The sequence below is a fragment of the Methanococcus voltae PS genome (assembly GCF_024807035.1).
In the GTDB taxonomy this organism is placed as follows: Archaea; AGJL01; Methanococci; order Methanococcales; family Methanococcaceae; genus Methanococcus; species Methanococcus voltae.
On the sequence record NZ_JANUCQ010000005.1, the window covers coordinates 1 to 57,671 of the forward strand.

A 57,671-nucleotide genomic window follows, 5' to 3' on the forward strand; every position below is an offset into this window, starting at 1 on the left:
TCCACCGTTCTCTTTTGTAGTGTTCCAGTAATTTAAACCAACAACTATACCTGTTTTGATATTTTCCGTATTATTGAATATATTGTTATATATTGAGTTGTTATTTGAATTAATTAAATAAATACCATTATCTATATTTAAACTTATAATATTATTAATAATGGTGTTATTACCACAATTTTCTAATAATATACCCTTTTCGCCGTTTGAATTCATAGTATTATTCGCAATCGTATTATTGTAGCATCTATCGCCATGAATACCTGAAAAATCGTTTGAATTCATAGTATTATTCGCAATCGTATTATTCCATGAATTTGAGATATAAATGCCACGATCATATTTAGTTAAACTTATATTATTATTTATAAATGTATTATTGTGTGAATTACTTATGTGAATACCTTCATCTTCATTAAAACATACGGTATTATTCGCAATTATATTATTAGATGATGAAGTGAGGTAAATACCCTCTTCCTGATTTGAATTTGCAGTATTATTTATAATCGTATTATTCCATGAATTTGAGATATAAATGCCCTGTTCATCATAATTTAAACTTGCGTTATTATATTTAATTGTATTATTGTGTGAACTAAAGAGTTTAATACCTTCTTCACCATTTGAATAGACTGTGTTATTTGTAAGTGTTGCATTAGTAGAGTCTTCTAAGTAAATACCGTTATCGTAATTTAAACTTGCGTCATTATCTAAAACTGTGTTAACTCGTGTTTTATAGATGTAAATACCACACTGAGTATTTAAACTTGCATTATTATTAATAATGGAGTTATTATTAGCATTAGATAAATAAATACCATTATAATCGTTTGAATTTGCAGTATTATTTATAATTGTGTTATTATTAGAAATTCGTGCATAAATACCATAATAATTGTTTGAAGTTACAGTATTATTGATAATCGTATTATTATCACAATTATCTATACGAATACCACACTGAGTATTTAAACTTGCATTATTGTTTGTAATAGAGTTATTATTTGAATATTCTAAGTAAATACCGTTATAGTAATTTAAACTTGCGTCATTATCTAAAACTGTGTTAACTCGTGTTTTATATATATAAATACCATTAAAATTGTTTGAATTTGCATTATTATTTATAATCGTATTATTATTAGAAATTCGTGCATAAATACCATGATAATCGTTTGAATTTGCAGTATTGTTTGTAATAGAGTTATTATCACAATTATCTATATGAATACCACACTGAGTATTTAAACTTACATTATTGTTTGTAATAGAGTTATTATTTGAATATTCTAAGTAAATACCATGATAATTGTTTGAAGTTACAGTATTATTGATAAAAATTGCATTATCTACATTTTTTAGGTTAATACCATATTTGTTTGAATTTGCAGTATTATTTATAATATTGATGATGCCAGCTACCTTATACATCAGGATACCTGATTCAGTATTTGAATTTATCGTATTATTTATAATAGATATATTCGTTATTTCTGCTAGTAGAATACCATAGTTCTTATTTAAACTTACATTATTATCCATAATTTTAGTATTATATACCCGGGATAACCCAATACCACTATCAATATTTGAAACTATGGTATTATTAGTAATAGTTGTATTATCTAGCGTTTGTAGGTCAATACCATATTTATTTAAACTTATGGTATTATTAGTAATAATTAAGCCATTAGAATCGTCATTTGCGTGTATACCATACTCTTTGTTCGAACTTACATTATTATTAATAATTGTAACATTATTAGAATTGCCGATTCCAATACCTCTGCCTACATTAGATATATTAAAGTTTTTTATTGTTACATTATTTGCATTGGATATATCTATTCCGTAATTCACAGTAGTGGTACTACTATCGTTTATAGTAAATCCCTTTCCATCGAGTATTACATCGTTACATTGAATATTTATAACATTACCACTGGAAACCGTTATATTATCTGTTAAATAATATTTACCCGGTGTATTTATTGTATACTGTCCATTTATTGCAGTATCTGCATATGTTGCATTAACAGCCAACATTGTTACTAGTAGTAACATAAAAAATGTTATTTTGTAGTTTTTATACATATTATCCTCCATAATTATTATAAAATTATTTATTTAATTAATTAAATAAATAATTTTTTATTTAAATCTGGGGAAAATCAAGGATATATAAAAACAGAACAAAAAGAACAAAATAACGATAATCAAATATGGAACAAATTAAAATAAAGAGTTAAAATAAAACTTAAACAAATAATAATAATAAAAAGAAAATAAATAAATTAAATATCTAATATGTTAACAACATCGCCTACTACGATAATTCCAGGAGCTCTTACGTCGCTGTTTTGTGCAATTTCTACAATGGTTCCGAGCGTTCCCTTAACCATTCTTTGATTATCTCGGGTACCATCCATTAAAATTGCAATAGGTGTATTTTCGTTTCTTCTTGGATTTCTTAACAATTTTTTTACGTGATTTTCCAAGTTAGAAATTCCCATTAATATAACAATTGTTTGAGCGTTTAAATCCTCTAATTTAACTTGCTTTTCGCCTTCCGACTTATCTTCTGCTTCATGTCCTGTTACTACAGTAAAAGATGTTGCAACTTTTCTATGAGTTACTGGTATGTCAAATATTTCCGGTACTGAAATAGATGAAGTAATTCCAGGTATAATTTCATAAGCTATGCCTTCTTTTTTTATTGCCAGTACTTCTTCGCCCCCTCTACCAAATACAAAAGAGTCTCCACCTTTTAATCGGACTACAAGTTTATTTTCTTTTGCTTTATTGACTATAATTTGGTTAATTTCTTCCTGTTTGTGCGAATGCTTGCCTTTTCTCTTCCCAACATATATGAGCTCAGCATCTTTGGATGCGTTATTTTTTATGATGTTTTCCCCAACTAAATCATCGTATATTATAACTTCCGCACTTTTTATTGCATTAATTCCCTTTAAAGTTATTAATTCCTCGTCTCCAGGGCCTGCACCAACTAATATTACTTTTGAATTGTTTTTTTCCATAATTACACCTAATTAAAAATATAAATTAAATATTGTAATCAATTTACTTTATAATTCTTAATTTATTCTATATTAAGTTATTCTTTTATTTTTTATTTTAGTTTTTAATTTCTAATTCTTTTAATTTCTTGAATTTTATGATATATTCTTTCGTCCAACCAATCATTGTTGATGTACTTCGCATATACGGGCAATCTTTCGACTAAAGTATAGCCTAATTCAGCACTAAATTTGTTTAATTCCTCAATCTCTGGCCAAGGCGCTTCAGGGTTGACAAAATCTTTTGTAACTGGCGAAACTCCACCCCAATCGTCAATACCTGCAAGTAGTAATAATTGACCGGTTTCTTTATTTAAATTAGGAGGTACTTGAACGGAAATATCTTTTAAAATCATTCTAGATATAATAATTGTTTTTAAAACCTCAAGGGGAGTAGGTTCTGGATAATTCTCCATAGCTATGCCCTTTTTAGCCCTAAAATTTTGAATTATTACTTCTTGTATGTTCCCATATTTTTCGTTTATCCTGTTAATTTCAAAAAGTGAATCTACCAATTCTTCCTTAGTTTCCCCAATACCTATTAAAATACCGGTTGTAAAAGGTATTTTTAATTTTCCCGCATTTTCTATCATTTCTATACGTGTTTTAGGCAATTTTCCCATGCTATCTTTATGAGCAACCGTATTGCAAAGTCTACTACTTGAATTTTCCAACATTAAACCCATAGACGCGTTAACTTCCCGTAATGTTTTTAAATCTTCGTAAGAAAGTATTCCACAATTTGTATGGGGTAATAAGTCCGTATTATTTAAACACCAGTCTTCAATATCGTAGAGGTACTCAACAATGTTACCATAGCCCATTTTGTTTAATTCTTCCATTATTTTTGGATTCTCGTCTACATTTTCCCCGAAAGTAAAAAGAGCTTCGTGACAATTGTATTTATCCGATTCCCTAAGCGTTTCTTTCATTTGTTCTTTTGTTAAAAGCGTGTAATTTTCTTCTCTAAATGTGCAGTAACCACAAATATTTCTGCACCAGGTACAAACCGGTATAAAAGCATTTTTTGAATAAGTTATGACTTTATTTGTATTTTTTGTATTATCTGCATTGTTTGTATTATCAAATTTTGATAAATCTAATAAATTTTCTAAAATTTCTGTTGATGATGTGGAATTTAAGATATTTAACGCATTTTCACGGCTTATCATAGAATCACCACTACTGATTTTTATCAATTATTTTAAATAATTTTAAATAATTATTTTATTAATTATTTTATTAACTTTTATTTTTTATTTTTTAAATTAACCACCAGAAACTACGGGCAATATTCTTAATTTATCATTATTTTTTAATATATCATCATCGGATAGTATTTCTCCGCTTTTAACAATTAAAACGTCCTCTAAATCCATTAAATTAATAAGATTATTTACAGTACTATTTTCTTCAATTTCAATTGTTTTTTCCTGATTATTGTAATTCACAATTACTTTGATTATATTATTCAAATTAATCAACTCAAAATTATTATTTTCTATTTTTATTATTATTTTATTATTATTTTATTATTATTTTTTATTTTTATCCTTTAAAAAGTTCAATAGTTCTTCAGTATCTCCCATTTGCTCTAATTCTTTTAAACTAAGGGCTGCAATTCTTTTATATTGCATATCTTTATTTTCCAATATCAAAATGGAATGACTGTTGAATAATTGTGATATCTCGTTGACTATCAAAGCTTTTCTTTTTACTTCTTCGTTGCTAGATTCTTGAATATTTGTGAACAACAAGTTTTTGGAGTTTTCTTTATCTTCTCCGAGCGCATCAAAAGGTGCCCTAGTCGTTTCGGTTACATTAAATCCCAAATCACTAAATAAATCAAGTACGTTACTTTTAAAGCTGTCTTCCTCAGATTGATTTTGATGACTTTTTGTCAATTCGCTATTTTTTATACTATTCGTATCATATTTGATATTATCATTGCGGGCGGAATCCGTGTTTTTTTCTCGACTAGATATTTCAATATCTTCCCTTATAATGTGTAAGCCCTTAACAAGTGGAACGTCCAAATATTCCTCAATCTTAATTGCAACTTCAGCAGACGGGTTTGCTTCATTTTGCTCATATTTATATATGGTTTTCCTTGAAACGCGGGATATTTCCGCTAATTCGCCGACTGAAATATTTAATTGCTCACGAGTTCGTTTTAACACAGTACCATCGATATTAACGAAAAAACCACCCCTATCCGCATAAACTACGGGAGGTTGCCCAGTTATCTGGTTTTCAAAAGTTTTTGAAGTAACTGCTTTTATATGGTGACGTTCGTAAACTACTTCGTCTTCCATTGTTGAATTACGAGTCCTAGAACCAATTATTATGGGTGTAGCGGATACTATAGACGATATTTTACATAATTCGTCGGATTGCTGAGAGCTTAAGCTATCTATGTTTTTTAGCACTTTTATAAGCAATCTCGTGTTTCCCCTTCTTGCTATCAAATCAAAGCACGACCTGTCCAAAGATGGCTTTGAAATTACAAAATTATTCTCATATAGTATTTGAATACATTCTGATAATAATACTTCTCGCATTATAACCACGCTTTTTTATATTTTGTACGTTAAAGTAAATATATTTAATACAATTATAGTTATACTCTATATATAATTATATAGTTAATATTACGCTGGGTTAAACACAATTATAAATAATTATAAATAATTACAGGTCAAATTATGGAAAAAAAGAATATTGATGACAAATTTATTGGATTAAAAATAAAAGACGCCATAATATTTAATGAAAATTTAAAAAAATATGTGGAAATAACGATAAATAAATCAGGAAAGGAAATTTATAAAATTGATTTTAATTCCAAAGAAGCAGTTTATGAATACAACGTAGCAATTTTAAAAGGATTATATGACTTAAATATGAAATTTCATAGCGATGCGTTAGTACCTACCCCCGTTAACCGATATACGTTTATTTATTACATAATAAATAAATTTTTAGATAATTTAGATAATTTAGATAATTTAGATAAGCCAAAATTAAATATTTTAGAAATAGGCACTGGTTCAGGGATTTTATCAATTTTAATGTCAAAATACTTCTGCGAATTAACCAATAACTGTGAAAAAGATGATAAATTAATAAATATTTATGCTACAGATATTAAAGAAGAATATTTGGAAATAGCACGGGAAAATTACTCCAATAATTTAGATAAATTAAAATTGCCAATTAAATTTGTTAATTCTCAAGGAAATTTAATAAAAAACATTTTGGAATTAAATAAAGAATTAAATAATAAATTTGATATAATATTTACCTATCCTCCATACTATTCAGACCATTCGGTCGCTTCGATACGGAGTTTTGGGGGTGCAGATGCTGAAAAAGTCGAGTTAATTGGTGGTGGCAAATACGGGGAAAAATTTTCAGAAAATTTAATTGAAGAAGCAAAAGACGTTTTAAATGAAAATGGAATTATTGCATTTATGTTTCCGGATAAACCTGAAGAAAGGCGCGTATTGGTTGAAAATAAAATTTTAAACTGTAACTTAAAGTTGGAAAAGTACGAAATTCAGTCTGGAAAACGTAAAAGACATATTATATTTGGAATTAAAAAATAAAATTAATAATAAAATTGTTAAAATAATAATAAAAATAGTAAAAATAATAAACTAATAAAATACAATTAAAATGGGATATTATGGAAAAATTGAATAATAATAACGATGATATGGTCGAAATAAAAGCTTTAGAGGATAACTTAAAAGCTACAGGAACCGTTACCGTTCTTGGAGCAGGTCGCTTGGGTGCTAGAGTAGTTATGGATTTATTAGAAGTCCATAGGGGTGGCTTTGAAAAAATACAAGTTTTTGACGGTGCAAAAATCGATAAAAATGACATTGTCCATAGAAAATATGGTGCAAAAGTAGGGGACTTTAAAACTAAATTTTTAGAGGATTATTATCCTGAAAAAATAATAGGGATTCCAAAATACGTAGATGTTGAAAATATAAAATATATAGAAGGCGATGTCATAATATCGGTTATAGCTGGCGGGGATACTTTAAAAATACGAGAATCGGTATTAGATTACGCGTTAAAAAATGATAAGCAATTTATATCTACAAATGGTGTTTTTGGAATTGAAAAGCCTGTAAAAGTTGAAATGTCGCAAGAAGCAAAAGGTCCAGTAGAATTCATGAAAAATATGGCGAATCATACTGTTGTAGGTACGGGAGGCTTAATTAAAGATGGCGAACCGATTACGCCGTATACGCTTGATAAAATGAGTGAATTAATAGTTAAAACTTCATTAAAACTTAAAAAATAGAAATTTTACAAAAAAATAAATATAAAACTTAAAAAATTAGTAAATTAGTAAATTAGTTAATTTATACAAAATTTAATCTAAATTATTTGGTTTGAGTAGGTATGTAAGGTAATATAAAGTCCACAAAGCTCTCTACGTTTCTTGTTTGGATATAGATTGTTCCAGTGCCTGAAAATCTATATACTAAACCTTCTCCACCCAATAAAGTTGATTTTAAACCGCCTACTTTGGTTAATTGATAGTCTAATCCTTCGGTAAATCCTATCAAGTTACCGTTGTCAACAACCAATGATTCGTTGTTTAATTCAACTGTTTCTATTGCACCGTAGGATGATAAGAATAAATCTCCGTCACCTGTTAACTTCATTAAAAATAAACCTTTACCGCCAAAGAAAGATTTAGAACCCCCAAATTTGGTGTCTATATCGATATTTGGGGATGATGCCAAATAAGCTCCGTGTTGTACGTATAAGGTACCATTCAATTTATGATATTGTATATCCCCAGATAAAGATGGTGCTAAAGCTAATTTACCAGAACCGCTAAATGTATTTAGGAATAAACTTTCACCAACTACAGCTCTCTTTAATACGCCAAATAAACCCCCTTTAGCTTGTGTTTTTATTTCTACGCTTGGTTCCATGTAAACCATTGCACCAGTTTCTGTCACTACACCTTCATTGTTAAGATTTAACTTTAAAATTGAATATGATGGACCTTTTTCGATAGAATAATCGTAAGCCATTTTTAACACCCTTAAATTTTTATAATTTAATTAATATGTTATTATTTATTCTATTTATTGTTTTTATCTTTTTTTATTTATATTAATTATATTTATTAATTTAAATTTCCCCAATTCCAATATATATATTATTGTTTCCAATTTTCTTAAAAGCTTCAGAATACAACTCAATACCGTATTTATCCGCAAATTCTTGCATTCTTTTTCTGCCTGTATCTTTAGTTCGTTCTCCAACTGAAACGAGTACGTAACTATCGTAAATTTTTTCGCAAGCTAATATCTTTTTTACCTTATATCTACCAGTTCTTAAATCAAGATTTACAATTTCAGGTATTTTTTCAAGGTGCATAATGGCTTGTTTTGCATCTTCAATTAACATACAGTCTTTTAAGTGCTCAAAGATTACTTTACTATCTTCACTACTTTTTAAACTGCTTACATCTTTTTTCTTTTCTTTTTCAACCTTTTTGGTTATTCCGTTATCTGTATCCATTAAATTTTCGTCTTTATTATTTCTTTCATTCTTAATTCTTTCATTCCTTTCATTTTTAATGGATTTATCATTTGTATTAATGGCTAATCTATCGTTTTTATAGTAATTTAACTTACCACTTTGGAAATCTACGATTATAGACCTAGAAGCTCGGTTTATATCGGTAATACCACCTTTTGCAAGATAGTTTAATTTTTTACCGATTAATTCTATCGTATCTTCATCTATTTTTTCAACGGGGATATCCTTTAATTCTTCGATTCCATAATATTCGCTTAATAGTGTGTTATCGAATTTTTGAAGCCTTTGAAGGATTTTAATAGTTGGAGATGTGATATTTTTTGATTTTTCAAACCTTAAAGCTCCTGATATTATTAATTCGTCATCGTCATTTGGCTCAATTATTCCAGGAGTGTCTAATAATTTTATATCCTTTGTAAGCTTAATCCATTGTTCTCCCACAGTTAAACCTGCAACTAAACCACTCCTCGCACTTTTTTTACCCGTAAGTGAGTTAATAATTGAAGATTTACCTACGTTAGGGTATCCCACTACCCCTACAGTGCCAATGTTTTGAGTTTTGGATGAATTTGGATGAGGTATGGGAGTAGGATTAGAATTAGATAAACTCTTATTTTTAGCTTTATTTTTAGCACCAGTATATATATGAAGCTTTATTTCATCCCTTAATATCTTAGTACCTAATTTATGAGTGGCACTAACGAATACAACCGAAGCGTCAGGATTTTCCGCCATAAATTTCTTTTTCCAAACTTCTAAAATTTCTTTAGGCACTAAATCGGCTTTATTTAGCACATATATAAGTTTTTTACCATTGTGAATAATACTACTTTCTAAATCGTAGTTACGAGTAGTTTCAGGGTCTCTGGCATCTACCACCAATAAAATAACGTCACATTCCGTTATTATCCCTTTAACTTTTAATTTTGTAGATATTCTAAGTGTTGATTTTTTCTTTTCCATGATTTCACCATAAAATTGATTAAATACATTTATACGTTCATACGCTCATTAAGTTATAAAGTTATAAAGTTTGATTATAAATTTATAAATTTTAAGTTGTATCAATTAAAATAGTAGCATATCATTTAAATAATTATCAGTGTAAATTATTGATAAAATTGATAAAATTGGCAGAACCATATAAAAATAGTTATATAATATGATAAATAGATAAATAATCCATAAAATTATTAAAATCGGTGTAAAAATGTCAAATTTAAGAGCATTAAGAGCAAGATTAAGAGATTTTGTAGAAACTGAAGAGGGTTATTTTGCAGTTAATACCTACCAACACCCAAACGACAGAATAATAGCATTTTTAAGATACATTAATTTAAATAAACTATCAAAAGTTACGAATAAAGAAATTGACGAGTTATTGACGATATATAACTTAAATAAGGACGATGTACGAATTAAATTAGATGAAAACGGAAATGAGTTAAAATTTATTAAGGTAGCAGATTCGAAAACTGCATACGATATCTTACAACAAAATTATCCAAGATATGTTTATTATGATAGTGTAAACGACGTATTGTTGCACGCTATACCTTACGCCGATATAAAACAGATTATAAGTCCAAAAGATAGATTAATGGAAATAATAAACAATCCAAAGACTCCATTAGAAGAAAAATGTAAAAAATTAGCTGAAAAGTTAAAAGAATGTGGTAAAAAGAATAATTTACCTATTGATTTTAATAATATGGGAGTTTCTGGCTCCACCATACCAAAACTTAACAATGAAGGTTCGGACATTGATTTTGTAATCTACGGTATGAAATATCACAAAATGGCAAGGAAAATCTTAGAAAAATGCTTTGAAGACGAAGAAATTCCTGAAATAACCCCCCTATCTGAAAATTTCTGGAAAAAAGCATATACTAAAAGAATTAAAGACGATACTCTTGGTTACGATGAATTTGTATGGCACGAATTAAGAAAATACAATCGTGGCTCCATATGTGGAACAATGTTTGATTTATTGGCTACAAGAGAATGGGACGAAATAAACGATAATTACGGCGATAAATCCTATAAAAATAATGGTTTCATTGAAATAAATGCCAAAGTAAAGGATGATGACTATATGTTTGATAATCCAGCTACTTATTCTCTTGAAAACGTAGAAATAACGGGATATGACGGAAATATAAATGTTAATGAAGTTACGGAAAATATGAAAAATTCCTTAAAAGAAGTAGTTTCTTTTACCCATACTTACGCAGGTCAATGTTTAAATGACGAAAATGTATCCATTAGGGGTAAATTAGAATCCGTAGAATCTTCCAATTGTAAAAGTTACTATAGAATTGTCGTAGGAACTACAAGAGAAGCATTTAACGAGTATATTAAATTAAATAAGTAAATACTTTTAAAATAAAATAAAAATAAAAAAATAGCATATTTTTATTTATTAATTCTATTATTTTAGTTTTTCTATTTTATTAATTTATTATTTTAATTATGGTCCTTTTTTCTATCAATTTCTTTCAACAAAGGCGGGAATGGGTCAGATGTTGGAAATATGTTGTAAAAATGACTGTAGTCCCCACTTCCTTTGAGATATTGTAAAAAGTAAGGTGCAACTTCATTCGGTGAACCCATAGTAACGCCCCCTACGACCTTTCCATCCTCAAAATAAACTCTATTAAAGCCCCGATACTTTTCAAAGTAAGCACCATGTACATTTCCGGTTTTTATCTCCCTATAATCGTTAGTTTGAGTTCCAATAATCCCTAATGGTATTTTTAAACGTATTACCTCCATATACGGGATTGGTCTTAATTTAACCAATGGCTCTTTTGTTATATCGTTATGTATGTTAATCGCAACGATAGCACCTTGTCTTGCAGAAATAGGAGTGTTACTCCTACCTATAGCGTCACCACAAGCGTATATATTTTCAACGTCGCAACGAACCCTTAAATTACTATTCACACTGAAAGGTCGAGTCCCCCCAAATGCTATTAAATTGTACACATTTTCATCGTTTAATAACTCTTTAGTTTTGTTTTCGTCTTTTAGTATGTTAAAATTAATTATATGGTTTAAAACGTACTTTCTAACGTCCTGGTCTGTGATACGTTTTAATATGTTAGAACGTACGTACGTACTGACTTCAGTACCTAGTGAAGAAAATACGGACGAAATTTCCGAAGCAGATATTCCACCACCGATTACGACCATTTTTTCAGGTAATTCTTTTAATTTAACCAAATCTGAGTATTTATTGCATATTATTTCCTCATAAATGCTTGGATATTCCATACCTGTGGCATAAACTACATAATCGTAGTTTTGCTCTTGCTCTTTTTCAAATCGTTTATATATTACATTTATACCTTCTTTTTTTAATTTTTCAAAACTATTTCTTCTAATGCCAGAATGAACTTCATCTATTTTTTTGTTTAATGTTTCAAGGCTCATAAAGTCATTTAATTTATATTTATCTTTATCCTGTCCATTAAATCCTTTAACTTCGTTTAGTCTATCGATTGAATCAGAAATTTCTTTGAGTGCATTTATGTATTTACATCCATAGTTTAAACAGAGACCCCCCAATTTATCTTTTTCATATAAATCTACAGATATTCCCATTCTAGAAAGCTTTTTGGCACAAGAGGAACCTGCAGGACCTGCACCTACTATTGCCACTGTTACATTTGATAAATCCATAATAACCCCCAATATGAATTTTTTATATAATTATTTTATAGTTATTTTATAATTATTTTATAATTATTTTATAGTTATTTTATAGTTATTTTATAATTATTTTATAGCTATCTTATTTTTTATTTATTATACTTTTATTTTTAGTTAGCAATAGTAATTATGTTGAAATAGATTTATAAATCATATGATGAAATAAAATATAATTTAAAATATGACATAATATAAAGTAATATAAAGTAATATACAATATTATATCGATATATGAATACGATAACAATATATGATTATAAATTAATTTAAACTCTTATTTAATTAAATAATTAAATTTATGGTACGATTATTATGGCGGATTTATCAAAAGAATTAAACGAATTAAAAGACTTAAAAGATTTAAAAGACTTAAAAAACATTAATTTAGGAATTTTTGGACACATAGACCACGGAAAAACTACTTTATCAGGCGTATTAACTGAAATAGCTTCTACTTCTTCACTAGATAAGTTACCCGAATCCCAAAAGCGAGGAATAACCATAGATATGGGATTTTCATCATTTAACTTAATGAAGGAAGAAACAAACCAAAATTACATGGTTACGCTTGTTGATGCTCCGGGGCACGCCGATTTAATCAAAACTGTTGTTAGTGCTGCAGACATAATTGATATTGCACTAATAGTGGTGGATGCAAAAGAAGGGCCAAAAACACAAACTGGAGAGCATTTACTCATATTAGATAACTTTAAAATACCTACAATCGTGGTTATTACGAAAATAGATAACGCAAATAATGACGAAATCGCACAGACAAAGTTATTTATGAATTCCATACTTGGTTCAACTCAGAATTTGAAAAATAGCGAAATTTTGGAAATTTCCGCAAAAAGTAATATTGGAATCGATAATTTGAAAAATTCAATAATGGAAAACTTATTAAAACTTGAAAAGGAAAATAAACTCAATAGAAACATAGATAATTACTTTAAAATGCCTTTAGACCACGCATTTCCAATTAAAGGAGCGGGAACTGTTGTAACAGGAACCATAAACAAAGGGATTGTTAAAGTTGGCGATGAATTACAGATATTGCCTATAAATATGGAAACAAAAGTAAGAAGTATTCAAAGGTTTAAAAAGAGCGTCGAACATGCAGAAGCCGGCGACCGTGTTGGTATGGCACTACAAAACGTAGAAGCTAAGCAAATATACAGAGGTTGTATATTAACTTCAAAAGATACCAAATTACAAATGGTAGATAAAATAGTAGCTAAAGTAAAGATTTCAGATATATTTAGATATAATTTAACCCCAAAAATGACTGTACACCTTAATGTGGGAATGTTGACTGTTCCTGCGAAAGTAATTACCTACAAAAAGGTTTTAGACCCTCAAAGTAATAAAGCCGAAAATTTAATCGTAAATCAAGTTAGTGCCGGTCAAGAATGCTACTGCTCATTTGAACTCGATGATAAGGTACTCGCAGAAGCTGGGGACAGTATATTAATAACAAGGTTAGATTTGCCACCTACCACACTTAGAATTTGTGGTCACGGAACCGTAGAAAGTTTTGAGTCTTTAAAAGATTTGGATATTAAAAAAGAAGTTTTAAGAGACGGAATAGTTAGAATAGATAAAGGAAGAGTTAGCATTGAATATTTGGCACCTTCAAAATCCAATGCGGAAAAACTAATCGGTGAAAAAGTCTACGTTATCGATAAATCAAAAAATATTGAAGAAGTTAAAAAATTATTATCTGAAAATGATGTTATAGACTCTGAACGTCCGGAATATATTAAAGCTATTGGGAAGCTTAAAGGTACTTTTGGGACTAAAGGAGTGCTTGTAGCGGATTTTGACGCAGATATTGGTAATAGGGACATTGTACTTTTGAAAAGGCTCAGAAGGTGGGGCTAAATGAAAAATAATGATTTTAATGGCAATTATGATTGTAATTCGGATTGTAATTGTATTTTAGAACAAAGCCCTTCAAAAATAATTTTATTCGGAGAGCATGCTGTTGTAGATGGTTATCCTGCTATCTCAATGGCAATCGATTTAAAAACACACGGTACTATCAAAAAATTAGAATCCAAAAAAATTAAAGTAAATTTGGAAGATTTAAACGAAGAAATTGAAATTAATATCGAAACAGAAGAAGAAATAAGAAATTTTTTAAGTTTAGATATTAATACAATTGATAAAAACGTTAAATATGTAGTTTGTGCAATCAAAAATACTTTAAACTATTTAAATGAAAATACCAATCCTGATGTAAATATCAATGATTTAATTGTACCCTTTGAATTAACATTACATTCTGAAACGCCTGTTAGTTGTGGGCTAGGCTCTTCAGCTTCTGCAGTGTTAACAACTATCAAATTGGTATCTAAATTATTGGGTAGTGAATTATTAGTTAGATTACTACCAAGTGAAGATTTTACTTCATTATCCAATCTTGAAATGGCAGAAATCGCTTATAGTGTAGAAAAAGAAATACAAGGTAGGGCAAGTATAACTGATACATATACCGTCTCTATGGGGGGTATTCTAGAGATAACCAACAATGAGTATGACCCTAATAATTTAAATAATAAATTCGTTGAATTTATAAAAACCTGTAATTTCTTAATAGTTTACGTTGAAGAAAGAAGTAGAAAAACCGCTGAATTAGTGCAAGAAGTGGGAAATAACTCTAAAAAAGATGAAATATTTTCTAAAATTGGAGAAATAATTCTAAAATTAAAAACTTGCAACGATAAAGTAGAATTTGGAAATTTAATGGTGCAAAACCATAATTTATTAAAAGAATTGAATATATCTACGGAAAAAATTGACCAAGTCATAGAATTGGGCTCTAAATATGGATTAGGTGCTAAATTAACCGGTGCAGGTGGCGGCGGTTGTGCAATAATTCTTTTGGATGACGATTCGCTTCATAAAAAAGAATTGATAGATAATCTTAAAAAAATATCTGTTAAAGGAATTTTTGAATGCAAAATGTACTTAGAATCATAAATGCTAGTTAATAAAAATAAAGAATTTTTTTTATTTCTTATTTTATTTTTATTATTCCTTATTCTTTTCGTCAGGGAATGCTTTTTCGATTTTTTCGCCATGCGGACAAGTTGCGGGTTTTTTCATGTACACGTAGAGTCTTTCGATTGTATCATCACTCATCGAGTGTTCTAATTTACAAGCTTCGTTACAAGCATCTTTTAAATCTACACCTAAGCAATCAACTAAAAAATGTTCTATAATTAAGTGCTTTCTTAATATTTTTCTTGCAATTAATTCGCCTTTTTCATCTAATTTTATCCCTACGTAAGGTTCATATATGATATAACCTTCGCTACTTAATTTTTTAGCCATACCTGTGACAGCGGCAGGCTTAACACCCAGTAAGTTTGCCAACTCTGTTGTTTTTACGGGTCTTTGCTCTTTTCGTGTAAATATATGAATATGTTCAAGATAATCTTCAATATTTGGAGAAACCATTAAATCACCATTTTTATTATGATATCTATTTGAGTAATCTATTAGAGTACTAACTTAAAATTTATTTTTTAGATTGGGGCATCTTCGAGTAGTATAATGTTAATTATCATACGATTGGATATGTGCGTGAATAATATAGTTAATAATCTGAGTAATAACAAATGCTGAAATCATGTTACTTATATACATCTATCTTTTATAGTATTTAAAGGTTTAAACCAAATTAAAAATTTTAACCTACGTTAATTAAGTAACTTTAATTAAATATATATAGTAGAAGATACATTGTATATTTAAGTTAGTTTAAATTATTTAATTATAATAAAAGTATTAAAGATTACTAAAATTATTATATTATTGAAATCAACTAAATTAATATCCATAACTAATAAAACATCAAGGGTGATTTTATGGAAAGTATTTTATCAAAAAACCCAGGTTCATACACTGTATTAGAAGTAAACGGTGGAGCTTGTAGAAAATTTTACGAACTCGGTATTATTCCAGGATGTAAATTGACCGTATTAAATAAAAGTCAAGGTCCTTTATTAGTTAGAATAGGAAACAGTAAAATAGCTATTGGTCGAGGAATGGCTGATAAAATCCTTGTAAAATAATAAAATATAGCTAAAAATAAAAAAATTTAAGCTTAATTTTTAAAACTTTAGAATTTTAAAATTCTAAAATCTCATAGATATGATTGATTTCCCCTGACATTATATCTATTTTTTGCTCTTTTGTCATTTCATTACCTTTATTAAATAATAGGTCATTTAATTCTAAAATAATTGAACTTTTGTAATTATATTTATAGACTAAATCATACAGAGATTTTTCAAATAATGATTTATAAGGTTCCTCGGAATGTATCAAAGAATAATGCTCTGATTTTTTAGAATCTAAACCTGAAATGTGAATATTAGAAATTTTTGAAGTATCAACTTTTCTTAAAAATTCTGCCACGTCAGCATTTGCGTGCACAAAATCAAGTGTAAACCTTAATTTTTCGTATTTACCCAAATAATAGTTTATTTCTTCGGGTGTTTTACATAGTTTATTCAATAACTTCGGTGAATTCTCAATAGATAGTACTATTTCCTTTTTTATTAATTCGTCAACTTGTTGAACAGATTCTAATTCACTATATTCTATATATTCGTTAAATTTAGAACAAAGCCTTATATAATTAGTTAAATATGCGTATTCTTCATTAATACGGGGTAATCTTTTAGCACTTCGTTGACCCGCATGGAAAACCATGTGTTTTGCGCCATAAAATTTTGCAACGTGTAAAGCCCAAAAAGTTTCCTCCAAGGTGATATTCCGGAGATTTTCATTTGTAGACGCAGGATTTAACTCTAAATAAGGTGAATGTATACTTAAATAATCTATTTTACTCATTTCTTTTTTTAAATTTCTCAAATAGTCTTCATCATACCTATTTTTCCAAAATTCCGGATTTTCTACGACAAATTCAAAACATGATAGCCCCAATTCCTTAACGGTGTCTATTATCTCTTCTATAGGATATTCCCAAAAAAATAACGATGTAACCCCAATACAAGGTCTTAAGCGTTTCGATTTTATTAATTCAGACATCTAACCCCTCTTCAGTGTCTTTAATATAATACATTAATAATTTCTGTAATATGTAAAATTCATATCTTGTAGTATAATATATGAAAAATAGGCAATATATAACTTATGAAATTTAATACAACATTAAAAATAAAAATAAAAATAAAATATGATGTTAAAATATTAAAAATAAAATTAAAAAAGCTGATTATAAAATTAAGTCATAATCGTCTAATTCTGAATAATCCATTATTCTATAATGTGTTTCAATTTTTACAGGTATTTTATTAACATTTAAGTATGCAAATGGATTTGTGCCCCCCAAAGTTACATATCCTAGCATTTCGCTTTCTACTCTTATACCGCACAAGTCATTGTTTGGTTTGCCATATTCTAAAATCGAATTCCAACCTAAATCGTCGTAAATTTCTTCAATTTTTGATTTTGAGAACATTGGTACCTTTCTAATGCCTGCTAATAGGGTGGTTTTGCCATCCGATTTATCAAAAAATACCTCGTGAGGGTCTAAAGAAGTACCTTCGTAAGATATAGCTTCTATAAACCTCATTTCGGGTCTTTCTAATAAGCCTCCATAGTATGGAAGTACGGGGATTTGATTATTAAGAAGTATACCATCAAAAGTCAATGAGCAAATTGTATAAATATTTAAGAAACCATTTTTAACATCTTCTTCAATCTTTAATTTATTAGAAATCGATAAATCTTTTTTGTATACTTCTTTTAATAATTTTAAAACATCTTCTTCATTTTTTTCATTTTCGAGCTTATTTAGCTGATTTAAATCTATTTTTGCCATATTTACAATAATTTGACCTGATTCATTCTTTATATCAAATTTTACTTCGTGCATCATCGAAATCATTTTTGATAAAACGGGTTTGACGTTATAATCTTTTAAAACATTTAAACGTTTTAAATCTTCTATATTGCATATGTCATAACCCTTTGTAGTAGGTTTACCGTAGTTTTTAAACTTGTACTTGTTTAAAAAGTCGTCAGTAACTTCTATTGGTTCGATAATGTTTTCCTTAGGCACTGGAATTTTTGGATTGTCTATTATATTAGTACTCGGATTAATTTCTAAGGCATAACCTAGCTCCACAGGTGGGCAAAGCGGAGTAAGACCGCCTATTAGAGCTACTCCTATCTCTTCATCGTTTAAATTTATTCCCAGTATGTTATTTTCCCCGTAACATATAACAGATTTCAAATCATCTTTTTTCAAAAGCTGTTTAAAGTCATTCAACTTTGACTTTGGAATAACCCTAAAATTAGCAGGTATGTATCCTTCGCCATTTTCCATTACACCCAATACATCGGTCTTTTTTTGCATTATGAAAGCTATTAATGGGTCTACGGATGATTTTTTGAATTCAATGACACCTTTAAAGTTAACAGGCTCACCGTCTTCATATTTAACAACCCCGCCGTGTTTTGGCATAGGCATTATTCCATTTTTAATCAAATAATTGTCAAAATTCACATTACACAGTGTTTCAACTTTTAATTTTGAAATATTGTTTGTTATTTCATTTGTCAATCCTTCCATTTTTAAATAATTTCCAGTGCTAAAACCTTTCATAAAACTAGATAAAATTAAATCTTTTAATTTATCAACGGTTTTATTCCCCAAGTTTATATCATTTGTATTATTTAAACTACCTTCTAAATCAAATATTCCTGTGTTTATAATTATTGTTTCTGGATAGTTATTTTTTATAATTTTATCATATATATTGGCGGAAACGGAACCTATACGGTGAGCTACATTAGCTTTTTGTAATTCTTCAGTTCCTTTTTCGGTTATAATCCTGCCGGAATAACCTACTCGCTTTGTTAGTTCTTCATCATCCATAGATTGTAAATGGTATCTAACCGCACGTTCTCCTATCTCGTATCCGCGTAATTTTAAATCTTCGGCTATTATTTTAGCCCCTATTGGTTTATCATATTTTGAGAGTAAATTCAAAATCGCAATATTTAGGTTTTTAGTCATTTGGGTCCCTCACCTAAATTAAAATTATATAATAAGTTGAATATGTTTAATTTGTTATATATAACTATATATTTTAAATTAGCAAATTTTATCTAAAAAAATAATATAAAAGAAACGAAATAATTAAAAATAGACTAAAAAAATAGAAAATAAAATAGAAAATAAAATAGAAAATAAAATATAATAGTAGTAATAGGTAATAACTTAATTATTATTTGTTATTTATTTAATTAGGTAAGCTATCTACTATATCAATGCTGTTAGCGATTAAAATACCAGGGTAACTTCTTAACATGATTTTTCCTTCTACTTTAAGTACTGAACCAGATTTTATGTCCTCTTCATTACATAATACTTTTGTTTCAGGACTTACTCTTATAAATAATGGGGTATTAGCGCTTGTGTTTATTTTTATATCGTATACGCCATTTTCATCTTTTTCCGAAATGTTTACGATGGTTCCGTATGTGTAACTTGGTAATTCGTATTCTTTTATTACTTCTACGCTGTTAGCAACCAAAATACCCGGGTAACTCATTAACATAATGTCTCCTTGTACTTTAATAGCTGCTCCTTCTTCAATTTCCCCAGTGGTAGTTATGATTTTGGTTTCATTTGTTACGCCAATAAATAAGACTGTTTTTTCACTTGTGTTTATTTTTATTTTGTAATTACCGTGTTCGTCCTCTTCTAAAATTTCTATAATTTTACCGTATGTATAATTTTCTTCTAATTCTAATTCGCTAGTTTTATTTTCATCTGTGATATTATTTGAATTATTAATATTGTCAATATTATCTGTATTATCGGAGGTATCTTCAGTATTAAATCCGAAGAAATTTAAAATTTTATTCCATATATCCACTAATAAGTTAGATACTGTATATTCGTTATTTGTTTCTGTTTCATTGATTTCGGCACTTATCAAAACTGGTTTGACATTTTCAGAGCTCGAATTTTCCGAGATTGCAAAAACTGGCACGGTAAATAAAGAACCGATTACCATTAATAGCATTGCAAGTTTTTTTATATTCATTTTATCACCAAATAATACTATGCCTTAAAAATTATATATAAATAAAGATTATGTAAGGAATTGACCGAACAATATAAATGATAAAAATATATGAAAAATAGCAATAAAAATATAAATGATTTATTTAATTTCTAATTTTTTTAGCAATTACGATAAGATGACCTTTTTTTATATTATTGTGATAATTATTTATATCTTTTAAAGATTTTTTCTCTTCCAACGAGAAAATATCTACTATTTCAAAGCCTTTTTCTTCTAAATGAGTTATATATCCATCCAAATTTAAGCTATTTTTTAAGGTATGGCAAACTTTTCCTTTTTTGGCCCCTGCAAAACTAAACATATTCCAATCCATATTATCGAAAGCTTTTCTAGTAGCGTATTTTTTACTAGTATTTTCAGGAAAAATTTGTTTAGCTGCAAATATGCCGTTTAAAGCCGTTGCTTCACAAATTTTATCAAGTACTTCAGGAGTTTTACAATCTGGACTATTTGACGTAAATATTAGGTCATAGCCTTCTGGATTTGAATCATCCAGCGTATCCACAAAGTTATTTTTAAAATAATTGCCTGGTATTATGGATACTCTTTCAGAGCCATATTCTTCAATATATTTTTTTGTTTCTTCACAAATTTTAGGTAAATCAAACACTTTACATTTTGAGTCTTCATTTAAGTATGATAAAGCGATACCGTATAAACCGTGACCGCCTGCAACATCTAAAATGCTTTTGGCATTTTTAATGTCTTCAAAGCCTTTTAAATAGTCAATAGTAGATTTTAATTCACCTGTCCTACAATCAATTGCCATTCTTTTAACTGCTTCAGGGGAGGAAGAACCTTTTTTAGTTTTTAATTCTCCAGATTTTAAAGTTTTATCAAGATTAAGCCACTTTTCAATAAATCGTGTGTTTTTATGATATCGGATAAGACTACCCATATTACTAAATTCCGATTCTTGATTTAAATAAATCTTTGCAACTTCTGAAGTTTCGTAATATATTATATTGCTGTCATAAGACCGATTATATCTCTTTATTAATCCAAATTGAACTAAAGCATCTAATATGCTTTCTAATAAATTATCATTTTCCTTAAAATCTTGTTTGATGTACCAAGACGCTATTTCTTCAAAAGTTTTTGGTTTTTCTAGTAGTCCAAATACATTATAATCTAAACAGTACTTTAATAAAAAGAATTTTCTTAAACCTATGTACGCGTCTTCAAAAAGATTTTCTATTTGTTCGGGCCCTACACTAGGGGTCTCTAATACATTTTTTGCCATTTCTCCACACCCTTTGGATATTTATTCTAATTATTTTTAATTATTTTTAATTATTTTTAATATACTAATATACTAATATATTTTATCGAAAATATTGTATATTTAAAAAATTATATTATAAAATAAAAAAGATAAATTTAATTATTCTCTAATTTTTTTAGCAACTACAATATGATTACCTGTTTTTATATTGCTGTAGTGGTGTTTTTTAACAGCATGATGGTGATTTTTGTCACTGTTTAAAGATTTCTTGTCTTCTACAGAGAAAATACCCAATATTTCAAAGCCTTTTTCTTCTAAGTAGCTTACATATCCGTCTAAAGTTAAACTATTTTCAAAGGTGTAGCAAACTTTTTCTTTTTTAGTTCCCGTAAAACTAAACATATTCCAATCTATACCGTCAAAAGCTTTTTTAGTAGCGTATTTTTTACCGATATTTTCTGGGAAGGCTTGTTTATTTGCAAATATACCATTTAAAGCCGTTGCTTCACAAATTTTGTCAATCACTGCTGGATTTTTACCCCCTGGATTGTATGAACTAAATATTAAATCATACCCTTCTGAATTTGAATCATCTAGCGTATCTATAAAATTATCTGTAAAGAAGTTACCTGCTACTGTTGATACCCTATCAGAACCATATTCTTCAATGTATTTCTTTGTTTCTTCGCAAACTTCAGGTAAATCAAACACTTTACATTTTGAGTCTTCATTTAAGTATGATAAAGCGATACCGTATAAACCGTGACCGCCTGCAACATCTAAAATGCTTTTGGCATTTTTAATGTCTTCAAAGTGTTTTAAATAGTCAATTGTTAATTTTAATTCGCCTGCTCTACAATCAATTGCCATTCTTTTGATTATGTCGGGGAAGAAAGAACCTTCTTCAGTTTTTAACTCTCCGGATTTCAAAGTTTCTTCTAAGTTAATCCAACGGTTTGCCCTTTCACCGTAGGTGAAGAAAGGAGCTAACGAGTCTATTTTGCTAAATTCTGAATTTGGACTTAAGTATGTTTTTGCTATTTCGGTAGATTTATAAACTACATTTTCTGAGTTGTAAGAAGTGTGATAAACCTTTACTAATCCAAACTGGATTAAAGCATCTAAAATGCTTTCTAATAAATTATTATTGGGTTTAAAACCTTGCTCTTCAAACCATACTGCGATTTCTTCAAAAGTTTTGGGTTTTTCTAGGAGTTCAAAGACATTATATTGTAAACAGTACTTTAATAAAAAGAATTTTCTTAAACCTAAGTAAGCATCTTCAAAAAGATTTTCTATTTGTTCAGGTCCAACTTTTGGGGTCTCTAATACATTTTTAGCCATTTTTTCACCATAACTTTTTTTATTAATTTTTAAATGCTATTATTTTTAATTTAAGTTATAATTAGCATAATATAATGAATAATTGGTTTAATTTAAGAATTTAAATAGGAATTATTCTATTAATTATTATTTTATTAGCTTATTATTTTATTTTTATTTAATATTCATTTTAGAATTATATTTTTACTATGCCTTTACTTTTTTAGCAACGATTATATAGCTTCCCATCTGGTTGTTCATTAGTTTAGGGTTACATTTATAGCTAACTTCATTTTTAACGCTTTTTCTTTCGTCAAATGAATATATGTCTAATAATTCAAAGCCTTTTTCTTTCATATAACTTAAGTATCCATCTAATGTCAAATCGTTTTTAAAAGTATTGCTTGCCCCTTCTTTTCCGAGTGCAGAGAATGAAAACATATTCCAATCGATATTTTCAAAACTTTGTCTAAGCTGGTATTTATCCCCAATTCCTTCTGAAAATATTTGTTTATTTACAAATACCCCATTTGGAGCCATTGCGTCGTAAATTTTATCAATTACTTCAATACTTTTACAACCTGGGCTATGGGATGTAAATACTAAATCATACCCTTCTGGGTTATCGGAATCTAATGTTTCGACAATTGTACCTTTGTAATAGTCACCAGGTGCGGTAGTTACTCTATCGGAACCGTATTCTGCAATGTATTTCTCTGTTTCTTCGCAAACTTTTGGTAAATCAAATATTTTACATTTTGAGTCTTCATTTAAGTATGATAAAGCGATACCGTATAAACCGTGACCGCCTGCAACATCTAAAATGCTTTTGGCATTTTTAACTTCCTCAAATTGAGATAAATAATCAATTGTAGCTTTTAATTTACGTGAACGGCAATCAGTAACCATTCTTCGAACTGCTTCACTGAAAAATGAGTTTTCCTTTAATTTAGGTTCTTTTCCCATAAATGTATCTTCTAAATTAATCCATTTTTTAGCTCTGCCTTTGTATGTAAGTAATGGTGATACGGAGTCTATTCCACTAAATTCAGATTTTGGATTTAAGTAAATATTTGCAACTTCAGAAGTCTCGTAATAAGTTTCGGCACTGTTATGTGACCGATTGTATTTATTTACTAATCCAAATTGCACTAATGCATCCAATACATTCAATAGCAAATTATCATTGGATTTAAAACCTTTTTCTTCAAACCATATTTTAAGTTGTTCAAAAGTTTTTGGCTCTTCTAGAAGTTCATACATATTGTACTTTAAACTGAATTCCATTAAGTAAAATTTTCTTAAACCTAAATATGCATCTTCAAAAAGATTTTCAATATGTTCTGGCCCTAATTTTGGACATTCCATTACGTTTTTGCTCATTTTTTCCACCTAAATTAATAAATTAGTAAATAATATAATACTATATTAGTAAATTAGTAAATAATATGTTAAATCAATTATTGTTTTATTTTTTTAGCAACGACTATATAACTCCCCATTTTGTTAGTCATTATTTTAGGGTTGCATATATAACTTGGCTGATTTTTAACGCTTTTTCTTTCCTCAAGTGAATATATATCCAATATTTCAAAGCCTTTTTCTTCCATATAACTTAGATATCCATCCAGTGTTAAATCATATTTAAAAGTGTTATTAATTCTTGATTTCTCGAATCCTGAAAATGAAAACATATTCCAGTCTATATTTTCTAAACTCTTTTTAACGTTGTATTTATCACCAATACCTTCCGTAAATATTTGTTTATTTATAATTAAACCATTTAAAGCGGTTGCTTCACAAATCTTGTCTATTATTTCAGTTGTCTTACAACCGGGGCTATTTGACGTAAATATTAAATCATAGCCTTCAGGGTTTGAATCATCCAGTGTTTCTACAAAGTCATTTTTGAAATAATCGCCAGGTAGTGCAGATACTCTATCAGAGCCGTATTCTTCAATGTATTTTTTTGTTTCTTCACAAACGTGTGGCAATTCATATATCTTACATTTTGAGTTTTCATTTAAGTATGATAAAGCTATACCATACAAACCGTGACCGCCTGCAACATCCAAAATGCTTTTAGCGTTTTTAACTTCCTCGAATTGTGATAGGTAATCTAGGGTATATTTTAACTTACCTGCTCGGCAGTCTAAAACTGTTATCTTAACTAAATCAGTGAAAAACGATTTTTCCTTTACTTCTAGCTTTTTTTCTTTCAATGCGTCGTCTAATTTAGTCCATCGCTTAGCTCTGTTTTTATATAGTAAATAAGGTGAAACTGTATCTATCCCGCTAAATTCGGATTTTGGGTTTAAATAAATATTTGCAACTTCTGCAGTTTCGTAATAGATTTTATCGTCATTATAAGACCGGTTATAGCTATTTACTAACCCCAATTGGACTAAAGCATCTAATATGCTTTCTAATAAATTATTATTTGGTTTAAAACCCTGCTCTTCAAACCATACAGCGACTTCTTCAAAAGTTTTTGGTTTGCTTAGGTATTCATACATATTATACTTCAAAGTGAAATATAATAAGTAGAATTTTCTTAAACCTAAGTAAGCATCTTCGAAAAGGTTTTCTATTTGTTCGGGTCCTACACTAGGGGTTTCTAATACATTTTTAGCCATTTAACTGCCTCGGTATTATTAATTAATTGATTAATTAATTTGTTAAAAGTTTTAAAATATTTGTAATTAGATTACGTGATACTATTGATAATATTTGTAAAATTTATAAGATTGATAAGATTGATAATATTTGTATTGCTAAATAATTAATATATAGTATCTTATTAGGTAATGTCTTATTAAATAATAACTAATTTAATCAAATAAAAAAAATAAGTAAATGGAAATTTTATAATTTTAATTCTTTTACTTATTTATCATTTTTTTACAGTACGTGATTTATAAATCTTCCAATTTTTCGAAACCTAAATTTCTATCGGAAAGTCTTTCATAAGCTGGCTTTCCAGTGAAGAAAGTATATAATTCGTCTGCTTTTTCAACAGGGTCGATGTCTTCAAACTGTTCTGGATAAAGTACCTTACCAATGTAGTAAGAATCTGCTATTCCACTAGCTTTGTTAAATCCATACCAGCAGTATGGGATTAATCTGTAGGTATTACCATTTTTAACAGCGTCTAAATTGCCAAATTCCGGCTTCTCTAAATCTTTTAAAATTAAATCCATTGAAGCTGAATTTATAAATAAATAATCTGGATTCCAAGTCACCAATTGTTCATCACTTACGCTATAAACTTTACCTTTTTTTGAAATATTGTACGCTACGTTGTTAGCCCTATTATTAGCGCCTAAAAATTCGAAAGGCATCCAATGTGGGTCAGTTGTAGTTATACCGTGTCCGCCACTGTATACTCTACCGCCAATATAGATACTTGGACGTTTATCTGATTTTGAAGCTCTAGTCCTCAAATCTAATTTACATTCTTCTAATTTATTTACTACAGCGTCAGCTCTTTCTTCTTTACCCAATACTTTACCCATTACTCTTAATGATTCTGAATATTTTTCGTTTTGGTCTTCTGAACCGGTTGTATCCATGAAAACTACTACAACAGGAACACCTATTTTCTTTTGGATTTCGTCTGCTAAATCAGCTTGATAACCTAAGAATATCATATCAGGATTTGCAGCAATAATTTTTTCGTAGTAATAGCCAGAACCTGCTTTACCGACCACTGGTAAATCTGTTAATTCCGGGTTTGCTGCAACATAAGGTAATGCCATAGCACTATCTTTATTACCTTCTGCAACTTCTACGCCTACTACTTTATCAACTGCGTCTAAATAAACTATTTCTCTTAAACAACAGCCTAAACCAATTACGCGATTTACGTTTTTCGGCACTTGCACTGTCCTACCTGCCATGTCTGTAACAGTTATGAATTCCGTATTTTTATCTGCATCTAAACCTTTTGGGTCTAGATTATTGTTCCCCTCGTTGCTTTTAATGTCATTCGTTGATTCAGTACTATCGCCAATACATCCACAACTCATTGCTACGATTGCTATCATAAGTACATTAAAAGCCATTATAATTGATTTTTTCAAAGCTTTAGACATTTTATCGTCCTTTGGTTACTTCCATATTTTTTAGTATATTTTTTAGTATATCTTTTAGTTTAAAATTTATTTTTAATTATTTAATTCCAATTATGTTATTATATTGAGGACAAATAATTAAATGGTTGGTAATAATTTTTTAGAATTTATGAATTGATATTCATACAAATTAAGAAATAGTATTACTAATTAATATAATTTGCGATATAATCACAATAGAAAAACTAATTTATAAAACTAAAAATAAAAAAGATAACAATTAACAGGTTTAAACAATTATAACTCTTAAAAAATCGAAAATAAATCTAGGATTTATAAAATAAGTTCAATTACTTAAAATATAAAATATGGATAATAATTAGGTATATATATCATCATATAGTGCATTATTCAGCCTCCCATTTTCCGAATTTTAAGTTATATTCGGAGAGTTCATTGTATACCGGTTTTCCATTAAAGAATGTATGTATTTCGTCAGCCTTTTCGATAGGGTCAATATCCTCAAACTGCTCTGGATAGAGTACTTTGCCAATGTAATAAGAATTTGCCAAAGCATTATCTTCATTAAATCCATACCAGCAATAAGGTAATATTGTATACATTTTATTTTCAGAAACTGCTCTTAAACTTTTAAATTCCGGTCTTTTTAATTCTTTTGCTATTTTAGGCACTGTGGCGGAATTCGCAAAAATATATTCTGGATTCCAAGATATTAATTGTTCCTTGTTTACCGTACAGTCGTTACTTACTTCTGAAATATTATAAGCAACGTTATTTGCCCTATTATTTGACCCTAAGAATTCAAATGATGGCAAATGCGGGTCAGTTGTAGTTAATCCAGTAACTCCTCCAAATACCCTACCTGCAACGTAAATACTAGGTTTTTTATCAGATTTTGAAGCTCTTAAAGCTAAATCTGTTTTATATTCTTTCATTTTACTTAATATTTCTTCAGCTCTTTCTTCTTTATCTAATATTTTACCCATTAATCTTAAAGATTGTCTGTATTTATTATTTTGAGTACCCGTACCCGTAGGGTTAATATAAGTAACTACTACTGGTATACCCACTTTTTCTTGTATATCGTCCGCTGATTCAGCATTGAAACCTATAAATATTACATCAGGCTTCACTTTTATAATTCGTTCATAGTAATAATTAGAACTCGCTTTACTTACTTGAGTTAAATCCATTAATTCCTTATTTGCAGCAATATATGGCATTCTAGTACCTACTTTTTTATCGCCTTCTTTTACCTCGACACCAACTACTTTATCCTTAGCACCTAAGTAAATTACTTCCCTTAATGAAGAGCCCAAACCAATTACTCTATTAACTTTTTTTGGAACTTTAACGATTCTACCTGCCATATCTGTAATTTCTATGTATTCTACATTTTTATCTAAGTTATTATCAATAGTATTGGTGCTATTATTGATAGTAACGCCATTATCTTTATCTTCATCTATTATTACGGGAGTTGCAGCCCCGCCCATACACCCGCAACTAATTGTTATTAATACAAGCATAAACATACCGAATAGTATATTTTTTGGCTTTTTTAAATTTTTATCCATATTGTCCTCCCAATTATATCATTTATTTATTATTTTATTTTATCAAAGTATTATATCAATAGTTAATCACACTTAATTAATTAAAATTAATATATTTAATTGTAGTTAAATAGTTTAATAATACTTAATATTAGTACAATACTATATAAATTTAACTGTTAACCTAACTAATAAATAAAAATAATAAATAAAAATAATAAATAAAAATAATAAATAAAAAAGACGATAATATTATTTAATTAGTTAATTACTATTTTAATTATTTTGGAGTCATTTTATTGATTTTCTGACCCTAATTCTAATTTTTTAAACCCGCCTATTTTTCCAGTTAAATCGTCATAAGCTGGTTTTCCATAGAAGAATGTGTATACTTCGTCTGCTTTTTCAACAGGGTCAATATCCTCAAACTGTTCTGGATAAAGTACCTTTCCAATATAGTAAGAATCTATTATCGCTGTACCTTTATTATATAAGTACCAACGGTATGGTAATACCTGATAAACGTTATTATTTGAAACTGCATCTAAGTTTTTGAATTCTGGTTTTTGAAATTCTTTTGAAACTTTATCTATTGAAATAGAACTTATAAATATACATTCTGGGTTCCATTCTAATAATTGCTCTTTACTTATTGCCATACCTTTACTTTCGTTACAAAGGTCATAAGCCACGTTGTTTGCTTTATTATTAGCGCCTAAATATACTAATGGTGGCCATTTTGCGTCTGTCGCAGTTAATCCATTTATTCCTTGGTATGCTCTACCGCCCAGATAAACAGTTTGATTATTGGTGGACTTTGAAGCTCTTAAAGCTAAATCTGCTTTATATTCTTCAATTTTATTTAATATTTCTTCTGCTCTTTCTTCTTTATCTAATATTTTACCCATTAATCTTAATGATTGAGTATATTGTTCATTTTGATTTTCTGTACCCACAGGGGCTGTATAAACAACAACTACAGGAATTTGTAATTTTTCTTGCATATCATCTGCTACATCAGATTCATACCCTATGAATATAACGTCAGGGTTTATTTGCAAGATTCTTTCATAATATTGTTCAACGTTGCCTGATTCACTTACAATAGGCAAATCCATTAATTCTTTATGTGTTAATATATATAACGTTCTTGAACCTACTTTTTCATCACTTTCTAATTTTTCTACGCCGACTACTTTATCAGTCGCCTGTAAATAAACTATTTCTCGCAATGAAGAACCCAATCCAATTGTTCGGTCTACTTTTTTCGGCACTCGAACTGTTCTACCCGCCATATCTGTAACAGTTATGTATTCGGTATTTTTATCTAGATTATTATCTTTAATACTTATATTATCATTATCGGTAGTTGATGCGGTTGTCGGTTCAGTAACCTCACTCGTACAACCACAACTCATTAAGATAGTTACAACCGCAAAAATGCTTAAAATCGTAACTAATGATTTTTTCAGTGTTTTATTCATCTTATCTTCTCATATTTTCTCATCAGTTTTGTAGTTTGAAATCTAAATATACAATACTATTGTTACATATATAGTATATATAACCTTACTATTTGTAAAGATAAGTTTAATTAACTATTAAAAAGTAATACTAAATAATCCCCTATTAAATAACATTTAAAATAAAATATTATTTAGAGCATAAAAAATCATTGGGAAGTAATAATTCAATAAAATATTAAAAATATTAAAAATATTAATGTACTAACATAAAATAAAATAATAAAAATAATAAAAATCAAAGTAAAAAATAGAAAATAGGTAATAATTTAATTATTTTATGTTTACTTTTTCAAATCCTAAATTCTTTTTAGACATTTCTTCATATACGGGATTTCCATTAAAGAATATATATATTTCGTCTGCTTTTTCAACAGGGTCAATGTCTGCAAATTGGTCGGGATAAAGTATTTTTCCAATATAATAAGCGTCAGCTATTGCAGTACCTTTGTTGTAGGAATATAATCTGAAAGGAGGTACTTTATAAACGTTATCATTTTTAATGGCACTTAATTCTTTAAATTCTGGCTTTTCTAAGTCTTTTTCAACCATTTTAAATGCAGTAGATGGTATAAACATGTATTCAGGGTTCCAGTTTATTAATTGTTCTTCACTTACGGATACTCCTTTACTTACATTGTCAACACCATAAGCCACGTTATTAGCCCTATTGTTAGTTCCTAAATATTCGAATGGTGGCCATCTAGGGTCTGTAGTGGTTAAGCCATTTGTTCCATAATAGGCTCTACCTGGAATATATACACTTGGATTTTTATCAGATTTTGAAGCTCTTGACATTAAATCTGCTTCGTATTCTTTCATTTTGTCAATTATTTCATTGGCTCTTTCTTCTTTATCTAATATCTTACCCATTAATCTTAAGGATTGGTCATATTTTGCATTCTGTTCTTTTGAACCAATTGCAGTGGCATGAACAACAACTACTGGAATTTGTAATTTTTCTTGCATATCGTCTGCTATTTCTGCTTCCTGATTTCCTAAAAATATTACATCTGGGTTTGCTGTAAGGATTCTTTCGTAATATTGCTGGGTTTTACCTGCTTTATTTACAATAGGTAAATCCGCTAATTCTGGGTTTGCTAGCATATATGGCATTCTCATACCTATTTTTTCATCACTTTCTACTTCTTCTATACCTATAACTTTATCTTTTACGCCTAAGTAAACTATTTCTCTTAATGTACAGGCTAAACCAATTGTTCGGTCTACTTTTTTCGGCACTTGAACTGTTCTACCCGCCATATCTGTAACGGTTATGAATTCCGTATTTTTATCAGCATCTAAACCTTTTGGGTCTAAATTACTATTTTCGTCGTTGTTTTTAATGTCGCTTGATTCGGTAGCCTCACTCGTACAACCACAACTCATTACGATAGTTACGACCGCAAAAATGCTTAAAATCGTAACTAATGATTTTTTCAGTGTTTTATTCATCTTATCTTCTCATATTTTCTCATCAGTTTTGTAGTTTGAAATCTAAATATACAATACTATTGTTACATATATAGTATATATAACCTTACTATTTGTAAAGATAAGTTTAATTAACTATTAAAAAGTAATACTAAATAATAACGATTTAAATAATTTAAAAAATAAAATATTATTTAGAGCATAAAAAATCATTAAAAAATAATAATCTAAAAATCGTAAAATAAGATTAAAAATAAATAAATTAAAAAATAAAAATAAGATTAAAAAATAATAAAAAAATAATAAAAATAGAAGGATTAAATTATGCTTCTAATTTACCATATCCACCCATTCTATTGGCTATTTCTTCGTAAGCTACATTGCCGTCGAAGAACATATATATTTCGTCTGCTTTTTCTTCAGGGTCAATATCTGCAAATTGCTCTGGATAGAGTACCCTGCCCACGTAGTAAGCATTTGCTATTGCAGTATCTTTGTTAAATGCGTACCAGCAGTAAGGCAATACTTTGTACACTTTACCGTTTTTAACTGCATTTAATCCCTGGAATTCAGGTTTTACTAAATCAGCTGTAACTTCATTCATTGAAGCTTCGCTTACAAATATGTACTCAGGATTCCAAGATACCACTTGTTCTTTGCTAACTTCTTTACCTTCACTAATCTTTGAAACGTTATAAGCTATATTATTAGCTCCTAAAAATTCGAATGGTGGCCATCTAGGGTCTGTTGTTGTAATTCCATGAGCTCCGTTGTAAGCTCTACCTGCAACATATGCTGTTGGGTGAACTGTAGCTTTTGAAACTCTAGATTTTAAATCTTCTTTGTATTCTTCCATTTTGTCCAATACTTCGTTGGCTCTTTCTTCTTTATCTAATATTTTACCCATTAATTTTAAAGAGTCTTCATATTTTTTATTTTGACCTTCTGAGCCGATTGCTGCAGTGTAAACAACCACTACAGGAATGTTTAATTTACTTTGCAAATCTTCCGCTGCATCTTTATTATTTCCTATGAATATTACATCAGGATTCATTTTAAGAATTGCTTCATAATTATAGTTAGCTCCTGCTTTACCTGCTATAGGTAAGTCTATTAATTCAGGGTTTGCTGCTAAGTACGGTAATTCAGTACCGCAAGGGAATTTATCATCGTCAGATTTTGCTTTAACACTTTCCCTCATTTCTATTGCTATTACTTTATCTTCTGAATCTAAGTATACTATTTCTCTTAATGAACAGCCCAAGCCAATTATTTTATTTATTTTGGTTGGAACTTGTATGGTTCTACCTGCCATGTCTGTAACAGTTATGAATTCCGAGTTTTTGGTCGTTTCTACACCTTTACTTTGATTTAATTCATTGTTGGTGTTTGCACTATTGAGATTTGCGGAAGGTTCTGTATTTCCTCCAATACACCCACAACTCATTACAGTAGCTATGACCATAAAAACACTGAAAACCATAACCAATGATTTTTTTAAAGTTTTATTCATAATATCATCGTCTTTTTTGGTTTTAATTATATTAGTAATTTAGTTTTAACGTATAGTAATAATTTTTTAGAATTTATGAATTGATATTCATACAAATTAAGAAATAGTATTACTAATTAATATAATTTACGATATGATATTATCAAAACTAATATATTCTTATATTCTTATATTATTATTTAAGATTATATCAGGGTTATTTGCCGATATTAAGACTATTATTCACCTTTTTATTTAAAAAAGTTAATAAATGAATTAAATTAATCAAAAAGTATATAATTATGAAATATTAAAGTATATTTTATAACTTGGAGGTGCATTATGTCTAACAAAATAATAAATGCTTATACGAGCATACCGTTAGTTGCAAGAATGTTGGGTGCATTGGCTATTGGTTTACCTATTGGTTTGGCAATATCTTTCTACTCTCCCGATTTAATAAATGTTATTAGCGCTTATTTATCACCGTTTGGTACTGTTTTAGTAAACATGCTTAAAATGATTGTTATACCTATCATATTCTTCTCATTGATTTCAGGTGCTGCAAGTATACCACTTGGCAAGCTCGGAAGAGTAGGTATCAAAACTATTTTATGGTATTTAATGACATCATTGTTCGCATCATTATTTGGTGTTCTTGTTGCAATGTTATTTAACCCAGGTGTTGGTTTCACACCGCAAGAAGTTGCAAGCTCAGTTACACAAGTTGGTGTTCAGCCATCCGCCGATATCATTGGTATTTTATTAGGAATGTTTGCAAACCCATTTGCTTCCCTTGCTCAGGGTAATTTCTTGCCTATCATTGTTTTCGCAATTTTATTTGGTGTTGCTACAAGATTAGTGGCTGATAAACCACTCGATGAAGAAGAATCAAAAAGAGCATTCTCATTAATTGATTTTGCAAAAGCTGTTAACGCTTCAATGTTCAAAATTGTTAATTGGGTTATGGAATACGCACCGATTGGTGTTTTAGCTTTGACAATTGTAAACTTCGGAACTTACGGTTCCGATTTATTAGGAAGCTACGGACAAATCGTTATTGGTATCGTTCTCGGTATTATCGGATTAATAGCATTTGTATACTCCGGATTATTGGTTCTCATAGGAAGAGAAAATCCATTAAAGATATTCAACAAAATTAAAGAAGCAATGGTTACAGCATTTGCTACAAGAAGTAGTGCTGCTACTTTACCGGTTTCAATGGAAGTTGCAAGAGATGAATTGGGTGTAAAAGAAGAATTAGCTTCATTTACCTTACCTTTAGGTGCTACAATCAACATGGACGGAGTTTGTATTCACTTGCCAATGTGGGCTTTCTTCGCAGCAAACATGTTTGGTATCCCAATGACAATTGATTCAATCCTTGTAATGGTTATCACAACAGTTTTAGCTTCAATTGGTGCAGGCGGTGTTCCTGGTGGAAGTTTAATGCTTTTATTCATTATTTTAGGTACTATGGGATTAGCTCCAGAACAAATCGCAATTGTTGTTTCATTAGCTATCGCAGTGAACCCAATTTTGGATATGTTCGAAACTATGAACAACATCACAGGAGATTTGGTTATGACTTACTTAGTTGGTAAAACCGAAGGCTTAGTTGATGAAAACGTTCAAAAAAAGTTATAAATAATAAAAATAAAGATAAAAATAAAGATAAAAATAAAAATACTAAATCATAATCTGTCAAAAATAAAATAAAACGATATTAAAGAATAATTAAAGAATAACTAAAAAATAAATAAAAAATAAATAAAAATAATTATTTAATTTCTTTTTTAATTTCTTTTAAAAAGTTATAATACAAACAGCCATATATGAGAATTCCAAGCCATTTTCTATGTTTTTAAGTAATTCACCTAATTTATATGTACTTATTTTTTCATTAGGATAGGATAAATTTTCGCAAATTGTAATTCTTACATCTTTTAAGTGATAATCAACGTTTTTAAGATTAAAACTAACATTATTTTTGTTTAACATGTATTCAATGTCTTTTTTTATGTCACTTGGTAAAAATATTACACTGTGATTATTTATTACCATATTATACAGCAATTCTTGATTATGCTCTTTACCATGCAGTGTTAATATAGCGTAATCATCCCAAGATATTTTTAATCTTGCGCAAGCTACTTGTATCGAAGAAATGCCTGATATAACGGATATATCCTTTTTATCGACGCCTAAATTTATCATAGTCTTTAATAAACCACTAAAACACGGGTCTCCAGTAGATAGAATACCAATATCTTTATTTTTAAATTTATCGTCAAAAGCTATTTCTTTTAAAGTTTCTTTAAGATTTTTGGATAAATATATTATTTCTTTATTATTTAAATCGTTTGAATTGATAGAATCAATTGATTTAATCGATTCTATGCTTCTTTTGCTACCTACTAGAATATCTAGTTTCTCTATTGTATCTAGTGCTTTTAGGGTTATTAAATCGCTACTTCCTGCTCCTATTCCTATAATATAAATCATAGTTTCATCCAACGGTATAATCCTTTTCATTTTTTAATTTTAATTTTATTTTTTTATTTATTTTTTTATTTATTGATTAATCATATATCATAATTTACAGTATAGTTTATTCTATTTTTTTATCTTTTTATAACTTTAGATTTATATTTTATATCTTTTATTTCAAATTTGATATTAAATATATTGATGGAATAATCGATTATATGGTTTATATAATTTTACAAACATATTATTATACACACTATAAATTATAAAATAACTACATCCATATAAACTACAAGTCATACGATAAATACGATATAAAGCACGAGGTGTCAGGGTATGATACACCGAGAATCTCAAAATTCAGACTCTAATAATAGAGTACTAAGTGAAAAGGGATATTTTATTACCGTATACAACAGCTTAACAAATACTATGGAAAAATTCATTCCATTAGATAAAAAAGCTATAAAGATGTATATCTGCGGACCTACGGTTTACGATTCGTCACATTTAGGTCACGGTCGTACCTACGTATCTTTTGACGTAATAAAACGATATTTAGAACATAAAGGTTATAACGTTTATTTGGTCATCAATTTTACCGATATCGACGATAAAATAATAAATAAAGCTAAAAATCTTAAAATGGATTGTAAAAATATTTCTGAAGAAAATATAGATTCATTTTTAATAGATATGCTTTCTTTAGGGGTAGAGCCTGCAAATGTATATCCTAAGGTTACACAATCAATCTCTGAAATAATAGACTTTATAGGCGTGTTAATGAAAAAAGATTACGCTTATAAAACAACGGATGGAATTTATTTCAACGTTAGGAAATTTAGGGAATATGGTAGGCTTAGCAATATAAAAATAGACAAATTAAAATCTAAAGCTAAAGATAATAAAGAATTGGAAAATAAAGATAATAAAGAAAGAGAAAAAGAAATTAGCAATGCGACATCTGAAAAGTTAAATATGGAAGATTTTGCACTTTGGAAGTTTAACGAGCCAGTTTTTGAAGGAGATATTTGTGTAGAACCAGCTTGGGATAGCCCTTGGGGTAAGGGACGACCTGGTTGGCATATTGAATGCTCTGTAATGAGTGCAAAATATTTTGGAGAATGTTTCGATATACACGGAGGTGGGAAAGATTTGGCATTCCCTCATCACGAAAATGAAATAGCTCAAAGTGATAGTTATTTTGAAGCGCCTTGTGTAAAATATTGGATGCATACGGGTTTTGTTAGAGTAAATGGCGAAAAAATGAGCAAAAGCCTTGGGAATTTTGTAACCATTAAGGATATGTTACAAAAATATAATAAAGACACCTTAAGATTGTTCTTTATCCAAAGACATTATCGCTCGCCTCTTGATTATTCGGACGAATCCTTAACACACGTAAAAAATACATTGGATAAATTTGAAAATTCAATTAAAAAATTAATTTACTATTCAAAAGATTCTGAAGTTAAAAATAAGCTATCAATAACTGACGTAGAATTTATGAATATATTATATTCCTGTAGAAACAAATTTTATGATGCTATGGACGATGATTTTAACACCGTTGAAGCTATTAAAGTTCTTAACACTTTAATAACTGCTACAAATAAATATATGGCAGAATTAGAAAATTTAAAAAATTCTAATGCGAATACTTCTATCATAATACAAGCTTTAGAATTTTATAGGGACGTAGGCGAAGTATTTGGAATATTTGGCGATTTAAAGATTGATTGTTATTTAAATTGCTTAAAAAGGTATGGTTACGAAGAAGAGGTAAAAGAAAGTAGCGCTTGTATTGATAAAATAGCAAAAGCAGAGTTTAGCTTTGCTAGTGCGGGAAAAGTAGACGATTTAATGAAATTAGTAATTGAATTACGGGAAGATTTACGAGACAATAAAAATTATGAAATGGCGGACAAAATAAGAGATAAATTAGAAGAATTAGATATTATATTGGAAGATAACCCAAAAGGTACCCGATGGGTCATTAAATAACAAATTAAGAAAAATAGAACAGTTATTCAATTAACTAAGATAAATAAATTAAATAAATAAAATTAAAAATAAGGAAAAGGAATTTTATTTATTTTTATATTATTTTTTATATTATTTTTTATATTATTTTTTATAGTTTATATTTTATTTTTTAGTCTTTTTACAATTTAGTCTCATTTAGTCTTTTTTCAACTAATTCTTTACCAATTTGAGATAATTTGTATTTTTGAATTTTACCACTTGCTGTAAGTGGGTATTCTTCAACCATAAAGACGTATTTAGGCACCTTATATCGTGCAATTTTGGTAATTGCGTAGTCCCTTATGTCTTCTTCGGTTAAATCTACACCTTCTTCAAGAATTACAAATGCTCCAACGATTTCACCGTATTTTTTATCAGGAATGCCTACAACTTGAACGTCTTTTACGCCATCCATTGTATGAACAAATTCTTCGATTTCTCTAGGGTAAATATTCTCTCCACCTCTGATAATCATGTCTTTTATTCTTCCAACGATTTTATAGTATCCTTCATCGTCTTGTGTTGCTAAATCCCCACTGTGGAGCCATCCATCTTCGTCGATTGCCTCAGCGGTTTTTTCTGGCATGTTATAGTATCCTTTCATTACGTTGTAACCTTTACAGCAGATTTCACCTACTTGGTTTCTACCGAGTGTTTCACCTGTTTCTGGGTCTACAATTTTTACTTGACTGTGTGGTAGAGCCACACCTACGGTGTTAACTCTTTTATCAAGGCTATCTGTAGCCTTAGTTTGAGTAAATACCGGTGAAGCTTCCGTAAGTCCATAAGCTATTGTAACTTCAGACATATTCATCTCTTCGATTACTTTTTTCATTGCCTCTGTAGGACATGTTGAACCCGCCATAATACCCGTTCTCAATGAACTAAGGTCGAACATCTTAAACATAGGGTGGTTAAACTCTGCAATAAACATCGTAGGAACTCCATAGAGCGATGTACATTTTTCTTTTTGGACTGCTGCTAGTGCAAGTAATGGGTCGAATAATTCGAGCATTACAAGGGTACTACCGTGTGTTAAAACCGCCATAACGCCTAAAACTATACCAAAGCAGTGGAATAAAGGAACTGGTAAGCATAGCCTATCTTTTTCGCTATAGTGCATACTTTCCCCGATATAGAATCCATTATTTAAGATATTTCTATGCGTAAGCATTACACCTTTTGGAAAGCCTGTAGTTCCGGACGTATATTGGATATTTACCACATCGGTATTTTTAACTTGCTTTTTAGCTTCTTCAAGCTTATCATTTGGCAAGTGTTTACCCAATAACATGATTTCGTGCGTATTGTACATACCTCTATGTTTTTCAGGCCCTATATACATTATAGTTTTTAAATGAGGGTATGTTTCACTGTTTAACTCCCCTCGCTTCTGTGTTTTCAATTCAGGTATTAAATCGTAAACTGTTTCAATATAGTTTACATCCCTAAATTGGTCTACAATTGCCAAAGCTTTCATATCGGATTGCTTAAGCACGTAATCAAGTTCATGACTTTTATAAGCCGTATTAACGGTTACCGCTACAGCACCAATTTTTGCGGTTGCGAATACGAAAGTTAACCAGTCTGGGACGTTTCTTGCCCAAAGACCAACGTTATCGCCTTTAGATATACCAATCTCTAAAAGACCTTTCGCCATCATGTCAACACGTTCGTTAAATTCTCCGTAAGTAAATCTTAAATCTCTGTCTGGATAAACCATAAATTCTTGGTCAGGGTTTTTTGATACCATTTTTTCGAAGAATTCGCCGATTGTTTCTTCAGTAAATAGATTTCCGTAATCTAATGGTGTTTCCATATTTTCATAATAAACATTTCCTGTTTTTTCGACCATAACATCACATTTTAATTGTTTAATTGTTTGTTTAATTTTTATTATTAATTTTTACTTTAATTTACATCATAATTAGCTTAATTAATTCGGATTGAAATTGTAAAATTAAGATTGTAAAATTAATAATGTAAAAATGTAAAATGTAAAAAAGCAAATTAGTTGTTATTTAGCTATTATATTATTATTCATAAAATATTAATATAATATTTAATTTTTATCGAGTTCTATGTAATGTTCCATCAGTTGATTTCTTATGTCTTCTGGTATAGGAACTGATTTTTGTTCGATAAAATCAAAATGAACAACTACTGCTTTACCTTTTACACACAATACACCGTCTTGCCAAGCTTCGTGATACAAAGTAAATGACTTATTACCTATTTTACTAACGTAACTTCTTATTTGAACGTTTTTGCCCAATTCCATTTGGCTAACAAAGTCAAAGTCTGTGTGAGCCATTATAAGTTTCCAATCTTCATGTTTTGTTGATAAATTTGGGGTGAACATCTTGAAAAATGGATTTCGTGCCTGTTCAAACCATATTGCTACAACTGTATTGTTTATGTGGCGCAACCCATCAATATCGCCAAATCTTGGTTCTACGGTTATTTCGTACATATTATACACCAATTCAAGAATTTTACTAAGTTTAATAATTTTTTATTTTTAAATTCATTTTTAAATTCTGATTTTAGCTTTAATTTTTAATTTTCAGCTTTAATATTAATTCCTTTAATATTTTTATATTACTAATTTTCCTCAATACTACAAGAATGTAGTATTTACAATGGTGTATATACGACCGCTAAAATCTTTGAATTTTGGTCTTTGGCGTGTAAATTGTGAGGTACGATTGAATCGTAGTATATGCTATCTCCTTTTGCTAAAACATATACATCTTGTCCGTAATTAATTTCAATCTCTCCGCTCATAACATATATAAACTCTTCACCTTCATGGGAAGATAATTCTATTTCTTCATTTGCTTGTGGATACACATCGATAATAAATGGTTCCATGTGTCTATCTATTTTACCCGCAGCTAACGAATAAAAGTTTAATTTACTTTCTTCGTCGTTGGAGTACGTTTTTGTTCCTGAAAATCTAACAACATTTTCTGATGCACCAAATCTTGATACAACTGGTCCTAATTCAGGCAAGTCATCCAAAAAAGTACCCAACCTAACGCCTAAAGCTCTTGCAATCGCGATTAAAGGTTTTAATGAAGGTATCAAATCGCCGTTTTCAATCTTTTTGAGCAATTCAACATCGTTACCGCTAATTTTTGCAAGTTCTTCAATAGACATATTATTTAATTCTCTAACTTTTTTGATTTTAATTCCTACTTGGTTGTTCTTTTCTGACATACTTACCCTCTTTTTACTTGGAGTACAACTTAAATTTTGTTTTGTTTGTATATATTTATTTTAGGTTATTTTAGGTTATTTTATTCTATTTTCAATTTATTTACTTTAATTATTATTTTAATTTAGTTGTACTCTTCTTTTAGTCGGATATCTCCGATTTTTTACAATTTTGCCTCGCATGAGGTTTTGTACAATTTGTACAATTTGTTTGTTTTTTCATTTTGGACCTTTTCCTTATCTTATTTTTTATTCTTTTATTTTATTCTTTTATTTTATTCTTTTATTTTATTCTTTTATTTTATTTAATTTAGTTACTTAAGTTAATTAAGTTAATTAAGTTATTTACCTAAACTATTTATTCTTTACTTAATTTTACTTAATTCCAGGTATTTATTTTATTGTTAGATTTAATGATTGGTTTATTTGCATTAATTAATTGATACATATACATAAACCAAAACATTAAATTTAAAATATATCTTATTATTTAAAAAGTTAACGGTCAAAGGTAGTTTTGATACGATAAAAAACTGAAAATTAAAAACTAAAAACTAAAATAAAATAATATATAAATAAAAATAAAATAAAAAAGTACTAAATGTATTAAAGTAGTACGGCAATTCCAACTGCAAAAATACCTAATAATATGTAGTAAAATCCTTTTATATTTGCGTGTTTTGGATTAATTAGTAAAAGCATAGACGTAGCTATAAACACACCTGCTGAAAAAGATATCAAAGGCTTAACAGGTAATTCGGGTAATATCCAAAGCCCTGCAAAAGTTCCCAATACTGTTGAAAGAGAAACTAGGCTTCCAATCAATAATGTATACGGTCCGTAGTACTTCTTTAATGGTGAGAATAACGCAAAACCTGCAGGTAATTTGTGCAAAAGTATTGCAAGATATAAAGACATTCCCAAACTACCAATAAATGTTAAAGCAATTACTAAACCATCAATAAATGCGTGAATGAAGAATGAAATAGGGTAAATGTATTTAATTCTAACATCTACATTCTCGTATATTTTTTCAAGACTGGAAATATTTTTTTGAATTATTTCTTCAGGTAATTTAACGGTTGTTTTTAAAGCCAAATCTTCCTTATTTATTTTTGAATTTATTTCTTCACAATCTAAGCAAGTATTTGAACCAATGTTATCGATTGTATAGTTTTTACTGTCATTTTTACTGCTTTTCAGTTCTTTTTCGTCGTATGATTTATTTACACTATTATTGTAATTTTTATTACCTTTACGACCGATACTTTCATTATGGTTTATATCATAATCTATTATTTCAATAATTTTGTCTGAAACCTTATTTTTAAATTTCCCTAGTCCATTAACATTAGTATCTTTGGTATTTTTTAATTCTTTTCCAGGATTTTCAGCATTTTCAGCATTTTTATTGTTTAATCTATTTATAACGTGCAATTGATGATGTACCCCTAATTTTCTAAAATATTTTTCAAATAGTATTACAAGAGTTATACCCAGTAACACGTACAATGTAGAATATTTAGAATAACCTTCTGGTATCATAATAAATATGCTTGCCCCTAATAAAAATCCCCCTGCAAATAGCTCATAATTTTCAGATTCCTTTAAAAAGTTGGTATAATATGCCAAAAATCCTCCAAAAAGCATTATGAAAAATGCCATTATTGCAACATGTATTCCTTCATTGCTTATCAAATCTATCATTGTAAACACCCATAATATAATCTATATATTTCAAGTTTTTTAATGTTATTTAATCTTTTCTAATATGGTTATTAGATTATCTAATAGTAGGGTTATAAAATTATAAAAATTTTAAAATTTAAAAATTTTAAAAAATTACCCAATATCTGTAAAATGTGGTAAAAATCTAATAAAATATACAATAACGTTAAATGTTCTAATATTAATATTTAAGTATACTTAATATTATTAATTATACTTAAATAATTTTAATAAAAATAAAATATCCTGGTTTAAAGGATTAATACGTTTAAGGTGTACAAGTTTTCATATTGAATATAGTTTAAAATAAAATTAAAATCTGAATATTTAAGGATATATAATTAGTATATTAATTAAAAATATTAATTAATATGTATTTTATTTATTTTATTTATTTTATTTTCTTTTTTATCTTTTACAGTCTAGTATAATAGAAGTTATCTATCGTATAATTTATATCTATTTTAATTATATATACTTAGTCATCTTTTTTCATGTTAATAGTAATTGCATTTACGGGACATTTTCCTACGCATATTTTACAGTTATGGCAGTCTGAAATATCAAAAGCATAGAACTTGCCGTCTTTGTCTTTTTTCCATATTCGTGGCCCTTTAGGACAAGCATAATAGCACTTTTCGCAACCAGTACACTTTTCCTTATCAACAATTATTTCTACGGACATAATTATCACATTTATATCTTTTTAGGATTTTATTTTAGTTTTATACGTATGCCCACCATAGGTATCAACCATTTTAAATCTTAATAAGATATGCCCATAATATAACTTATCATTTTATTATATATTATTTATTGTATTTTATTAATTTATTAATTTATTAATTTATTACTTCAGTATATTCGTTGATATTATCTCAATAACAATAATTTAAATAATATAAAATAAAATTAAGAAAAGAAAAATAAAAAAGTAATAAGAAAAATAAAAATGTAATAATATAAAACACAAAAAAAGTAAGAAAAATAAATAATAAATTGGTGCAGTTATGGAAGAATATAATTACGAATATGATTATAAAAAGTATACTAAGAATAATAAAAATAAAAGTGGAAACAAGGAAAAAAACTACAAAAGATGTACGATGATATTGTACAATTCTTACGATAAATCAAAATGGCACGAAGCCCATAAAAGAGCAATAGCTAGGGCAGCACCAATTTGCACGGCTTTTGATTGGAATTTAGCGATATACGATTTTCCAGTGGATAAAATAGAAAATTTGGAAGGTTTAGAAAGCACCAATACTGAAAAAGATGTTATAAAATTGATTGAAACTACTATAGGCGGTTCTGGTAGTTATTTAAGAAATTTAATTGATAATAACCGATTCATTGTAACAAATAAGTATCAAGCACAATTTGGTACTCCAATAGCTACAACTTCAAAGCCAGACGCTAAAAAGTTAATAACTCCGAAACAAGTGCTTCAAGAATTGCAAAAAAAGCCTTGTGGAGTGTTTATCGGCTTAGGAAGGCATGGTTTACCTAAAGATGTAATGAAAATGGGTCATTATGAGTTAGATATTACTGAAAAAGGTTTATCTCTTGAAACTTGTACTGCGATAGCTTCAATACCTTCAGTACTAGGTACTATGGCAAAATACGAGTAAAAAATAATAAAATAAATAATAAAATAAATAATAAAATAAATAATAAAATAAATAATAAAATAAATAAAAAATTAAAAGGCGAAAAATTAAATATAACACAATAATTAAATATTTAATTAAATAATAATAGTTGGGATAGTTAAATATAATTAAATATAGTTAACTATTATAGTTAATTATTTAACGTTAATTGAAACAATCGGCTTTACGGCTTTAACTTTTTTATCAGATATTTTTTTATCTATCAATGCTAAATCGTTTAATTTACCTTCTATTTCAACAGATATTTCTTTTACAAGGTCAACCGGGTCAATTGATGAATAAACATACGGTTTTTTACCCAAGCCTTCCCTGTCCATTTTTTTCCTAAATACATGGTCTTCGTTGAACATCTCAAATATTGATTCCCTAACGGTTGAAGGATATATACCAGTTCCTTCTGCAATATCATCTACCGTACTTTCACCGTACATTCTTAAGTATACGTATATTTTAGCTTTGACCTCACTACCCATTAATTTGGATAGGTTCGCTATCAATTCTTTATTAACAGAACTCAAATCTTTGGTCAAATTTTCCCCTCCACTTAACGAAATAATGAATATTCATTATTTAATTGTAATAATCGCCCCTAATCGTTTAGCCACTCCCCATATAAAGTTGCTTTAATCAACGACATTGTTAATTATTAAATAATCTAAATGTTTAGTCACCATAGTTGATAAATTAACGTAATTAAGCTAATAGTTAATTTAAATAATTAATCAAAATTATTGTAATTTAATTTTAATGATTTATTAGATTACTTTAATATACCTATTATATTTGGCATATTTTAATGATTTACTTAAAATTTAAAATAACGCTTAGACCTATTAATCGTCTTTATTTTTCCATCTTCAAACGTAATAATCTCATTTATGTATCTTCTTTTATCCCACGATAAAAGGTTTATAGTTAATTGTTTATATAGTTATCCAATATATCCCTTATGTCACCAATTATATGGATATATTAGCTATTCTAAATTTAAAAAAGGGATTAATAAGGATATAAAATAAAATAAGCTAAATAAAAAACTAAATAAAAAACTAAATAAAAAACTAAATAAAAAACTAAATAAAAGTAGAATACTAAAAAGGAGAATAAGAAATAATTAAATAAATAATTAATTTAAATTATATCCCATTTCAAAAGCTTTTAAATTTACGTCTAAAAATCTTTCAGGAACGGTCTCCTTAATAGCTTTTACCCATTCATCTTTGGAAATAGGGCTATTTTTTGCAAGTAACCCGATTAAAACAGTATTTACTGTTTTTATATTACCTGATTCCTTTGCCAAATCCATAGCATTAACAAATTTTGTATTTATATTTTTTTCAGCCATTTTCTGCGTAATATCTTCGGGATAATCAACCGCTCCAATAATAACAGGCATTGGATTTATTTTTTGAGTATTAGATATCAATATGCCGTCTTCTTTTAAATAATCAACGTATCTAGCACCTTCAAGTAATTCGAAGGCTAAAACGATATCTGCGGAGCCTCTTTCTACTACAGGCGAATATATTTTATCGCCGAATTTAACATGTGCGACTACACTACCGCCTCTTTGTGACATTCCATGAACTTCAGATACTTTAACATCTTTTCCGATGTTTTGGGCTAACTTCCCAAGTACTTTAGAAGCTAATACGGCACCCTGACCCCCAACAGCAGCAATTAATATATTCATAATTCCACCTAAGTTTATTTTTTAAATTTTTTTATGTTATTCTTTATTTTTAAATTTTTTAAGTAGTTTAAGTAGTTTAATTTTTAATTTTTAAGTTTTAAGTTTTAATCCTTTTTTTCCATTAATTCAATTGCAGAACGTTTGCAAACATCTACGCATAAACCGCAACCTACACAAAGCGATTTATTAATTTCTGCTTTTTTAGTTTCATTATTAAATGAAATTGCAGGACAACCGATTCTTAAACAAAGTTTGCAACCGTTACATTTTTCAGAATTCACTTGTAAATCTTTATATTCAAATTTAATTCCTTTTATTAATATACAAGGTCTTTTTGTAATTATAAGCGATGGTTCTTCGGCATTTACTTCTGTTTTGATAACTTCTTCGAGTTTCTCTAAGTCGTAAGCATCAACTTCTACAACTCTTTTAATACCGATTGCCTTACCAAGTGCTACAAAATCAATTTGTGGGGCTATATCGCCTTTTAATGTCTTACCGGTTGATGGATTTTCTTGGTGACCCGTCATAGCAGTTATTGAATTGTCCAATACAATAACGGTGCTATTTCCTTTGTTATATACTATATCAATTAATCCGGTAACGCCAGAGTGCCAAAATGTAGAATCTCCGATAACTGCAACGGATTTTTTCGCGAATTCTTTGCCTTTTGCCATTTCAAAGCCGTGAGCCATCCCGATACTTGCACCCATACAAATTGTAGTGTCGATAGCACTTAAGGGAGGTACGCCGCCCAATGTATAACATCCGATATCGCCAGAAACGTTTAATTTAAGCTTTTTCAAAATATAGAATGGTCCCCTGTGGTGACAACCCGGGCATAATACCGGAGGTCTAACGGGTAAATCTTCTTGTACGTCGTAGGTAACCAAAGATTCAGAGTTTAACTCACCAGCTTCTTTTAAACAGTTTCTTATGATTTCAGGGCTTAATTCTCCAATTGTTGGGAAAATTTCTTTTCCAATAACGTTTAATCCCCAAGATTTTATTTCTTTTTCGAAAATAGGTTCTAACTCTTCAATAACATACACTTTATCGCAAGTATTAACGAATTCGGTTATTGCTTCCTTAGGTAATGGGTATACCATTCCTAATTTAAAAAATGAAGCGTTAGGACATACTTCCTTTGCATATTGGTATGATGCACCACTTGTTATGATACCTATGGCTTTATCATTGTATTCCACGTTTATAAGATTATTTTTAGGATTATTTGCGAATTCTTGAAGTTTATCAAGTCTTTCTTCGATAATAACTCTTCTTTTTCTTGCGTTTGCCGGTGCAGAAATGTATTTATCAGGGTTTTTATCATAAGGTCTTGAAATTATCTCTTCATCAGTTATCCGGTTTTCTAAGGACACAATACTTTGAGAATGGGATATTCTTGTAGTTAATCTTAAAATCACAGGAGTATCAAATTTTTCACTTATCTCAAAAGCCATTTTCGTATAATCCTTACATTCTTGGCTGTTTGAAGGTTCTAAAACAGGGCATTTTCCCGCCATTCCAAAGTATCTTGTGTCTTGCTCATTTTGAGAGCTGTGCATACTTGGGTCGTCAGCTACGGCAATTACAAGACCGCTGTTTACTCCAGTGTAGGTAACGGTCATAAATGGGTCGGCAGCTACGTTTAAACCAACGTGTTTCATTGAAACGATACTCCTTGAGCCGGCTATTGATGAACCTATGGCTACTTCTAATGCTACTTTCTCATTTGTTGACCATTCTGAATTTATTTCATCATATCGAGCAATATATTCGGTTATTTCAGTACTCGGGGTTCCAGGATAAGCTGTTGCAACAGTTGCGCCTGCTTCGTACGCACCACGAGCTACTGCAAAGTTTCCAAGCAATAATTCTTTTTTTGACATGGTATACCTCAATTTACATTATATGGCTTATATAAATTATAATAAACTTTATGAGTTATAATAAAATTCGATTTAATAACTTTACTAGTATATTATTCTAGCTTTAATTCTAGCTTTAATTGTAATCTAATTGTAATTATTAATAGTGATAGTATTTGCACATAATAATAATTTCAATTCATATATAAATATTAAGTAGAAGTATTTAAAAAAAACGCTGATTCGAAGTCTTCGTAAAATTGATAAAGTTACATACTTAGATTAATATATACAAATTAATAAATAATATATTAAGGGAAATTAAAATGCCACATAAAAGGATTAAAAATATATTAAATTATAAATGGGGGAAATTTTGCCAAATTTATTAAAATTATTAAATTTATCGAAGTTATCTCGTAATTTTAAATCCAGCAAGAGAGCAAAAAACAAAGGAATTACAAAATTATTTTTATTCATAGTTATTACTATGTTATTTTTAAACTCAAGCTGTGGATTAGTTACTAAATTTGTATTACCTATGTTAAATTCTGAAAATATAGAAAGTATGGACGAAAAAATATTAAATAATAAAAATATAACCTATTCAAACTATAAAGTAGAATTAATTAAAGATTTGGCTCATAAAATACCAGTAATGGATAGAGGTACTGAATACGTAATTACACTAATATCTGCAGTAACTTTTAGTATTTTAGCATACGTATTTTTTTCGTACCTGTCAGAAGAGCATAAAAAACAAAAAAAGCGGTTAGAGAAATCTAAAAAGAGAAAGGAACCGTCATACGTTTAATTTTTAATTATTTTTATAGTATACTATTTTTATTATTTTTATTATTTCTTTATTTTTATTTCGTTGATGAATTTTTCACAATAATTACACCTTATTTTTAAATTCTCTTTATCTTCTATTTTGAATTTTCCAGTAACTTTTTCCTTATTAGTTATGCAGTTTGGATTGGTGCAGATTAGTATACCTTCAATTTTATCAGGAACTTTAACTTTAAACTTTTTTACTACTTTACTATCCTTTATAATATTTATAGTAGCGTTTGGGGATATTAACGCTATTTTGCTAACTTCTGCTTCACAAAGTTCCTTTCCTTCAATTTTTAAAATGTCTTTAGCTCCATTTTTTGAATTAACGTTCATAGCCAAAGTTACGGTTGTATCTTTTGGCATATTTAATATTTGATATACGTTTAATGCCTTAGAGCTAGTTATGTGGTCGATAACTGTTCCATTATCAATTGGTTTTACTTTTAACTGTTTTTTATCAATTTCTGCAACCATAAATTCACCATTATCATTTATTTCTTTAGTTTTAATTATAATTTTATAATATGTATTTTTTATAATAGGTATTATTTGTATTACTTATCTTATGTTATTTAACAATTTATATATAGCCATATTTATAAAATTTTATTACAGGCAATTTAACCAAAAAATACTCAAAAATAGAGGGGGATTAAAATGGTCTTTAAAATACCTAAAATGAATAAAGAAGAATACGATACTCTTGTAAATAATAATCACGTTTCAAGAATCGCTTTTTCAGGTTCGGAATACCCATACATTGCACCGTTTTTATATGTATTTGATGGTCAATATATGTATTTCCTTTCAACCAAATATGGGCGAAAAATAGAGCTTTTAAAAAATAATCCGTATGTATCTGTTGAAATTGATAAATTTTCTGACGATATGTCTTGTTTTAAATTTATAACTCTTCAAGGAAAAATTGTTGAGGAAGAAAACGCTGAAAAAAAAGTTGAAATTAAAAAGAAATTTGTAGATATGATAATATCCAGAGGTTTATCTAATATAGTACTCGAAGCACTAGGTCAGAATTCAGAGGAGCCGGTAAAGTCTATAATTACAAATGATAATACCCACATTTGGAAATTAACGGATATTGAAGACATTGTAGCATTAAAAAATGAAAAATCATATTAAATTATTTTATTATTAAATTATTTTATTATTTTATTATTTTATTATTTTATTTTAGTATCCTTTTAGTTTACTATTATTTTAGTACCATATTGCGTATTTTTACATAAAATCACATATAAATTAATAAATACTTTGTTTTAGAAATATAATCTATAATTAAATTACAATCATAAGTTATAATAGATAATTTAATAAAAATATAGGACTGATTAGTATGGTATTATTCGAATTAAGCAATAATAACAAAATAGCCGAGATTAAAGAGAAAGAATTTAAATTAGAAAAGGATTTGCAGGACGTATGTGAAAAAAATTTAAAAGAACTTTTAAATTTGAAATTTGTTGCAAGTGAATTTTCCGTTGAAAAATATCGATTTGATACGGTTGCTTACGACGAAGAAAATAAATCTTTTGTAATCATAGAATACAAAAGAGGACAAAATTATAGTGTTATAGACCAAGGTTATGCTTATTTAGCAACAATGTTAAATAATAAAGCTGAATTTATTTTAGAATTCAATGAAAAGTTTGAAACAAGCTTAAAAAGAAAACATATTGATTGGTCTCAATCTAAAGTTATTTTTATTTCTCAATCGTTTAACAAATTTCAAAAGGATACCATTAATTTCAAGGATTTACCTATAGAAATATATGAAATTAAACGATTTGATAATAATACTTTATCATTCAGTGAGGTAAAGGGTAATCGAATTACAAATAGTATTTCAAATATAGCCGTGGAAAATGAAACAATCAAAAAGGTTAGCTCTGAAGTGAAAACATATACTATGGATTACCACTATAGTATGGGAAGTCCTGAAACCATTGAATTATATGAAAAATTTAAGGATAAAATAGAAGAAATGATACCAGATATCCAAATAGAGCCTAAAAAATGGTATATTGCATTTAAAAAGAATAATAAAAACATTGTTGATTTTACGATACAAAAATCTCAGTTGAAAATTTGGTTAAATTTGAAAATGGGGGAACTTAATGACATTAAATCGCTATATAGGAATGTTGCAGGCATTGGTAAATTTGGAAATGGAGATTATGAATATAATTTTACAAATGACGAAGAATTAGAATATATGTTAAGTTTAATAAAACAAGTTTATAAAATTCAAAATAAAATTAAAGATGATTAATGAAAATTAATAAAATTAATAAAATTAATAAAAATAACTATTCTTTAGGAATTAAATTTTCAAAAGGCTTAAAATACCCCAAAGGTATCAATTCAAATTCTATATAGCCTTCTTTTACCAAGGGTAGCTTATTAATTTCCAGTTCTGCTTCTTCTACAGAATCGGCTTCTAAAATTAACACTGCTCCTTTATTATCCATTCTAAAATAAAATTCGCGTACAAAATCAGATTTGTAGCCTTCCCAAAAATGAATAAATTCATCATTTAAGGTTTTTTGCATTTTTTCAGGATTCGTTTCAAAATCCATGGGTTTTATATCTTTTCCCACTGCCAATATTTTCATAATTGCTCCTCTCAAAAATATTGTTATTTTATATTATTTCTATTAATAATTATTATTTTTTAGATGCTATAAATAATATCATTATTTTCATTATGTACCTATGTTAAAATTCATTAATGTTAAATAATGATATTTTCATAACTTATATTGGGTAAAAAATCAATATTAAAATTTAAAAATAAATCTAAAGAGGGGAGAGGGGAATTATGGTAGAAAAGCCAAAAAATGCTACGAATGATACTGCAAACTCCAAAAAAAGAGTTATCGTAGTTGTAAATAAATATTGGGAATGTGACCCGGTATGTTGGGTTCTTACAAATAGTTATCTAACTGACGAGTGTAACTACACTGATAAAAAATATATCATTGACTTAGATGTTGAAAATTCGCTTACATTACTTACCTATCCGACTTATGGGTCTGCTAAACCGTTTGAAGGTTCTGGAACTATTCCGAGAATGGTTTTTGAGACTGAAAAAAGAAATATAGAAGTATGGTGTATCTCAGACTTGCTTAGTAATAGTGGTTCAGAATTACAGTCAAGTTCTGAAGAAAAAATGAAGTTGCTTCCTCAAATCTATGAATATGAATACTTAGGGGAGAAATTAGACATAGAAATGGTTATTGCAGTAGGTACGGCTTCCGCGGGACCTTGCGTAACATCTGATTCTCCATTTGGGACAGATAATATCAATGGTGCCGTTATAATCGGAAGTAACGTATTTATGCACGATGGTTGGGAACAGGGTTCTTTAAGTAAATTTGAGTGTGACTGTTGGGGTCAAATAATGCCTTCGTGCTCAAATGATTATATAAGAGAACTCGAAGAAGTTGATTTTAAAAACTATAAAGGACTTATGCTTAGCCCACCGAATAATCCATCAACCGTTGAAACTCCAGTATATGTAAGTGAAAATTACGTTGCTTTAGGCTCTGTAAATGTAACAAACTATAATTCATATAGTACTAAAGATAAAGAAACAGCCAAGACTTTTTTTGAGAATTACCCCGGTAGCCACGATGGAGTTTCCCTGGAAACCACACATTGTTTGATATACCTGGCTGCAAAAGATTATTTATGCAGTAATCCACCATTTATGTTCGTAAGTGGTATCGTAGACCGATTTTTATGCTTTGATAGTGATGTTGACCCTACACCTTACGCGCAAAATGTTTCAGGAGCACATAACGCAGGAGTCACTGTGGCTTACATAATATCCCAGTTAGAAAAATAATATTTAATTTAACTATTTTTAATTTATTATTTGTTCATTAAATAATCATATAAATTTAAAGTTTAAAAAATAAAAAATATATAAAAAATATATAAATAAAAATAATAAAAATTAATGAATTAATTATCTATTATTTTTTTATTTAAATCATCGAGTGCTTTTAATTCGCTATTCAAACTATTTTCCATAGTTTTTAATTCTCGAGTCTTTATATCCATTAATTCTTTTAATTCATACAATTCATTTTGATTGTCAAGTTCTTTCGAATTAGTTGAATTCATATTCTGAAGTTCATGATAATCACTGATTATTTGTTCCAGTGAATTCTCACATTCAGTAATTTTCGAATTGTAATATCTTACATTTTCCTTACAGTATTCTATTTCTAAAACTAATTCATTTAATAACTTTTTTTCACAAATCAGATAACTTTTTTTATCGCTTTTGTGCTTAGAATGATGATTATTTGTTGATTGAAGAGTAATCTCCCTTTGCCTTGAGTATTCTTTAGATTCATTAGTTGGTAATATAAAAAATAATTTGCCAACGCGGTCTATAAAACCCTCAAAAAACATAGCGTAGATTACGATTATTCCTATTACTGCCATAATAATTATGGATAGCAGGTTAATATCTAATCCCATATTGCCCCTATTCCTATTTTATATACATATATATTTTAAATATTACGTTCGTGATATTACTATTTACATTTATATGGCATAGTCAATAATTTAATATATTAACTAACATCACGCCATAGTTGGTAGTAATTAAATGAGAAATAGATACCAGTAAATATCTTAGTATCTAGCTAATATTTAGTTAAAAACTTAAAAATTTAAAAGTTTATTTAATATATTTTTTTATGTAGTATTGTATTTGCCCTTTGTAATACTTCATATTAATGCCGTTATGAATATATACCTTTTAATGTATATCATAACAACATTAATATATTATTTAGTTATCATATAAATACTATGTACAATTAATTCAGAACTTATTGAACAATTATGTTATAATATTCAAAAATGGATAAAAAAATATATAAATGATTAGTTTCCAAAATATTGGTTTCAAAATAAATTAAAAAGAATAGAAAGAAAAAATAAATTAATTTAAAATAAAATAAATTAAAATAAATTAATTTAAAATAAAATATAGGTACAAGACTAAAAATAAATAATTAAACTAAGTATTAATTTAATTATTATTAATTTAATTATCTTAACCTAACGGAATCTAAATTCATAGGTGATTTAGTCTCTTTTTTGAATAATTTATACGCAGTACTTGCTAAATCGATACATTTAGACGCTTCACCATGTATAGTCAATATTCTATCTGGAATTGGTTTTAATTTCCTAAGGTATTTTATAAGTTGTTTTCTGTCACAGTGTCCTGAAAATCCTTCAAGTGTGTGAACAGATAATTTAACCTTAATAGCTCTTGTTTTTCCGTTTTTACCCATTAAAGGTATCTCTTTCCAACCTTTTTGGATTTTTCTACCTAAAGTACCTTCACTCTGGTAACCTACGAATACGATAGCGTTTTTCTCGTCATCTGCAAGTGTTTTAAAGTATTCGACACTCGGCCCACCTGTAAGCATACCTGATGTAGCGAGAATAATACATGGTTCGTCTCTACCGATTACGTTTCTTCTGTCTTTGGTATCTTTAACTTTCTTAAATACCTCTGATAAGAATGGGTTGTCGCCTTCATGGAAAATTCTGTTTCTCATGTTCTTTGATAAGTATTCTGGGTAAGCAGTGTGTATTGCGGTAGCTTCCCAAATCATACCATCTAAGAATACCGGAGCGTTGAATAATCCTTGGTTGTAACCTTCTTCTAGTACGAGCATTAACTCCTGAGCTCTACCAATACCGAATACTGGGAGAATTACTTTACCGCCTCTAGCGATAGTTTCAGAAATTACGCGTAGTAATTCTTTTTCTGTTTCATCCCTTTCAGGCAATACGTCGTCGTATCCACCATATGTGGACTCCATGATAAGTGTTTCGAGTCTTGGGAATTGGCAAACTGCAGGCTCTAATAATCTTGAAGCTTCAAACTTAATATCGCCGGTGTACGCTACGTTGTACAATCCATCACCAATGTGACAGTGTGCAATTGCGGAACCTAATATGTGACCTGCATTGTGTAAAGTAAGTTTTACAGCAGGTGCAATATCTGTAGTAACTCCATAATCTAAAGGTATTGTATGTTTAATAGCATTTTTTACATCTCTTGATGTGTATGGAACTTGTTTACCTTCTTTTTCTGCAATATCTATGTAATCCTTTTGTAAAAGAGTCATTAAGTCTCTTGTAGGTTTAGTACAGTAAACAGGGCCATCGTAACCATATCTGAATAAACCTGGGATAAAACCACAATGGTCAAGGTGAGCGTGAGTAACTACTACAGCATCAATTTCGTCAATTGAAAATTCTGGCGCATCAAAGTGAGGGAACGCTTTTTCGTCGTCCATACCTACGTTAATACCACAATCAACCATGATACGGCTTTCCGGTGTTTGGTGGTATAAACAAGTTCTACCAACTTCACGGCTACCGCCTAAAAATGATGTTCTAATCCAGCAATAGTCTCTTAATTTAACATCTCTATGTATTCTTCTCCCTATTCTTCTAAGAATATCTTTTACGTCCGCTCTTTCTCTGTACATTGTTGACCTTATGGCCTTTATTGTATCAGATGGAATAGGTGGTGCTCTAACAGGTTTAGGCGCCCATTGAATTTCCTTTTTAATGTCCTCTAATGTGCTCCCTTCTTTACCGATTACCAAACCAGGTTTTTTTGACTCGATAATAACCTCACCGGTATTAGCGTCAAATATACAGTTTATAACTTCTGCATCATCAGGAACGATTCTTAAAATCCTTTCCTTTGCTATATCAGGTTCGAGTAAAACTGAAGGGTCGGGCCTTACAGCTATACGTTTTCTAAAATCTTTGGCAAGCTCCTTTATAAAATTATTTGAAAATAGTTCGGGGTTTTTAGCGTAAATTACTACTTCAGAACCTTCAAATTCCACATCTGTAATTACGGCATTCCCAGGGGCTCTTTTTACTACATTATCTTTTAATTCGTTAAGTATTTCTTCGGCTGACAAAATTGTCCCTCCTATTAATTACAAACAGGTTTATGTTTATAATTTATTAAAAGTATTGACTTGTACTTGTATTGACTGTTGACATGTATTGATTAGTAATGTTATCACAATATTGTCTTAAAAATAACTGACTTAAATGGATTTAAAATAATGATTAAATAAATAATATCGTATAATATTGATTTAATCGTCTAATTGTGTTTAAATTTAAATAAAACTAAATTTTACCTTTATATTTTAATTTTTAATTATTTTATAAGCGTATATAATTCTAAAAAATACTAATTTTAAAACTAAACTTAAAATTAACTTTAATATCTACATTATCGAACTATATATTGCTAAAAAAGAATCTCTTATTTTTTTAGTTACCTACTGACTTTAAGGTCGTTATTTTTACTATCTGTATTGATTATTGTGATTACTAATTAATAAAATGATGATACCTAATACTATAAAATACAGGTTGATAATTAATCTAATTAATATAATTAATATAATTAATATCGTAAAATGTGACATTTTGATTTTTGATATTACACTATTTACATACTAATTGTATATAATTAAAAAAGAACACTGCATATGTTCATATCTATAATCATAATCATATAAAAAACATCATTATTTAATAGGTTGTATACAACTATGTTAATCATATATTTAATAGTATCTATTTATTCTAAAATATTTTAAGCTATAACATAATGCACATTATAGTATAATATTATCTATTAAGTATCTCCTTTTTATATTTTTTGGTTTATTGCGCTATTATTTTCGTTACGGGTTATTAACATGTATAGCTTGTTTTATAGGGTTATTCATTAAATAATATGCTAGAAAAATAATAAAATAAAATAATAAAATAATAAAAATAATAAAAATTTAAATATATAGAATTATAGATATATTACATATATTAAATAAAGTTTTATTAAATTTTAGTAATACGGGAATTAAATAGTAACCAAAAAATATATATAGAACTTCAAAGTAATATTCATATAACAAATTATGCTATAATCTAGAGGTGGTATATATGTTTGGTAGAGATTCAAACGACCCTTTCGATATTATAAAATCAATGGGCTTTATGGGTGGAATGACAGATTTAGGTTCTGCATTCGGCTCGATGGGTTCAAAAAAGCACGTTAGAATGAATGGTTTAGAAATACAGGGCGAAGGATTTATGCCAATAACAATTATTGATGGTGACGAATCAATAAAAATTATGGCATTTTTACCAGGGGTTGAGAAAAACAACATTGTTATAAACGCAGTTGGAAATTCAATTGAATTAAGGGCTAAAAGACAACCTTTAGCTGTAACTGAATCAGAAAACGTCATATACAATGAAATGTCTTCAGAAGAAGACGCATATAGGATGATTACGTTACAAACGCCGGTAAAGGAAAATGAATCAAAAGCTAAATTTGAAAATGGAATGTTAACATTAGTCCTTCCAAAATCAGAAATTTCAATCAAAAAAGGAATTGATATCGAATAAATTTAATTTATTCTATTAATTTTTTTATATTATTTTTATAGTATACTATTTTTATTATTTTATTATTTCATATTTATTTTTTTTATTATTTTTTCAGTTTTTATTCCCCGTATTTTTTAAATTGTAGATATTATTTATATTCCTTAATTCATAAATTATTATATTGGTATAATAAATTACATTAAAATAAATAATATGACCACGTATTTAGGATATAATTAACATAATAAGTATAATTATTATTAGTAATTACGTAACTAATGTAAAATTTGGTGATAATTTGGTTTTTAAGGCTTATGATATTCGGGGAAAATATAAAGAACAACTTGATTATGAATTTGCGTATTCTTTGGGTGTATCTTTAGGTGAAACATATAAAAATGTACTCGTAGGTAACGACGTTAGGATAGGCTCTGAAGAACTCGTTAAACCGTTTATTTGGGGACTTCTAGACATGGGGAGCAA

General features: G+C 28.5%; 49 protein-coding genes (1 of these 49 running past the window's edge). 15 read left to right on the forward strand and 34 right to left on the reverse strand.

Annotation, left to right across the window (positions count from 1 at the left end; translation table 11 throughout):
• The 5 genes from M2325_RS07595 to M2325_RS07615 form a co-directional block, all read right to left on the reverse strand.
• On the reverse strand, positions 1-2,097 hold a 2,097-nt coding region (locus tag M2325_RS07595), incomplete at its 3' end, for a right-handed parallel beta-helix repeat-containing protein (protein ID WP_259052516.1).
• 200 nt (positions 2,098-2,297) lie between these two features.
• Positions 2,298-3,041 (reverse strand): uroporphyrinogen-III C-methyltransferase, encoded by a 744-nt coding sequence (gene cobA, locus M2325_RS07600; RefSeq protein ID WP_259052522.1) that lies wholly within the window; start codon positions 3,039-3,041, stop codon positions 2,298-2,300.
• A 104-nt stretch (positions 3,042-3,145) separates the two neighbouring features.
• On the reverse strand, positions 3,146-4,252 hold the full coding sequence (cofG, locus tag M2325_RS07605) for a 7,8-didemethyl-8-hydroxy-5-deazariboflavin synthase subunit CofG (protein WP_259052524.1): 1,107 nt from the start codon (positions 4,250-4,252) through the stop codon (positions 3,146-3,148).
• Between the two features lie 96 nt (positions 4,253-4,348).
• Positions 4,349-4,555, reverse strand: coding sequence for a MoaD/ThiS family protein (locus M2325_RS07610; RefSeq protein WP_245314214.1), 207 nt, complete (start codon positions 4,553-4,555; stop codon positions 4,349-4,351).
• 60 nt (positions 4,556-4,615) lie between these two features.
• Complete coding sequence (locus tag M2325_RS07615) at positions 4,616-5,641, reverse strand: transcriptional regulator (protein WP_259052526.1); 1,026 nt, start codon at positions 5,639-5,641, stop codon at positions 4,616-4,618.
• A gap of 144 nt (positions 5,642-5,785) precedes the next feature.
• Here M2325_RS07615 and M2325_RS07620 point away from each other — a divergent pair, with 144 nt between their 5' ends.
• Together M2325_RS07620 and M2325_RS07625 are read left to right on the forward strand one after the other, a co-directional pair.
• Positions 5,786-6,688 carry an RlmF-related methyltransferase gene (locus M2325_RS07620; RefSeq protein ID WP_259052528.1) on the forward strand — a complete coding sequence of 301 codons (903 nt, stop codon included), beginning with the start codon at positions 5,786-5,788 and terminating at the stop codon, positions 6,686-6,688.
• A gap of 80 nt (positions 6,689-6,768) precedes the next feature.
• Positions 6,769-7,398, forward strand: coding sequence for a ThiF family adenylyltransferase (locus M2325_RS07625; RefSeq protein WP_259052538.1), 630 nt, complete (start codon positions 6,769-6,771; stop codon positions 7,396-7,398).
• Between the two features lie 82 nt (positions 7,399-7,480).
• On the opposite strand, the gene M2325_RS07630 is transcribed toward M2325_RS07625, so the two are convergent.
• The gene (locus M2325_RS07630; protein ID WP_209591596.1) at positions 7,481-8,143 is read right to left on the reverse strand and encodes a TIGR00266 family protein; all 663 of its coding nucleotides are present in this window, start codon (positions 8,141-8,143) and stop codon (positions 7,481-7,483) included.
• A gap of 100 nt (positions 8,144-8,243) precedes the next feature.
• The gene (locus tag M2325_RS07635) at positions 8,244-9,620 is read right to left on the reverse strand and encodes a GTPase (protein ID WP_209591595.1); all 1,377 of its coding nucleotides are present in this window, start codon (positions 9,618-9,620) and stop codon (positions 8,244-8,246) included.
• Positions 9,621-9,867: 247 nt separating this feature from the next.
• Between M2325_RS07635 and M2325_RS07640 the strand changes: the two genes are divergently transcribed.
• Entirely contained in the window at positions 9,868-11,031 is a 1,164-nt protein-coding gene (locus M2325_RS07640; RefSeq protein ID WP_209591594.1) for a hypothetical protein, read from the forward strand.
• A gap of 92 nt (positions 11,032-11,123) precedes the next feature.
• On the opposite strand, the gene M2325_RS07645 is transcribed toward M2325_RS07640, so the two are convergent.
• Positions 11,124-12,341, reverse strand: a complete 1,218-nt coding sequence (locus tag M2325_RS07645) for an FAD-dependent oxidoreductase (protein ID WP_259052540.1) — start codon at positions 12,339-12,341, stop codon at positions 11,124-11,126.
• 342 nt (positions 12,342-12,683) lie between these two features.
• On the opposite strand from M2325_RS07645, the gene selB reads away from it, so the two are divergent.
• Both selB and mvk read left to right on the forward strand, forming a co-directional pair.
• On the forward strand, positions 12,684-14,252 hold the full coding sequence (gene selB / locus M2325_RS07650) for a selenocysteine-specific translation elongation factor (RefSeq protein ID WP_259052542.1): 1,569 nt from the start codon (positions 12,684-12,686) through the stop codon (positions 14,250-14,252).
• Positions 14,253-15,353 (forward strand): mevalonate kinase, encoded by a 1,101-nt coding sequence (gene mvk, locus M2325_RS07655; RefSeq protein ID WP_259052554.1) that lies wholly within the window; start codon positions 14,253-14,255, stop codon positions 15,351-15,353.
• 51 nt (positions 15,354-15,404) lie between these two features.
• Here mvk and M2325_RS07660 read toward each other — a convergent pair whose 3' ends face one another.
• Entirely contained in the window at positions 15,405-15,833 is a 429-nt protein-coding gene (locus M2325_RS07660; protein ID WP_209591590.1) for a metal-dependent transcriptional regulator, read from the reverse strand.
• 410 nt (positions 15,834-16,243) lie between these two features.
• Between M2325_RS07660 and M2325_RS07665 the strand changes: the two genes are divergently transcribed.
• A complete protein-coding gene (locus tag M2325_RS07665; protein ID WP_209591589.1) occupies positions 16,244-16,450 on the forward strand; it encodes a FeoA family protein in 207 nt (68 codons plus the stop codon).
• Between the two features lie 55 nt (positions 16,451-16,505).
• Here M2325_RS07665 and M2325_RS07670 read toward each other — a convergent pair whose 3' ends face one another.
• The 12 genes from M2325_RS07670 to M2325_RS07725 form a co-directional block, all read right to left on the reverse strand.
• The gene (locus M2325_RS07670; RefSeq protein WP_209591588.1) at positions 16,506-17,432 is read right to left on the reverse strand and encodes a sugar phosphate isomerase/epimerase family protein; all 927 of its coding nucleotides are present in this window, start codon (positions 17,430-17,432) and stop codon (positions 16,506-16,508) included.
• A gap of 187 nt (positions 17,433-17,619) precedes the next feature.
• The gene (locus M2325_RS07675) at positions 17,620-19,428 is read right to left on the reverse strand and encodes a DUF128 domain-containing protein (RefSeq protein WP_209591587.1); all 1,809 of its coding nucleotides are present in this window, start codon (positions 19,426-19,428) and stop codon (positions 17,620-17,622) included.
• A gap of 226 nt (positions 19,429-19,654) precedes the next feature.
• Entirely contained in the window at positions 19,655-20,464 is an 810-nt protein-coding gene (locus M2325_RS07680; protein WP_209591586.1) for a hypothetical protein, read from the reverse strand.
• A 124-nt stretch (positions 20,465-20,588) separates the two neighbouring features.
• Positions 20,589-21,749: a DUF1803 domain-containing protein gene (locus M2325_RS07685; protein WP_209631969.1), complete on the reverse strand. Its 1,161-nt coding sequence runs from the start codon at positions 21,747-21,749 to the stop codon at positions 20,589-20,591.
• A 141-nt stretch (positions 21,750-21,890) separates the two neighbouring features.
• Positions 21,891-23,075: a methyltransferase gene (locus M2325_RS07690; RefSeq protein ID WP_209591584.1), complete on the reverse strand. Its 1,185-nt coding sequence runs from the start codon at positions 23,073-23,075 to the stop codon at positions 21,891-21,893.
• Positions 23,076-23,261: 186 nt separating this feature from the next.
• Positions 23,262-24,437, reverse strand: a complete 1,176-nt coding sequence (locus M2325_RS07695; RefSeq protein ID WP_209631970.1) for a class I SAM-dependent methyltransferase — start codon at positions 24,435-24,437, stop codon at positions 23,262-23,264.
• A gap of 77 nt (positions 24,438-24,514) precedes the next feature.
• Positions 24,515-25,690 carry a methyltransferase gene (locus M2325_RS07700; protein ID WP_259052556.1) on the reverse strand — a complete coding sequence of 392 codons (1,176 nt, stop codon included), beginning with the start codon at positions 25,688-25,690 and terminating at the stop codon, positions 24,515-24,517.
• A 279-nt stretch (positions 25,691-25,969) separates the two neighbouring features.
• Positions 25,970-27,148, reverse strand: a complete 1,179-nt coding sequence (locus M2325_RS07705; RefSeq protein ID WP_209591581.1) for an ABC transporter substrate-binding protein — start codon at positions 27,146-27,148, stop codon at positions 25,970-25,972.
• A gap of 386 nt (positions 27,149-27,534) precedes the next feature.
• Entirely contained in the window at positions 27,535-28,725 is a 1,191-nt protein-coding gene (locus M2325_RS07710) for an ABC transporter substrate-binding protein (RefSeq protein ID WP_209591580.1), read from the reverse strand.
• Between the two features lie 275 nt (positions 28,726-29,000).
• A complete protein-coding gene (locus M2325_RS07715; protein WP_259052557.1) occupies positions 29,001-30,188 on the reverse strand; it encodes an ABC transporter substrate-binding protein in 1,188 nt (395 codons plus the stop codon).
• 312 nt (positions 30,189-30,500) lie between these two features.
• On the reverse strand, positions 30,501-31,682 hold the full coding sequence (locus M2325_RS07720) for an ABC transporter substrate-binding protein (protein WP_259052559.1): 1,182 nt from the start codon (positions 31,680-31,682) through the stop codon (positions 30,501-30,503).
• 301 nt (positions 31,683-31,983) lie between these two features.
• A complete protein-coding gene (locus M2325_RS07725) occupies positions 31,984-33,174 on the reverse strand; it encodes an ABC transporter substrate-binding protein (RefSeq protein WP_259052561.1) in 1,191 nt (396 codons plus the stop codon).
• A gap of 321 nt (positions 33,175-33,495) precedes the next feature.
• Between M2325_RS07725 and M2325_RS07730 the strand changes: the two genes are divergently transcribed.
• A complete protein-coding gene (locus M2325_RS07730) occupies positions 33,496-34,800 on the forward strand; it encodes a dicarboxylate/amino acid:cation symporter (protein ID WP_259052563.1) in 1,305 nt (434 codons plus the stop codon).
• Positions 34,801-34,959: 159 nt separating this feature from the next.
• On the opposite strand, the gene M2325_RS07735 is transcribed toward M2325_RS07730, so the two are convergent.
• The gene (locus M2325_RS07735) at positions 34,960-35,658 is read right to left on the reverse strand and encodes a cobalt-precorrin-7 (C(5))-methyltransferase (RefSeq protein WP_259052565.1); all 699 of its coding nucleotides are present in this window, start codon (positions 35,656-35,658) and stop codon (positions 34,960-34,962) included.
• Between the two features lie 321 nt (positions 35,659-35,979).
• On the opposite strand from M2325_RS07735, the gene cysS reads away from it, so the two are divergent.
• Positions 35,980-37,647, forward strand: a complete 1,668-nt coding sequence (gene cysS / locus M2325_RS07740) for a cysteine--tRNA ligase (RefSeq protein ID WP_259052568.1) — start codon at positions 35,980-35,982, stop codon at positions 37,645-37,647.
• A 160-nt stretch (positions 37,648-37,807) separates the two neighbouring features.
• Here the strand turns inward: cysS and M2325_RS07745 are convergent, their stop codons facing one another.
• The 5 genes from M2325_RS07745 to M2325_RS07765 all read right to left on the reverse strand — a co-directional run bounded on the left by M2325_RS07745 (position 37,808) and on the right by M2325_RS07765 (position 43,300).
• Positions 37,808-39,487: an AMP-binding protein gene (locus tag M2325_RS07745; RefSeq protein ID WP_209591604.1), complete on the reverse strand. Its 1,680-nt coding sequence runs from the start codon at positions 39,485-39,487 to the stop codon at positions 37,808-37,810.
• Between the two features lie 243 nt (positions 39,488-39,730).
• Positions 39,731-40,141, reverse strand: coding sequence for an acyl-CoA thioesterase (locus tag M2325_RS07750; RefSeq protein WP_209591573.1), 411 nt, complete (start codon positions 40,139-40,141; stop codon positions 39,731-39,733).
• Positions 40,142-40,305: 164 nt separating this feature from the next.
• Complete coding sequence (locus tag M2325_RS07755) at positions 40,306-40,890, reverse strand: helix-turn-helix domain-containing protein (RefSeq protein ID WP_209591572.1); 585 nt, start codon at positions 40,888-40,890, stop codon at positions 40,306-40,308.
• A 603-nt stretch (positions 40,891-41,493) separates the two neighbouring features.
• Positions 41,494-42,594 carry a ZIP family metal transporter gene (locus M2325_RS07760; RefSeq protein WP_209591571.1) on the reverse strand — a complete coding sequence of 367 codons (1,101 nt, stop codon included), beginning with the start codon at positions 42,592-42,594 and terminating at the stop codon, positions 41,494-41,496.
• 499 nt (positions 42,595-43,093) lie between these two features.
• The gene (locus M2325_RS07765; protein WP_209591570.1) at positions 43,094-43,300 is read right to left on the reverse strand and encodes a 4Fe-4S dicluster domain-containing protein; all 207 of its coding nucleotides are present in this window, start codon (positions 43,298-43,300) and stop codon (positions 43,094-43,096) included.
• A 325-nt stretch (positions 43,301-43,625) separates the two neighbouring features.
• Here M2325_RS07765 and M2325_RS07770 point away from each other — a divergent pair, with 325 nt between their 5' ends.
• Positions 43,626-44,249 (forward strand): DUF531 domain-containing protein, encoded by a 624-nt coding sequence (locus M2325_RS07770; protein WP_245314219.1) that lies wholly within the window; start codon positions 43,626-43,628, stop codon positions 44,247-44,249.
• A 176-nt stretch (positions 44,250-44,425) separates the two neighbouring features.
• On the opposite strand, the gene M2325_RS07775 is transcribed toward M2325_RS07770, so the two are convergent.
• The 3 genes from M2325_RS07775 to iorA form a co-directional block, all read right to left on the reverse strand.
• Complete coding sequence (locus tag M2325_RS07775; protein ID WP_374759696.1) at positions 44,426-44,764, reverse strand: helix-turn-helix domain-containing protein; 339 nt, start codon at positions 44,762-44,764, stop codon at positions 44,426-44,428.
• Positions 44,765-45,417: 653 nt separating this feature from the next.
• A complete protein-coding gene (locus M2325_RS07780) occupies positions 45,418-45,984 on the reverse strand; it encodes an indolepyruvate oxidoreductase subunit beta (protein WP_259052570.1) in 567 nt (188 codons plus the stop codon).
• A 104-nt stretch (positions 45,985-46,088) separates the two neighbouring features.
• Entirely contained in the window at positions 46,089-47,876 is a 1,788-nt protein-coding gene (gene iorA / locus M2325_RS07785; RefSeq protein ID WP_209631975.1) for an indolepyruvate ferredoxin oxidoreductase subunit alpha, read from the reverse strand.
• A gap of 355 nt (positions 47,877-48,231) precedes the next feature.
• On the opposite strand from iorA, the gene M2325_RS07790 reads away from it, so the two are divergent.
• A complete protein-coding gene (locus tag M2325_RS07790; RefSeq protein WP_209631976.1) occupies positions 48,232-48,669 on the forward strand; it encodes a hypothetical protein in 438 nt (145 codons plus the stop codon).
• 41 nt (positions 48,670-48,710) lie between these two features.
• Here the strand turns inward: M2325_RS07790 and pyrI are convergent, their stop codons facing one another.
• On the reverse strand, positions 48,711-49,169 hold the full coding sequence (gene pyrI, locus M2325_RS07795) for an aspartate carbamoyltransferase regulatory subunit (RefSeq protein ID WP_259052572.1): 459 nt from the start codon (positions 49,167-49,169) through the stop codon (positions 48,711-48,713).
• Between the two features lie 183 nt (positions 49,170-49,352).
• Here pyrI and M2325_RS07800 point away from each other — a divergent pair, with 183 nt between their 5' ends.
• Both M2325_RS07800 and M2325_RS07805 read left to right on the forward strand, forming a co-directional pair.
• A complete protein-coding gene (locus M2325_RS07800) occupies positions 49,353-49,835 on the forward strand; it encodes a pyridoxamine 5'-phosphate oxidase family protein (RefSeq protein ID WP_209631978.1) in 483 nt (160 codons plus the stop codon).
• Between the two features lie 214 nt (positions 49,836-50,049).
• Complete coding sequence (locus tag M2325_RS07805) at positions 50,050-50,985, forward strand: DUF5655 domain-containing protein (RefSeq protein ID WP_259052574.1); 936 nt, start codon at positions 50,050-50,052, stop codon at positions 50,983-50,985.
• 37 nt (positions 50,986-51,022) lie between these two features.
• On the opposite strand, the gene M2325_RS07810 is transcribed toward M2325_RS07805, so the two are convergent.
• Positions 51,023-51,328, reverse strand: a complete 306-nt coding sequence (locus M2325_RS07810; protein ID WP_209591562.1) for a hypothetical protein — start codon at positions 51,326-51,328, stop codon at positions 51,023-51,025.
• Between the two features lie 206 nt (positions 51,329-51,534).
• On the opposite strand from M2325_RS07810, the gene M2325_RS07815 reads away from it, so the two are divergent.
• On the forward strand, positions 51,535-52,563 hold the full coding sequence (locus M2325_RS07815) for a hypothetical protein (RefSeq protein ID WP_259052576.1): 1,029 nt from the start codon (positions 51,535-51,537) through the stop codon (positions 52,561-52,563).
• A gap of 119 nt (positions 52,564-52,682) precedes the next feature.
• Here M2325_RS07815 and M2325_RS07820 read toward each other — a convergent pair whose 3' ends face one another.
• A complete protein-coding gene (locus tag M2325_RS07820) occupies positions 52,683-53,207 on the reverse strand; it encodes a hypothetical protein (protein WP_259052578.1) in 525 nt (174 codons plus the stop codon).
• A 581-nt stretch (positions 53,208-53,788) separates the two neighbouring features.
• Positions 53,789-55,696: a beta-CASP ribonuclease aCPSF1 gene (locus M2325_RS07825; protein ID WP_259052580.1), complete on the reverse strand. Its 1,908-nt coding sequence runs from the start codon at positions 55,694-55,696 to the stop codon at positions 53,789-53,791.
• 1,042 nt (positions 55,697-56,738) lie between these two features.
• Between M2325_RS07825 and M2325_RS07830 the strand changes: the two genes are divergently transcribed.
• Together M2325_RS07830 and M2325_RS07835 are read left to right on the forward strand one after the other, a co-directional pair.
• Positions 56,739-57,206, forward strand: a complete 468-nt coding sequence (locus M2325_RS07830; protein WP_209591558.1) for an Hsp20/alpha crystallin family protein — start codon at positions 56,739-56,741, stop codon at positions 57,204-57,206.
• 280 nt (positions 57,207-57,486) lie between these two features.
• Positions 57,487-57,671 carry the start of a phosphomannomutase/phosphoglucomutase gene (locus tag M2325_RS07835; RefSeq protein ID WP_259052582.1) on the forward strand. The gene runs 1,348 nt beyond the window's last position, so the window shows 185 of its 1,533 coding nt (coding positions 1-185); it begins with the start codon at positions 57,487-57,489; the stop codon falls past the right edge of the window.

Bases quoted from the DNA above. Each gene is read 5' to 3' on its own strand.
- cobA (WP_259052522.1), bottom strand. From the start codon at position 3,041: ATGGAAAAAAACAATTCAAAAGTAATATTAGTTGGTGCAGGCCCTGGA.
- cofG (WP_259052524.1), bottom strand. From the start codon at position 4,252: ATGATAAGCCGTGAAAATGCGTTAAATATCTTAAATTCCACATCATCA.
- M2325_RS07615 (WP_259052526.1), bottom strand. From the start codon at position 5,641: ATGCGAGAAGTATTATTATCAGAATGTATTCAAATACTATATGAGAAT.
- M2325_RS07620 (WP_259052528.1), top strand. From the start codon at position 5,786: ATGGAAAAAAAGAATATTGATGACAAATTTATTGGATTAAAAATAAAA.
- M2325_RS07625 (WP_259052538.1), top strand. From the start codon at position 6,769: ATGGAAAAATTGAATAATAATAACGATGATATGGTCGAAATAAAAGCT.
- M2325_RS07630 (WP_209591596.1), bottom strand. From the start codon at position 8,143: ATGGCTTACGATTATTCTATCGAAAAAGGTCCATCATATTCAATTTTA.
- M2325_RS07635 (WP_209591595.1), bottom strand. From the start codon at position 9,620: ATGGAAAAGAAAAAATCAACACTTAGAATATCTACAAAATTAAAAGTT.
- M2325_RS07640 (WP_209591594.1), top strand. From the start codon at position 9,868: ATGTCAAATTTAAGAGCATTAAGAGCAAGATTAAGAGATTTTGTAGAA.
- M2325_RS07645 (WP_259052540.1), bottom strand. From the start codon at position 12,341: ATGGATTTATCAAATGTAACAGTGGCAATAGTAGGTGCAGGTCCTGCA.
- selB (WP_259052542.1), top strand. From the start codon at position 12,684: ATGGCGGATTTATCAAAAGAATTAAACGAATTAAAAGACTTAAAAGAT.
- mvk (WP_259052554.1), top strand. From the start codon at position 14,253: ATGAAAAATAATGATTTTAATGGCAATTATGATTGTAATTCGGATTGT.
- M2325_RS07660 (WP_209591590.1), bottom strand. From the start codon at position 15,833: ATGGTTTCTCCAAATATTGAAGATTATCTTGAACATATTCATATATTT.
- M2325_RS07665 (WP_209591589.1), top strand. From the start codon at position 16,244: ATGGAAAGTATTTTATCAAAAAACCCAGGTTCATACACTGTATTAGAA.
- M2325_RS07670 (WP_209591588.1), bottom strand. From the start codon at position 17,432: ATGTCTGAATTAATAAAATCGAAACGCTTAAGACCTTGTATTGGGGTT.
- M2325_RS07675 (WP_209591587.1), bottom strand. From the start codon at position 19,428: ATGACTAAAAACCTAAATATTGCGATTTTGAATTTACTCTCAAAATAT.
- M2325_RS07680 (WP_209591586.1), bottom strand. From the start codon at position 20,464: ATGAATATAAAAAAACTTGCAATGCTATTAATGGTAATCGGTTCTTTA.
- M2325_RS07685 (WP_209631969.1), bottom strand. From the start codon at position 21,749: ATGGCAAAAAATGTATTAGAGACCCCTAGTGTAGGGCCCGAACAAATA.
- M2325_RS07690 (WP_209591584.1), bottom strand. From the start codon at position 23,075: ATGGCTAAAAATGTATTAGAGACCCCAAAAGTTGGACCTGAACAAATA.
- M2325_RS07695 (WP_209631970.1), bottom strand. From the start codon at position 24,437: ATGAGCAAAAACGTAATGGAATGTCCAAAATTAGGGCCAGAACATATT.
- M2325_RS07700 (WP_259052556.1), bottom strand. From the start codon at position 25,690: ATGGCTAAAAATGTATTAGAAACCCCTAGTGTAGGACCCGAACAAATA.
- M2325_RS07705 (WP_209591581.1), bottom strand. From the start codon at position 27,148: ATGTCTAAAGCTTTGAAAAAATCAATTATAATGGCTTTTAATGTACTT.
- M2325_RS07710 (WP_209591580.1), bottom strand. From the start codon at position 28,725: ATGGATAAAAATTTAAAAAAGCCAAAAAATATACTATTCGGTATGTTT.
- M2325_RS07715 (WP_259052557.1), bottom strand. From the start codon at position 30,188: ATGAATAAAACACTGAAAAAATCATTAGTTACGATTTTAAGCATTTTT.
- M2325_RS07720 (WP_259052559.1), bottom strand. From the start codon at position 31,682: ATGAATAAAACACTGAAAAAATCATTAGTTACGATTTTAAGCATTTTT.
- M2325_RS07725 (WP_259052561.1), bottom strand. From the start codon at position 33,174: ATGAATAAAACTTTAAAAAAATCATTGGTTATGGTTTTCAGTGTTTTT.
- M2325_RS07730 (WP_259052563.1), top strand. From the start codon at position 33,496: ATGTCTAACAAAATAATAAATGCTTATACGAGCATACCGTTAGTTGCA.
- M2325_RS07735 (WP_259052565.1), bottom strand. From the start codon at position 35,658: ATGATTTATATTATAGGAATAGGAGCAGGAAGTAGCGATTTAATAACC.
- cysS (WP_259052568.1), top strand. From the start codon at position 35,980: ATGATACACCGAGAATCTCAAAATTCAGACTCTAATAATAGAGTACTA.
- M2325_RS07745 (WP_209591604.1), bottom strand. From the start codon at position 39,487: ATGGAAACACCATTAGATTACGGAAATCTATTTACTGAAGAAACAATC.
- M2325_RS07750 (WP_209591573.1), bottom strand. From the start codon at position 40,141: ATGTACGAAATAACCGTAGAACCAAGATTTGGCGATATTGATGGGTTG.
- M2325_RS07755 (WP_209591572.1), bottom strand. From the start codon at position 40,890: ATGTCAGAAAAGAACAACCAAGTAGGAATTAAAATCAAAAAAGTTAGA.
- M2325_RS07760 (WP_209591571.1), bottom strand. From the start codon at position 42,594: ATGATAGATTTGATAAGCAATGAAGGAATACATGTTGCAATAATGGCA.
- M2325_RS07765 (WP_209591570.1), bottom strand. From the start codon at position 43,300: ATGTCCGTAGAAATAATTGTTGATAAGGAAAAGTGTACTGGTTGCGAA.
- M2325_RS07770 (WP_245314219.1), top strand. From the start codon at position 43,626: ATGGAAGAATATAATTACGAATATGATTATAAAAAGTATACTAAGAAT.
- M2325_RS07775 (WP_374759696.1), bottom strand. From the start codon at position 44,764: ATGGGTAGTGAGGTCAAAGCTAAAATATACGTATACTTAAGAATGTAC.
- M2325_RS07780 (WP_259052570.1), bottom strand. From the start codon at position 45,984: ATGAATATATTAATTGCTGCTGTTGGGGGTCAGGGTGCCGTATTAGCT.
- iorA (WP_209631975.1), bottom strand. From the start codon at position 47,876: ATGTCAAAAAAAGAATTATTGCTTGGAAACTTTGCAGTAGCTCGTGGT.
- pyrI (WP_259052572.1), bottom strand. From the start codon at position 49,169: ATGGTTGCAGAAATTGATAAAAAACAGTTAAAAGTAAAACCAATTGAT.
- M2325_RS07800 (WP_209631978.1), top strand. From the start codon at position 49,353: ATGGTCTTTAAAATACCTAAAATGAATAAAGAAGAATACGATACTCTT.
- M2325_RS07805 (WP_259052574.1), top strand. From the start codon at position 50,050: ATGGTATTATTCGAATTAAGCAATAATAACAAAATAGCCGAGATTAAA.
- M2325_RS07810 (WP_209591562.1), bottom strand. From the start codon at position 51,328: ATGAAAATATTGGCAGTGGGAAAAGATATAAAACCCATGGATTTTGAA.
- M2325_RS07815 (WP_259052576.1), top strand. From the start codon at position 51,535: ATGGTAGAAAAGCCAAAAAATGCTACGAATGATACTGCAAACTCCAAA.
- M2325_RS07820 (WP_259052578.1), bottom strand. From the start codon at position 53,207: ATGGGATTAGATATTAACCTGCTATCCATAATTATTATGGCAGTAATA.
- M2325_RS07830 (WP_209591558.1), top strand. From the start codon at position 56,739: ATGTTTGGTAGAGATTCAAACGACCCTTTCGATATTATAAAATCAATG.